The organism is Streptomyces sp. NPDC087263 (genome assembly GCF_044744645.1).
Taxonomy (GTDB): domain Bacteria; phylum Actinomycetota; class Actinomycetes; order Streptomycetales; family Streptomycetaceae; genus Streptomyces.
In genome coordinates, this window is record NZ_JBIUYT010000001.1 from 453,311 (window position 1) to 510,981 (window position 57,671).

A 57,671-nucleotide genomic window follows, 5' to 3' on the forward strand; every position below is an offset into this window, starting at 1 on the left:
CCCTGCATGATGTGCCCCCCATGGGCTGCGGCACGAATTGCCGCATGACGAAAAACCGGACCAGGACAGCGAGGAACCCTTGTTGCGTACCTACGCCGAGGCGAATGAAAAAACCTTGGCCGCGCGCAACCCCCGGCCCGTGCCGCACACATCCTCCGATGAGGTGAGGAGGTTTCGTGGGTAATTCGAAAAAGTTTCTCAGCCACCCTGCGCTTGTTTACCTTGCGTACATGAATGTTCACTCAGCGCACAGGTGATTCCCCTCGAACTCCCAGGAACCGGCAGGAGCGGGACGGCTGTCGCCGGCCGACAGGAGCCCCCGACACCCGGGTGGAACGCGATGGCCTTTCGGCCAGCTCCTTCCCCTGCCGGGACTCTCCGAGAAAGCCGTCGGCCGCTCCGGGAAGGCGCCCTCTTTCGCTTCCTACCAGCGGAGACAGGGGGTTGGGGACGAGGTGGAGGACATCCGTCAGGCCCGCTGAAATCCAGCCACCCCAGCCCGCGGTGCGGAAGGGCCGGTCGGCACCCCGCTGCCGCCGACATGACCGAGCGGTTCAGCGATCCCGTCCGGGGCAGTACCCGAGGAACCGCGCCCGCGGTGTCGTCCGTACCGGATCCGGTGGCCGTGGGTGATCGCAACACGGCCCGGGAGGCGCTGAGAGCCTCCCGGCGGCCGGCCCAACTGGCCGACTCCCGTGGGTTCCTGCGGTTGTGGGTGGCAGAGCACCACTCCATGCCGGGCCTCTCGAGCAGCAGTCCGGCGGTGATCCTGACGAAAAGACCTGACGGCCCTGCGTGGCGAGGCCTCGTGCGGGGTACCCGGGGTCGGACCAGGATCCGGCGAGATGGGGAGAGCACCGTGAGCGGTCACCGTCCGGGGAGTCACGGGGACGGCGGAGGGCGGGAGACCAAGCCCGTGCCGAGGGACATGCCCGACCAGCAGGCGGGCGCCGACGGGGACCCCTGGGAGCCGGAGGGCGACTCGACTCGGCCGGCCGAGGACGCCCGGCCCGGCCCGGAGTTCCCCGACACGGACGAAGCCGGAACGGGTCGACGCGGCTCCCCCCGCTCCGGAAGCCCCCGGCCCGAGCACCCCCTGCCCGACGAACCGTCCGGCTGACGCTCCGCGTGCCGTCCCCGCCCCGGTGGGCCAGTCTGAAAGCGGCGCCCACCGCCGACATCGGAGATTCCAGCCGCCGAGAGGACACACCATGGGTGTGCGCACATGGGTCAGCGACTGGCCCGCCTTCCGCCAGCTCACCGGATCCGACCCGCTGGGCCGCGGCCGGGCCGCCATGTCGGCACGCACCGAGCAGCTCAGGCCGCGCACGGACACCGCCGACCGGGTGGTGAGTTCCGTGTGCCCCTACTGCGCGGTGGGCTGCGGCCAGCAGGTCTACGTCAAGGACGACAAGGTCGTGCAGATCGAGGGCGACCCCGACTCGCCCATCAGCCGGGGCCGCCTGTGCCCCAAGGGCTCCGCCACGCTCCAGCTCACCACCGGCCCGGCCCGCCGCCACCAGGTGCTGTACCGGCGGCCGTACGCCACCGACTGGGAGCCACTCGACCTGGAGACCGCCATGGACATGGTGGCCGACCGGGTGATCGAGACACGGCGCCGGACCTGGGAGTGGGAGTCCGAAGGGCTGCGCACCGTCCGCACCCTCGGTATCGCCAGCCTGGGCGGCGCGACCCTCGACAACGAGGAGAACTATCTGATCAAGAAGCTGCTGACCGGCCTCGGCGTGGTCCAGGTGGAGAACCAGGCCCGGGTCTGCCACAGCTCCACGGTCGCCGGGCTCGGCACCTCCTTCGGGCGGGGCGGTGCCACCACCTTCATGCAGGACCTCCAGCACGCCGACTGCATCGTCATCCAGGGCTCCAACTTCGCCGAGGCGCACCCCGTCGGCTTCCAGTGGGTGATGGAGGCCAAGAAGCGCGGCGCCCGGATCATCCATGTCGACCCGCGTTTCACCCGCACCAGCGCCCTCGCCGACCTCCACGTCCCGATCCGGGCCGGCAGCGACATCGCGTTCCTCGGCGCGATCATCAACCACGTGCTCACGGAGGAGAAGGACTTCCGCGAGTACGTTCTCGCCTACACCAACGCCGCCACCCTGGTGAGCGAGGACTTCCGCGACACCGAGGATCTCGACGGCGTCTTCTCCGGCCTGGACGAGGACAAGCACCACTACGACCCGTCGAGCTGGCAGTACGAGGGCGTCGAGGTGCAGCAGCCCACCGGCGAGGTCGACGAACAGTACGAGGAGCGCGTCCACGGCTCCGGCGGCCCCGAGGCGCACGGCTCGGGCGGGGCGCGCACCGGACACCAGGCCCCGCAGGACGAGACGCTGCGCCATCCGCGCTGCGTCTACCAGATCCTCAAGCGCCACTACGCCCGCTACACCCCGGAGTTGGTGGAGGAGGTCTGCGGAGTGCCGCGCGAGATGTTCCTGCGGGTGTGCGAGGACCTGACCGCGAACTCGGGCCGCGAGCGGACCAGCGCGTTCGCGTACGCGGTCGGCTGGACCCAGCACTCGGTCGGCGCGCAGTACATCCGCGCCGCGAGCGTGCTGCAACTGCTGCTCGGCAACATCGGCCGCCCCGGCGGCGGTATCCAGGCCCTGCGCGGCCACGCCTCCATCCAGGGCTCCAGCGACATCCCCACCCTGTTCAACCTGCTGCCCGGCTACCTGCCCATGCCGCACGCCCACGCGCACGAGAACCTGGACGCGTTCATCGAGGCCAGCCGCACCGACAAGGGCTTCTGGGGCAACATGCGGGCCTACTTCGTGAGCCTCCTCAAGGCGTACTACGGAGACGCGGCCACCGCCGCCAACGACTTCTGCTTCGACCACCTGCCCCGTCTGACCGGCTCGCACTCGACCTACGACACGGTGCTGGCCCAGCTGGACGGCGTGTGCAAGGGCTACTTCCTGATGGGCGAGAACCCTGCGGTGGGCTCCGCCAACACGCGGCTCCAACGGCTCGGCATGGCCAACCTGGAGTGGCTGGTCGTGCGCGACTTCTCCCTCATCGAGTCGGCGACCTGGTGGCAGGACGGCCCCGAGATCGAGACCGGGGAACTGCGCACCGAGGACATCGGCACCGAGGTGTTCTTCTTCCCCGCGGCCGCCCACACCGAGAAGAACGGCTCCTTCACCAACACAAACCGCTGGCTGCAGTGGCACCACGCGGCCGTCGAGCCCGAGGGCGACGCCCGCAGCGACCTGTGGTTCATGTACCACCTGGGCCGCCGTATCAAGGAGCGGCTGGCCGCGTCGACCGACCCGATGGACCGGCCCGTACAGGATCTGACCTGGGACTACCCGGTCGACGGGCCGCTGGCCGAACCTGTCGCCGCCACCGTACTCGCCGAGATCAACGGCCACGGCCCGGACGGGGCGCCGCTCTCGGCGTACACCGAACTCAAGGACGACGGCTCGACGAGGTGCGGCTGCTGGATCTACTGCGGGGTGTTCGCGGACGGCGTCAACCAGGCGGCCCGCCGCAGGCCCGGAAGCGAACAGGACTGGGTGGCCGCCGAGTGGGCCTGGGCATGGCCCGCCAACCGCCGTGTCCTCTACAACCGGGCGTCGGCCGCCCCGGACGGCACGCCGTGGAGCGAGCGCAAGGCGTACGTCTGGTGGGACGAGGCCGAGGGGAAGTGGACGGGGTACGACGTCCCCGACTTCGTGCCCGACCGCGCCCCCGACTTCGTGCCGCCGGACGACGCCCGCGGACCGGACGCCCTGCGCGGCGACGATCCCTTCATCATGCAGGCCGACGGCAAGGGCTGGCTCTACGCGCCCGCGGGACTGGAGGACGGCCCGCTCCCCACGCACTACGAACCGCAGGACTCGCCCTTCACCAACGCTCTCCACCCCTCCACACCGCGTTCCCCCGTACGGCAGTTGCTGGCCCGGGAGGGCAACCGCTACCACCCGAGCGGCGACGACAAGGGCGCCGAGGTCTTCCCCTACGTCGTCACCACACACCGTCTCACCGAGCACTTCACGGCGGGCGGCATGAGCCGCTGGTCGCCCTACCTCTCCGAACTCCAGCCGGAGTTCTTCTGCGAGGTCTCCCCCCAACTGGCCGCCGAACGCGGTCTGGAGCACATGGGATGGGCCACCATCGTCACGGCCCGCAACGCCGTTGAGGCCCGCGTGATGGTCACCGCGCGGATCAGGCCTCTGACCGTGCGGGGCCGGACGGTCCACCAGATCGGACTGCCGTTCCACTGGGGCCCCAACGGCGTGGCCACCGGTGACGCGGCCAACGAACTCGTCGCGATCGCCCTGGACCCCAACGCCCACATCCAGGAGGACAAGGCGCTGACCGCCGACATCCGCCCGGGGCGCCGGCCACGCGGCCCCGACCTGCCGAAGCTGGTCGCCGAGTACCGCAGGCGCGCGGGCATCACCGCCAGGACGGGGACGGAGACACGGAAATGACGGACCGTCACCTGCTCAGCGGTGTGGAACCCGATCCCGCCCGCGACGCCGGGCACCCCGAACCCCCGCCCCGCGTGGGCTTCTTCACCGACACCTCCGTCTGTATCGGCTGCAAGGCCTGCGAGGTGGCGTGCAAGGAGTGGAACGCCATCCCGGAGGGCGGGCTCTCCCTCACCGGCATGAGCTACGACAACACCCAGGGACTCGGCGCCTCCACCTGGCGCCACGTCGCGTTCATCGAACAGCAGAAACCACAGGTCCCGGCACCGGAAGGGCGGACGCAACTCCCCCTGGTGGAGGCCGAGTCGGAAACTCCCGGCGGCGAGCCCGGCGAGCTGCGCTGGCTGATGTCGTCCGACGTGTGCAAGCACTGCACCCACGCCGCCTGCCTGGACGTCTGCCCGACCGGCTCGCTCTTCCGGACCGAGTTCGGCACGGTCGTCGTCCAGGAGGACATCTGCAACGGCTGCGGCTACTGCGTCCCCGCCTGCCCGTACGGTGTCATCGAGCAACGCCCCGACGACGGCAGGGCGTTCAAGTGCACGATGTGCTACGACCGGCTCGGCGCCGGACAGGAACCCGCCTGTGCCAAGGCCTGCCCGACGGAGTCCATCCAGTTCGGCCCGCTGGACGAACTGCGCGAACGAGCCGCGCTGCGCGTGGACCAGCTGCACGAGGCGGGCGTGGACGGCGCCCGGCTTTACGGCCATGAGCCCGACGACGGAGTCGGCGGCGACGGCGCGTTCTTCCTCCTCCTCGACAAACCCGAGGTCTACGGGCTGCCCCCGAACCCGGTCGTCACCACCCGCGATCTCCCCACGATGTGGAAGCACGCCGGTGCGGCGGCCCTCTCGCTGGTCGGCGGCTTCGCCCTCTCCTTCGCGCTGCCCGCCCTCCGGGGAAAGAAGGGAACACGATGACGCAGACGGGGCGAGACACGCCTCACGGTCGCCGCGGTCGCCGCGGGCGTCGAGGGGAGCAACTCATGGTCCCTCGCGCCGAGTTCGAGTCGTACTACGGCCGCCCGGTCATCAAGGCACCGTCCTGGGCCGCCCGGGACATCGCCGGCTACTTCTTCCTGGGCGGGCTCGCCGGCGCGGGCTCCGTGCTCGCCGCGGGCGCCCAGCTCACGGGACGTACGACCACCGCCACGGCGATGAAGGTGTCCTCGCTCGCCGCGGTCTCACTGTCCGCCGCCGCACTCGTGCACGACCTCGGGGTACCGAGCCGGTTCTCGAACATGCTGCGGGTGCTCAAGCCCACCTCACCCATGAGCGTGGGCTCGTGGCTGCTCGCCTGCTACGGTCCGGCAGCCGGCGCGGCAGCCGTCAGCGCCCTCACCGGGCGGCTGCCCCGGGCCGGTGCGGCGGCGACCGCGACGGCGGCGCTGCTGGGCCCGGCGGTCGCCTCGTACACGGCCGTCCTGGCAGCGGACACCGCCGTACCGGCCTGGCACGGCGCGCACCGCGAACTCCCGTACGTCTTCGCCGCGTCCGCGACGGCGGCCGCGGCCGGAATGGCCCTGGTCCTCGGTCCCGTGACCGAGTCCGCACCGGCCCGCTGCGCCGCGGTACTGGCCGCCGCGGCCGAGGCGACGGCGACCGGCGCGGCCGAGAGGCGGCTGGGAATGGTCGCCGAGACCTACCGCCAGGGCCGGGCCGGAACCCTGCTGCGCGCCGCCCGGTTGCTCACCGCGGCCGGTGCCACGGGCGGCCTGCTGCTCGGCCGCCGCAGTCGGCCGGCTGCCGTGGCGAGCGGTCTTGCCCTCCTCGCGGGCTCGGCGTGCACCCGCTTTGGCATCTTCGCGGCGGGGGTGGCCTCGGCGGAGGACCCGAAATACACCGTGGTCCCCCAACGGGCCGACGACCCGCCCGACGAGGGCTGAGGCTTCCGGACCGTAGGAACGGTTTTCTCGGCGGCCGCCAGTCCCACCGGCACTGGTGCGCCCCGGTAGCGACGACGTAGACGACATAGACGATGGACTCGACGGACAACGGCGCAGGGCCGGGATCCCGACCTCGGAGAACAGATGACTTCAGAGACGACTTCGGGAAACGACGAGCGACGCGGCGTCCCGACGGAATCCCCCGTGCCCGCGGAGGTCGTGGAGGAGATCTTCGAACTGCGGGAAGAGGTGGGCCAGTTGAAGGAGGCCGTCACCTCGCACGCCACGGTCGACCAGGCCATCGGCATGATGGTTGCCCTCGGCCGTGTCACACCGGACGAGGGGTGGGCCGTACTCCGTGAAGTATCCCAGCGCACGAACGTCAAGCTGCGCAGCATCGCGGAACTGGTTCTCGTCTGGGGGCGGACGGGAGATCTCCCGTCCGACATCCGGGCGCCCTTGGAAGAGGCCCTCGACAGGTACGGGCCCACCCAGATTCCCGGAGCTCCGCCCCAACCGTGATCCGCGGGGGTTGTTTGAAGCAGGCCCAGCCCGGTAGTCCGAAGAAGGCGGCCAACTGTCCAACCGCTCCCGGGAGGGTTCGGCAGTGAGCTCGCCACCGGCCGCCCGGGGACCAGTCCCGCAGGGCGGCCGGCCTCGCCTCCCCGGCGCGGCTAGGTCCTGTCGTCACATTCCCGTCGACGCCCGGAGGGCGGCCTCGCCGCCGAGGTTGGACACGCTATCGCTGACCCTGCCGGGCATCCTCAACGGCTGAGCCACGGTCGACGGCCCTGCCGGACCGGGCGTGCCGTCGTTCCCGGGTCTCGGCCGAGCCGTACGACTCCGCCGCTCCTCAACGGTTGAGCGCCTTGCGCAGCCTGTGCCGCGACGCCTCGGCCCACAGGGGCGGCAGTTCCCGTTCGCCCCGGTCGGCCGCGGCTTGCTCCTGTCCGTACAACAGGCCCCAGGTGAAGCTTGGTTCACCGGCCGCGTGCGCCGCCAAGGCCACCTTCCGCAGGGCCTTGCGGGCCACGACGCTGTCCTGGTGGTCGCCGAGCACCTGCTGGACGGTTTTGACGCGCTTGCCCAGCCGCTTGGCGGGCTTGCCGAGTGAGTCGCGCGCCGGCTCAGTGGCGTACCGCGTCTTCTTGGCCGCCTTGCGGGCCTCGTGGAGAGCCGTGTCGCGTTCCGTTCCCGGCGGGAGATCCAGGGCGTGGGCCATGCGGTCGGCCAGCCGACCGTATTCCTTGAGGATGGCTTTGACCATGACCTTCCCTGGCGGCCGGGCGGCCTTGCCGCGCAGCGGGGGCCGTTCCGTCAGCGTTGCCAGACGGTTCAGAAGGGCCAGGTATCGGGGTGAGTCCAGGGCGTCGAGCGTGCGCAGGCGGGCCTCGGCGGTGTGGCCGGCGTCCCACACCTGCAGGCGCGCGGAGGCGGCCCCGAAGACCAGTTCCCGAGGCAACGCCTCGATCCTCGCGCCCAGTCGCTCCCGAAGGACCTCCTGGTCGCGTTCCGCGCCCAGTTCGTTGCCCAGCCACTTGAGTTCCTCGCGGACGGCGTCGGTGGCCTCCCGGTCCAGGACCGACCGGTAGGACCGCAACACGCTGCGCAGCCGACGGCAGGTGGTGCGCATCCTGTGTACGGCGTCGGGCAGGTCACGGCGGACCGCGGGATCCAGGTCCACCAGGGCGTGGATACGTTCGTCCACAGAGCGAAGGACCTCCTCACCGGCGGATCCGGGCGCTACGGCCTCGGCACGTTCGTCCGGCCCTCGGGGCACTCCTCCTGCTGTCTCCTCCAGGGCGCGAGCCAGCTTGGAGGAGCTGTGTGCGCGGCCGATGCCGTTCTCGCCCAGTGTCTTGTCCACGGCGTCCAGCAGTACGGGGTCGGTGTCCGGTGCGAGTTCGACCTCCATCTCGGTCCACGAGGCCCGCATGCCCGTGGCGAGCAGGGACTCGGCACGGACGGAGTCGATGCTCAGCTCGGCGAGGGCCGTTCCGTCGGAGCCGACGAGCTGCCGTACGCCACGAGTGGAACGGATCCGGACCACCGGCCGCAGCTCCGCACCACGGGTACGGGAGAGGGCCAGCTCCCGCAAGGTGTCCGGGATGGTTTCGGACAGCGGGGCCCGCACCTCTTCCCGGCTGTCACCGGACAGCGGCAGCTTGAGGTGCCAGCCCTCGTCAGGCCCGCCCGTCCTTCGACGGAGGGTGGCCGACGCGCCGGCCAGCCGCAGGTCGTCGGTGTCGTAGTACACGGCGTCCACATCCTCGGTGCCCTGATCCACGACGGACGCGATCCCGCCCACCCCGGCGAGGTCGGGCAGCCATGCGGTGTCGTCGGCCGAGGGTGCTTCGTACTTCCGCTCTGTCTCTCGTTTCGACTCGGTCATGACGTGCGCGTACACATCTGAGCCCCGGGTAAACATCGGCGGTCCATTGTCACGTCACACATGACCCCCGGCGGGTGGGCCGGGCTCCGGGGGCCAAGAGGTGCTGCCCCCGGAGGGTGGACCGGGCTCCGGTGCCATGAGGTGCTGCCGCCCATGGGGTGACGGCGAACCGGCCGGGTCCGTCCCGCCTGTTTCCCCATCTCGTCACGCCTCCGGCCCGACGCGTTCGGGTACCCGACGTCCGAGCGCCTCTGCACCGTCGCTGCCACTTCGGCCCCCCGTACGCGTAGGCCGCGACTCCGGCACCCCGCCCCAGTGCACATGCGTGCACACTTCTACGGAACTCCGGGGAACCCGCTGGTAGAAGCGTGAAGCCCCAAACACGCGAAAGGGCCCCGCCCGACCGTCGCACGGGACTGGGCCGGCGAGGCCGTGGCCACCAGAACCATGACAGAGCTGGAAGAGCTGGCGGGTGACGGGTGACGGGTGAGGAGCGTCGACTTCGACCCGCCGGATGTGAGGACTTCCTGTTTTGGCTCGGCTCGGACCGCGCCATGGCCCGCAGGATCACACGCCTGATCGCCGAGATCCAGCGCACGCCCTTCACCGGCATCGGCAAGCCAGAGCCCCTGAAGGGCGGCTTGTCCGGCTACTGGTCACGCCGGATCGACGACGAGCACCGGCTCGTCTACCGGGTGGACGAGAAGGAAGTCAAGATCCTCAAAGCCCGCTATCACTACTGCGGCCACCACTCGCCGTTGCGGCACATGCCGTCACGTCATCGGCCCGACCGGTACGTGTCCAGGAGCCGCCGGCCCGCGGCCGTGAAGGGGTGCTCGGGGCCCAGGCCGCGTTCCCGTCGTGCGACGACGTCGGTCATCACCTCGATCGCCTCATCCACATGACCGAGGGCGGCCCTGGTCCGGGAGAACAATTGCCGGGCCGCGAGCACGATCGGGTACTCCGGCCCGAAGCGCCGCACATACGTTTCGGTGACCAGCCGGATCTCGCTGTCGGCTTCGTCAAACCGGCCCAGGAGGTACAACGCCCACGCGTGGTTGTGTCCGGCGCCCAGTGTCACCGTGTGTTCGGAGCCCAGGAGCCGGTCGCACTCCGAAGGTAACGAGAGCAGTGCACCGTCTTCCTCGGTGACCACCTCGGCTGCGGGCAGCATCTCCAGCAGGCTGGCACGGGCGCGCAGGGTCAGCGGGTGCGCGGGGCCCAACGCCGAGCGCCGACCGGCGACGGTGGCACTGAGCAACGCGACCGACTCTTCTCGTCTCCCGAGGTTCGCCAGCACGAGCTGAAGGCCGTAGGAAGTGTCCAGAGTGTCGGGGTCGCCGGCCCCGAACAAGCCCTCCTGAGTGGTACGGACACCGCGGAGCAACGGCTCGGCCTCCGCGAACCTGCCCAGCCGGAACAGCGCCCGCCCGGCCCTGGAACGGGCGGCCAGGACCTTACGGTCGTCCGCGCCGAGCAGTCGCTGCGCGAGGTCCGCGGCGGTTCGGGAGGTTTCCCAGGCCGAGAGGTAGTCACCGGTCCGGTGCAGAGCGACCGACAGCCGCGTCGCCACGTCCAGGGCATCGGCAGCGGCCGACGGCTCGCCGACGCGCCGCAGCAAGGCCAGCGCATGAGGTACCAGCAGGCGCAGCCGCGGCTCGTGCGGCCCGGCATCGGGTACGCCGGGTACGGCCGCGTCGAGCAGTCGGACGGCCGCCGCGTCGAGAGTGGGAATCAGTTCGGCGGGGGTCGCCGCGGAGACGCTGTCGAGCAGGACGCCATGGCTCTGCACGCAGCGCATACCGACGACGTCGACCAGCTCGGACAGCGACTGGTCGAGCAGGGCCCTCAGAGCTGTCTCCGTACGGGCCCGGGGAAGGACACTGTCGATGTCCTCGTGGTTGAGCAGGGCCAGCGGCAAGGGTTCGGCGGCGAACCGGGCCAGCAGTCGGAGCAGGGCCGGCGCTTCGGGCAGCCCCCGCGCCTCGAACGTGTCGAGGGTCAGCTGCCACGTCAGGCCGACAAGATGCCGCGGGTCCGCTTCGGACAGCGCGTCGGCTCCGCGGTCGATCAATTGAACCCGTTGGTCACCGTCGAGATGATGTCCGTAGGCATCCATCGTCCAGGGGTCGAGCACCTGGTGGGAGAGGAAGCCTCCGGCCAGGGTGAGGGCGAGCGGCAGCCGCCCGAGCCGGTCCGCGATCCGCGCCGCCTGCTCCGTCGTACCGCTGTGCGGGGCGAGGTCTCGCAGCACGAGCGCGGCGTCCTCCCGCGGCAGTACGCCGATGTGCTGGAGCTCGGCTCCCGGCCACCAGCGGGCCGCCGCTCGGCGTGTGGTCACCACGACGATGCCGCGTGGGCTGGTGCGCAGCCAGCTGCCGTCCCGCAAAATCTCCGGCTCATCGGCGTTGTCGAGGACCAGCAGCCAGGGCTCGGCGGAGCGGTCGAGGTACCGCCAGACGAGATCGGCCGCGGGTCGGAGGCCGTTGCGGGCAGCGAGCAGTTCGCCGTCGCCCGCCCCCCGGTCAGCGGCCACGGCCAGCATGCCGCCGCGCAGGCTCGCACGGTCGGCGCCGTTGACCCACAGCGCTACCCGGCCCTGTTCGCGCGCAACCTCCTGGAAGAGGGTGCACGCGACCGCCGTCTTGCCCGAGCCGCCCATGCCGTACAGCACGTAGACCTCGCCGCCGCGCCCCGCCTCGACGCTCACTCGCAGACGTTCCATCACCTCGCTGCGGTCACGCAGTACGACGGGAGGCCGCCCCACTGCCGGTCGGCGCACCGAGTCCGGGCCACTGGGCTCGGGGCCGTCACCGCCGTAGTGGTGGTGCTCGTTGATGTGCTGATCGCCGGATGTCTGGAAAACCCGTCCACGGTCCTCGGCGTGACCGTCCATCCCACCCGTCATCGCTCTGCGATGTGCTGGTCTCGTCCCGCTTGGTAGACCCGGGCCTGGCCGGAAGCGGTGGCGTGCTGGGTGACCTGTCGGGCCGCCGAGCCATCGGGGTCGAGTTCGTCCAGCAGCCGGCGCAGTTCTTCGGCGGCGGCGGGCCGGGCGACGATCAGACGCCGTACGAACCCTTGCCACTGCAGGCGCAGTTCGTCCAGAGTCTCCTGGTCGTGCGCCGCCATAGCAGCCAGCACATCCTCGCGGCCCGCCTCTAACTCAGCGGCAACGGTCTCGGCCCGTTCTGGTTGCATCCGACGCCAGAGCTGCGTGAACCCGTCACGCGTGCGGTGCCAGGCATCTGCTGCCATCAACGTGATCAAGGTGGTTCCCGCGCTCTGTGCGAGCGAGGCCACTTCCGGGTCCACAGCCACCCCTCCGTTCACCCGATTTGCCGACAGCACAGCAGAAAAAACGTGCCTTCCAAGCGTTGGCATGATTTTCTTTCCAATCAACATCATTCCACCCCGAGCAACATGAGACAAGGAGGAACCATTCCTCGCCATTACCCTCGTGGACCGGGTCTAACACATGGCCAGGCAAGCCAGTTGCACGGTACAGTGAAGCCACCCGACCGATCGAGGGGGCAACGATAATGGTCAGGCCTTGGGAAGCGGATCCGGACACGACTTTTAAACGGCGTCTGGGAAAAACACCCCAGGAACTCGGAAATACAACCGGAACTGCTGACTGCCCCGACATCTGGGAACTCACCAATGGTGACATCGCTGTCATCGGACGTGACCTCACCCAGGCACTCGCCAAGAACCTGCCCGAAGGGGTCTCGATCGGTTCGGACGAACGCCTCGTGGTCATCCCCAGGAACATGCTCATCGCGGCGAAGCCGGACATCCCCAATGTTTGACTCCTTTCCCGGCGGCGCCTCCGAACGCCTGGACCGCCCCAGGTACCACGCGGACTTGGGCCGGGTCTACAGCAGCGGGATCGGCTTCCTCAACAAGCTTGAGCGCGGCCAGCACTTCAAGGAGCGCGGCTTCCCGAGTTGGGAGGCCTTCGCCGACGGCGACTGGGAGAGGGCCCTGTCCCTGACCGAGGAGAGGCGCGAGGACTACGCCGAGGAACTCCGCCAAGCGTCACGACTGGGCGTCACGCACCGCCGCCTTCGCGTCGTGGAATTCCCGATCACACCGTATGTGCAATGGGAGTTGTTCGCCCTGCGCGTACGCGTGAACCTCGGCGATGAAATCAAGGTTGTCGACGCTCGCCGCATTTCTGACATCGAGCGGACTCACCAGGTTCCAGAAGTAGTGATTCTCGGCGATGTAGCCATGTACGAGGTCGTTTACGACGAGGACGGAAACGCGGACGGAGCAAACCGTTACACCGACCGCTCACTGATCCGGGAAACGAACGCCGGATTCGATGCGCTTTATGAGCGTGCTGAGGGATTCCACGATTTCTTCGACCGGGAGATCGTTACCCTGGCCCCGCCCCAGGTGTCTGGCGCTCAGACGGGTTTTCGCGGTTCGCGGTGATCAGCGAGGCGGGGGTGACAAGCGAGCCCTCATGCCCACAGATCACCCCCCGGCGATGACGAGAACGCCGGCCGTATCGGCTACCGCTCCGGCAGCCAAGAGTGCGCTTCAGGCGTCAAGACTGCGGATCCTGCACCGCGGGGGCGGTGGCGTCTGCGTCGCACTGTTCAGCGTATGCCGTGGTGAAAGGCCCGTCGTCTTCCACGACTTCCCCATCCACGACTTCCCCATCCACGACTCGGGGCGACGGCTTCGCCAGCTCCAAGCTGGAGAGGTGCCTCTTGAGCCTTTTGGCCATCGGAAGGTAGGTCGCAAGAGTGAGCCCGCCAGAGACAACGGCCCCCACGAGAGGGATGGCCTTCGAGACGCTCTTCGCGAAGGACTGCTTTGTCATCTGGACGCCGAGGTAGGCCGCGACCTTTTTCACTATCGGGTAGATGACACCTTTGGTGAGTGCCTTCTGGGGCAGCTTCTTGGCGACCTGCTCCGCCATCATCCCGGCGACCTTCCCCACGGCGGCGTTCGCCGACTGGGTGCCGAACATCACGCCGAAGAACAGCGTGAGCACCCCCATGGTCGCGTCATCGACGTCATCGCCGTCGTCGGAGAACAGATCGGGCCAGCTGTAGAGGTAGGCGAGTTTCTGCGCGATACGCACCATGTGGCCGAAGTACTGGGCCATGTCGGCGGGCACAGTGGCGGGAAGGGCGATGATGCCGGGTATCCCTGCAGCAGCGGAGAGAGCGCTGACCTTGGCGGTTTCGTAGCGGATGGAGTCGTTGGCCACCTTGTCGAGAACCTCGACAGTGATGCCCGCAGCAGCGGGGCTCTCCTCTATTGCCCGTCGGATGTCGTCCTCGGAGCAGTGGCGAGCCAGCGCACCTCGGAGGTACGCCTCCCTGTTGATACGCACACCCGGAAGCTTTGCTGCCGCCAGCAGCACCGCGGAGAAGCGCGACTCGGGGTTCTCGTTCACTTTGCCCGGTTTCACAGCAGGAACTTACAGTAACTCCACGCTCCCAGGGCCCTACTGTGTCAGCTCAGTTGGGGCCTCGTCGTGTGAGTGACGGTGGTGTGCCGGCTGGGTCCATCACGATGTCGATCGTCACCCGGGAAGGCGGCCGCGGTCGCGAACCGAGCGTCTCTGGGCGGGCGTTGAGCGCCGTGGCAGCCAGCGCCAGCGCGCTGCTGAAGGTGCTGCGGAGGCGGATATGCGCAGAGCTCTGGACAAACACACGTACCCGAGCTTCGCGCGGTCGGTCCATCCCCGCTCGCTCCCGGAACAGCTTCAGCTGCCGCCCGAACACCCACAGCATGCCCGTCCCGAACTCGTACTCCGGCTGCTGAACCTCGTCGTCCACGCCTCGACTCCTCCCGTACGACCATCACAGTCACCGGACGCCGTTCGCCCAACGCACGGCCCGGAAACCGGTCACGCCCGACACCACGTACAAGCGCACCGCCGACGTGTACAGCCCACACCCGTCAGCACATCACTCCTCTTCGACGCTACGCAGAGTCCGCCACCGCTGACCGCATGAAGTCAGCAACTCCCCCGAACGGGCATGTGCCACAGCGTCCCGCAGTCGAACGCGAGTTCACCATGCGCTTCACCTCGACCCCGCGCGGCGCCCGCCTCGCCCGCCGACTAGTCTCGCACCGCCTGAACGACTGGGGTCACCCCTACGCGACCCCGGCCAACGAGAGGCTCACCCTCATCACAGCGGAACTCACCGCCAACGCCATACGCCACGGTCACGTCCCCGGCCGGGAATTTCACCTCCAACTCACCCTGGCCAAGGACACCTTCCGCATCGAGGTGACCGACACCCACGCCGAGCGACAGCCTCCGTCCACTCCCCCAGCCCCCAACTCCGCATCCGAGTCCGGCCGGGGCCTGCTCCTCGCGGACGACTGGGGCGTCACGCCTCGCCCGGCTGCCCCCGGAAAAACGATGTGGGCAGAGCTTCGTGTACCGACCGGAGGCCGCCCACAAACCCACCCGGCGACCCCTCGTTCGGCAGACTCGACATCGGCGCACGGCCCGTAGGAGACGAACCGCTCCTTGGGCACGTCGAGCTTGCCGCGCGCCCGCCAGCAAGAGGGGCGGAGGGAGTCTGCCGAGGTGCACTTTGCGGCAGGGGGATCAATAAAAAGGGCCCCCTGACCAGCATATTCGCTGACGACGGGGGCCAGCAGACGAGTCTGGCTGTACGCAACGCTATGACCTGCACAAACGTGCAGGGAGGGAGTTTCCGCGGCTACCTTGATGGCTACGTAGGGAGGCGGTCCGCGCGTCGGCACCTGTAGCGACACGGCCCGTTGTCCAGCTCCGCTTCCAGGACGGCGAACCCGCCCCGGAACGGGACACCCACCAGAATCCGTACTAGAATCTGTACAGAATCTAGCCTCTATATGGGTACGATGCCAGCATGGAGATCCCTGAGGTCGTTACTGTCAGCGATGCGCGCGCGAGACTGTCGCGGATCCTGACTGACCTGTCGGAGTCCGGCGCGGATGCCGACCCGGTCCTGATCGGCGCCCACCGCAAGCCCCAGGGCGTCCTCCTGTCCGTCGAGGCCTTCGAAGCGCTGAGCGGCCGAGCGGCACGACGTGCAGCCGTCGCCTCGGCCACCGGCTCCATCGAGGCCGAGGGGCTCCAGGCCTCCACGGCCTCCGACCTCGACACCGAGGCGTACGTGAAGGGCGACCTCGACGCGGACACCCTTGTCGCCCGCGCGATCGCCCGCCACCGACAGACTTCGGAGCGGCGGGCAGGGTGAACGATCCGTACGCCATGCCCAACGGCGTGCTGCGCAACAAGCTCGGCATCACCGACCATCAACTGCTCGCGGCAGCGGAGGCGGACATCACCCGGGCGCGCCTCGTCATGCTCGCCGAACGCCCCCTACCCGGCGCGTACGGCCTCGGCCATTTCCAAGCGTTCCATGCCGCGATCTTCGGTGACATCTATCCGTGGGCAGGCGAGTTACGCACCGTGAACATCGCCAAGCGCACACCGTTCTGCCCGGCAAGAAACTTGGCGTCCTACGCCGGAGAGATCTTCGGCCGTCTCGCCTCGTCCGGTCACCTACGGGATCTCCCCCGGCGGGAATTCGTCATCCGACTTGCCGCGCTGTACGGCGACTTGAACGTCCTCCACCCGTTCCGCGAGGGCAACGGCCGCACCCAGCGGGCGTACCTGACCCAGCTCAGCACCGACGCGAGCTACGACCTGAACTGGTCGACCCTGGACCCTCAGCGCAACGAGGACGCCTCGGTAAAGAGCTTCCTCGGCGACAACAGCCTGTCAGAGCAGATGCTGGACGAACTCGTCACAACCACGGGGTGACACAGCCATCTCCCGGTCGGCAGGCGCGATGCTCGGCGCACGACAGGCTGGCATGGAGCGTTTCTGCGCCAACTTCGTCGGGTCGAGGTTCTCAGGTGGCAGAGCCGGACTGCTGAGGATGAGTGCCACCCAGTCGAGGCACGAGCCAGAAGCGGCTGCGCCACATCCTCAGGCATCGTGGCGGAACCACTCGGACGCCCCAGGGCAGAAGCCGTTTGTGCCAGGTCCGGCCGCGCCGCCGCCCGGCTCTGGCCCCAGTTTTCATGGCTACCTACGTAGCCGTGCGGTCCCGTTTGAACCGGTACGGACCGGGGTCCGACCAAACCCCTGGATCTATGAAAGAGGGCCCCTGACCAGTACTTTCCCTAGTCAGAGGTCCTTGGCGGCAGACGAGCCAGGCTGTAGGCCGGGGACAGCTGCATCATGTATGAATGCGGCCTCTGAACTGCGCAGACGTTCCGCGTGACCAGAGGCCGTGCACATCGCGCGCACCGGCATCGCTTGCTTGCTTGCTTGCCTCCAGGGTCCCCGGAGCACTCGGAGCGGGGTCAGCTGATCTTGGATAGCGTCGCGGAGCTACGCAGGGTCCAGGTGACGTCCCGAAGTGGTGTAGCGGTGCGGAGTTCATGACCCCGCGGGTCAACGCGGCTGCGTGTGATCACTGTCAAGGATCGCAGCGTCATCGCCGTCGACCAGAGCGGACAGCTGCGCGGTGGACCGCTCGGCGTCCTCCGCCAGGGTGCCGAGCGTGAATACCACAGCGCGGACCACCGCTCAGATGCCGCATCCTCTGCAGAGAGAACCGATCACCAATACCGTTGCAGCACGCCCATACGCTGCAGTTCCTGGATGTGCTCCGATGTGCGGGCAGGCACTGAACCGCCCGTGATCAACACTCCGGCCTCAATGTTCCGATCCACTCCGGACTGCGTGAAGTTGGCACTGGTGGTGAACAACGTCCGCCGGTCGGCCAGTGCCAACTTGGCATGGGTCTTGGCTCCTGGCTCGGCCCGGCTGTTCGGGGGCCAGTGCCAAACACTGAGCCCTGGCACATCGAGAAAGGCGGACGCCGGTTCCGTCCCGGAGAGCGCGCTGCCCGCGCCCTGCAATGTTTCAACGACGACGTCAATAGACACCCCTCTACCAGCTGCGGCCTCCAACGCATGCGTAAGCGGCGCGTAGCGCGTCGCCGAGTAGGTCATCAACAGCAGTTCGTGCCGGGCTGCCTCGACAAGCTGAAGCAGTACGCGGCTTGTCGTCCTGACCGGGACTCGGTGAGTTGAGGGACCACTCCAGACGAGCGAGATCTCTTGCTCTTTGGCACGCAGAGCATCTCCGGCAGCAAGGCCCCGGAGATATGCGGCCGCCTCTGATGGCGCCGCGCCATCCACTCCTATCGCCTCCAGAAGCGCCCGCGCTGCTTCTGTAAATCCGGGGAGGGCCCACGCAGAGAGGATCGCGGCCCTTGAGCGTTGTTTGCCTATTTCTTGGGCCAGAGCGCGGACGCCTTCCGCTCCCACCGTCGTCAGGGCATCGGCCGCAGCTCGCTCGAATGCCGCTCCGGTCATTTGACTCCCTGCAACAGGACAAGGTCCGGGTCGTCGATGGGCACGATGAAACGGCGATCCAGGAATCGGTTGCCGCGCTCGCACGTGGTTTCCGACACGAACAGACAGACGTGACAGGCCGCGCCGTGCAGGAAGTCCTCGTGCGGAGGGCGCGGAAGTCGCTCTGCGCAGAGCGGATCGGAGGAGCAACGCTCCGCGTCGGTCAAGGCGCGTCGCACAATGCGAGTGATCGTCTTGGGTTCAGCGAGCGAGACCAAACCGCCCAGAGTGCCTTCTGCGTCGGGTACGGCTGTGTAGATCAGGATGCCCGTACGCGGATCTTCGTCCCGGCCAGCGTAGATCCGTTCCGACAGGCTCGCCGAGGAGTATCCGCACTCCAGCGCGATGGCCCGGATCAGCAGGTGGGAGAGGGTATGCAGGGCGATGTAACGTGCTCCGGGCCAGCCGCGCAGCGGATGGTCGCCGCCTTGGACACGCCCCGAGTAGCGGTTGCGTCGGAATTCGACGTACGCGTCGCGGTGTGCCGCCAGGGCTGCGGAACCGGCTACTCGTTGTTCCCAGGCAGCCACCAACGGCTCGGGCATACGCAGGAAGATGCCTTCTCCTCGTACCTCGCTGGCTGGAACCCAGGAGGGTGTGCTGCTGCGGGACAGGGGAGCACGGGTGACCAGATCCGGGTCTTCGGGGTCGGGCGCGTCGAGCCGGGTGAAACCGACGAGGGCACGCACTTCCCGGAGTCGTTCCGCTTGGACGATGTGCGAGAACGTGCCGGCCAGGGCAGAGGGGACGGGCACATCGCGGAGGGCGAAGTCCTCGGTGTGCTCCGGGACATGAGCGCTGGTGAAGATTTCCCATTCAGGGGTGAGGAGGTCGGGATATGACGTCGGCTGTGCACTTGGTGCAGTTTCCGCAGCAGCCCGCTGCTTCTGGATGGCTTCGAAGACGTCGGCTTGGTCCCATTGGTGAAGTGGCTTGAACTGCGGGAGGCCCCAGAGCAGTTCGAGCATGGCGGGCGCGTCGACCTTCTGGAGCGTGTCCCAGAGCTGCTCGATCTTTCCCTGCAAGGCGCTGCCGCTAGTGGGCGGGACGGCCAGGACGCTCAGCGTCTGTGCGAACCACTGGTTGGACGCACCGATCACCAGCGGCTTCGGAGGCTGCTCGCAGCCACCTGGCTCAAAGGTCGCCAGATGGGGGTGGCGGCCTCGACAACTGGGCAGGCTTGATTCCCCGCGGGGGCCCATCGCGTCGCGGATGTTCCGTTCCTTGCCGCAGTTCACGCACTTGATTTTTACATTGGCGGCCTGGTTGCCTCCGTGGTCCAGCATCTGTAGCCGGGGATGGCTGACCGCCGTGCACGGGCCGCCGCGGTGTACGAAGGTCGTGTACGGGAAGTCGTCCAGGTGTCCGGACGGGCAGACGAGCACGAAGCGCGCTGCCACGGCCAGCGGACGCTTGCCCTTGCGCTTCGTCGTGCAGTTCTCGTGGAAGAAGCGGGCTTTGTCCGGCCGGCGCGGTTGGGCATTCTCGAACTTGAAGATCTTCGAGTCCAGCGCGCCCAGTTCATTGCATGCGGTACAGCGCAGCCATTGCGGGAACGGCAGAACGGGCACACCCACCTTTGCCGCGGGTCCGTTGGGGTCCGCGTCTGCTCCATCCATCCAGGGTGCCGGAAGCAGTTGGGTGACCTGGGGTCCGTACAGATCGGCGAGCAGACTGTTGACAGCCCGCAGCAGCCGCGGTTCCTTCAGATCGTCCATTTGCACGGAGTCGTACCGCCAGTCGTCGATGCCCCGCACAAGGACGGCGAAGTTCGGCAGATCGACCAACGCTCCGACACCCCCCGTGAACATCAGGTGACTGGGGCGCACGGAGCCGACGCGGCGGCGGTACTGGGCCTTGTCCGTCATGCGTGCGCCTGCTTTCCGCTCTGTCCGTTCGTCACGGCCTTGTTGTCCAGTACGGCTCCGGTCTCGTCGCCTTCGGGCGAGTCCTCGTCGCCTGGGCCGTCCTGCCCACCGCCCCCTGGATAGCTCCACGCGGGAGCTCCTCCGACCACGTCGAACAAGCCGCTGCCGGATACCAGCAGATTGATCTCGTTCTCCGTCTCACGCATCGACTGGGCAACGGTGAGTTCGTCCCAGCGCGCGCCGGTGGCCCTGTTCAGCAGCCCGGCGAGCTGCTGGCCATTCCACCTGCCCTCGTCGTAGCCCAGCCGCGCGTTGCCCTGCTTCTTCTGAGCCCAGGCGTCCTTGAGGGTGTCGATGCGCTCCGCGAGATAACCGCGGGCCCGTTCGCCGCCCACTGCCTCTGCGCGACAGAGGAAACGCTCGGTGATCTGCTGAACCGGCGGACCGTCAAGATCGACGTCGAACGCGTCCGCATTGCGGGAGTTGAGATCGGTCGCGTTACGCACCGCGGCGATCCATGCGGCTGCCGTCGTACGGTCCAGAGACCGGCGTGCGAAGGGCGTGACAGACAGGGCTTCGACCTCGCGGTAGAAGGTGGCGTGGTAGTGGCCGAAGTTCTCGAAGTGCGCCAGGTCACGGGGCCGTGTCCAGTTGTAGAGCGTGACGACCAGACCCGGGCGCTTCGCGTCGCGGCCGACGCGGGACGACGCCTGAATGTACTCGGCGGTGTTCTTCGGTTGTCCGACCACGATCATCAGGCCGAACCGGGAGACGTCCACACCGACTTGGAGCATGGAGGTCGCGATGACCGTATCGACCGCGCCCACCCCTTCGTTGCGAAGGTTCAGTTTCGCCGGGTCAAGCCGCTGTTTGTGCTGCGCTGCGGTCTTCCGCTCATCGTTCACGGCGATCTTGCGGACCGTCGTGTCCATCTCCTCGTCGAAGCCGATCTCCAGGCGCGCGAGCACCTCAGTGATGTCTCCGGAGGAGATGCGCGAGGTCAACTCCTGCACGGACAGCATTTCCGTCCTGCGGAGCAGCCGGTTGGAAAGGCCCTTGCGGTTGCCGTGAACACGGACGCGAGTGGCGATGTCGTCGTCCAGGAAGCGGCGCATCCCCGCTAGCTCACGGGTGGCGTTGAAGTAGCCCACCAGCGTCATGTACGGGTCGGCGGGCTTGCCGTGCTTGTCGAAGAGCGTCTGGCCGGCAAGCAGCAGGATCTCGGCCACGCGGATCTCCGCCTGCTTCATCCGCACGCCGTGCGCGCAGATTCCCAGATAGCGTCGGCCGGGCGCCTGCTGCGAAAGTGCGACCTGCTGGGAGAAGAAGGTGTCTTCGACGTCGATCACCTGGGGCGGGAAGATCGCCGCCTTCCTGGCGAAGACTCCGAGGATCTGGTCGGCCGCTCTCTTCGTCGTGGCCGTGGATGCCACGATCTTGGGCCCGACGAGTTTCGTGCTGCCCGTGCCGTCGGGCGCTGGCCAGCTGCACAACTCATCGACGGCCGCTTCGAAGAGCCCAACGGTTGTCCCCAATGCGCCCGAAATCAGGTGGAGTTCGTCCTGAATGATCAGATCCGGTGGGCGCAGGCGCGTCACTTCCTGGGTCTTGACCGCTTCGTACTTTCCCTTGGCGTTGTGCTTTTCTCCGCACTTGGTCCGCGCGTCCAGGTCAGCGTGCCGGTAGCCGTGGCGCGGGCAGAGCTGAGAGACCCGCCCGAAGAGCATCCCCGCGTAGCCGCGCCACGGGAGCTGGGCAAGCTTGTCGACCGTGGCGATCAGCAGGCTGGGGGCAAGGCGGTAGATCTCCTCGTCCACCGTGAGGATGGGCAGCCCTTCACGAGGGGAGCGCCGCTGCGAGAACGGGCAGGCGTTCTTGCCCTCAGCGTTGGCGCAGTAGAGGAGGACCCGGCGCAGATCATCGTCGGGGTGGAGATCGCGCTGAGCGCTGAGCGCCGTACCGCACCAGGGGCAGGCAAGAGTCTGCAGCACCTTGGCACCACGGCTGTCCCCGGCCTCCTTCGCCTCGGCGATCTGCTGTGCCGCTTCTTCATAGCGGTTCGGGGAAACGGCCCCGCCCACCCATAGTCCGATCCGGAAGGGGGTCGCACCCCAGCGGGTGTCCCCGCCCTCGAACGCATCTCGGCGCAGCACCTCCGCGGCGCAGACGAGGGCGGCCGCGCGCTGGAACTGCTGCGCGGTCAGCAGCCGCAAGGTGTAACGCATCAACACGGCGACTCCCGCGTCACCGCTACGGGCGTCCGCTCCGTCACCGATAGTTCCTTGAAGACGGCGGATGGCGAAGGCGAAGGCAGCAAGCCCGAGATAGGCCTCGGTCTTTCCACCACCGGTCGGGAAGAACAGCAGGTCAACGATGGCGTCGGCGTCCGCTCCCCGTTCTGGAAGCGTCGGAATGGCCAGGGCGCGCAGATTCAGCAGAACAAAGGCGAGCTGGAACGGACGCCAGGACGCGGCAGCGGGCCCTTGATCGGCGATCCGTTGCTGGGCCTCGGCGAAACTGAGGCCCTCCCTCTCACGCAGCCCCGCGATGGCGGTGTGCCGACGCTGGAGCGCCATCGCCCGGTTGGCGAATCGGAATGCCTCCAGAGCCTCGGGCCGGTCCGGGTCTCTCAGGAGGTCCACTCCGAGGGTGATCCGGACAGATACCTTACGGGCCTGTTCAACCGCTGCGAGCGCACTGTCCCGGAGCGCAGGGGGCAGTTGCTCGGCCTGCGCCCCGCGTTCGTCGAGCCATGCGCTGTATCCGTCCGCCAACGGGGCGAGCGCCGCCATGAGTTCAGCGGGTGTCAGCTCGGCGAGCGCGTCCATGGAGAGTTCGAGACCTGCGAGATGCTCGGCATCGTCGCCGGACGGCGCGATGGTGGCGGGCACATCGTGGACGGGAAGCCAGGTGGTGGTGAGTGCACGGGCTCGCCGCTCACCTTCGTCAATCGTCACCTCGACGGCAACGTTGCGGCCTGCCGCGTGCTTCAGTTGATTGCGGTAGAGCAGCGTCAGGTGCTGCTCCTCCGGATCGGTCACGCCGAACGCGTCCTGACCCTCCGCCGCTTCGACTAGCGGATCGGAGATGGGCAGGAAGACCGATGCTGCGCCGTCCAGTGCGGTGACCCGCAACTCCGTCTGGAACAGCCAGGCAGTGTCCTTCGACTGCTGGGGCTCCTCCTGGGCGTTCACCAGGGAGAGTTCGACCACTCGGGTGGGCCCGCCGGCCCCCGGCCTGTTCCGTACTTCGGCGATCAGGCGCGCCCCGGGGGCTTCCGGGTCATCGGCGGTGAGCGGGAGGATCTGCCGGGGTTTTCCGTCGAGCCGGACCTCGGGGGCTTTCTCTACTTGCTCACGGCTCCAGGTCGTACGGGTGACTCCGTCGTCGCTGAGAACCTGGGACTTGTGGTACCGCCCCCACCGCACCCGTACGGAGACCGCGTCCACACCATCGTCCGCGGCGACGGCGAACATCATGCCCATGGACGAGGCCCACATACGGCCGGCGTTCTGTGTGGTCAGCTTCTCGGGCAGGCTCTGGTCGCTGCTGTCGCCTTCGCCGTCGGAGTCGTCGTTCAACTGCTCGCCGGTGGCTGCCAAGGAGGTCGTGAGGGTGCGCTTGGGGCCGATCAAACCGACCAGATAGCGATCGCGAGGACCAGCCGCCCGGTGGTCGAACTCCTCGCTCGGGCCATCCCAGGGACCGAGTAGATCGCGACTGATGAGCTTGCCCAGATCGTCCCGGACTTCATACGAGCTGGCCGGCACGAAGGTCTGCGGCACTTCGCGGACCCGCTGGAGAAGGTCTTCTTCCAACGAGCCCGGCGGCACCGCAGCGGACTGACTGGGCATCGGGGCGTCTCTCTTTCGTACGTCATACGCGGCCCACGAGGGCCCTGTCAGCTCCGCGGCAACCATCACCACGACCGTGACGACCTGCCATCACCTGGATGCTAATGGTCACCTCTGACATTCATAACGGGGTGGTCGGTGCGGTCATGGCTTGTTCCGGAAACTCGACGCGGTCTTGGTCACCGCACTCCTCGGACCTCTCCAGCGGGGCAGCCGGTTCCCACGATCGATGACGCGATCCATCCGTTGACCAGAGGTCGCTCAACTCCATTCGAGCGGCGAGCACTTGTGGGATGGACCTCGGCACCCGTGATCCTGCCAGTCTCCACCAGCCCAGCGGGAGATCACATGCCGCAGGCGCCCTACCCGGTTTGCAATCGTCCGGCTACCGTCAGTTCTGAGGCGTGACCACGCACCTACTCGAATCGACGTGCGCAATCGTTGTCTCGCAGCGGGGGTGCCTTATGGCCACTGGTACGACGTCCGCACGACGCGGCTCTTGGAGGCGCGGCCTGACCGCCGACAACCGGCCACCCGCGGCGGAAGGCCGTAGCCAGCACGAGGAATGGCTGGGTCTGGTCACGATGGACGGCCCGTTCCTGGGAGTCCCCGCGCTGACCCGCGTATGGCCGCAACTCGATTCCCTGGACGGATCGTCGAGGCGCTCCTTACGGCTAGCGCACCGCGAGTGGCAGTCGAAGCCGAGCGTCTACCACGACGCGTGGATCGGCTACCTCCTGCGTGACCTGCTGGGCTGGGGGGACGCACTGTCTGAGGACCCTGCACTCCTGGGCAACCTTGCCCTGTCCGTTCCGGAGCACCAGGAGGCGGTCACTCCGTCGTTCGCCCTGATCCACCCGGACGCCTCCGATGCGTCCAGCCCCGCATCGGACGCGATTCCACTGCTGGGCCTCGCCTGCGCACCGAACGTGCTGCCGACGGGTCGACAGTCCGGCAGCACGTGGTCCGCCTCCCCGGCGGACCGGCTGGCTCGCCTTTGTCGCCACCACGACATCGGGCTCGGGCTGGTCGCGGCGGGCCGCTGGTGGACTCTCGTCTGGGCTCCCCGTGAGGCGGCAGCCACTTACGTCACTTTCGATACCGCGGACTGGGGATCGGCAGCCGACCGGACGACGGTACGGGCGTTCATCTCGCTACTCAACCGGCGTCGGTTCTTCTCCGTGCCGGACGACGAGACGCTGACGTTCCTCCTCAGCAATGCGGAGGATCGTGCGGAAGACCTCACCGAGTCCTTGGGCCAGCAGGTGAAGGAGGCCGTCGAGCTCTTGGTGGCCGCCATCGGCCGCGGGGACAGGGAGGCTCGCGAGGTCGGCCGTCCGGGGCTGGAGAAACAGTCCGCAGCCGAGGTCTACAAGGCCGCCCTCGCGACCCAGATGCGGATCCTCTTCGCGTGCTTCGCCGAGGAGAAGGGGCTGTTGCCCGCCGACAATCCCCTTTACGCGCGCTCTTATTCGGCGGGTGGGCTGTGCGCCGAGCTGGAAGCACAGGCCCGAGACACGAGTGAAGAGGACCTGGAGCAGAGCACGGCCTCATGGCACCGGCTTGTGGCGCTCTTCCACGCCATCTACCAGGGTGTAGATCACCCCGGCATGCGCATTTGTGGATACGACGGTTCCCTTTTCGACCCTGGCCGACATCCCTGGCTTGAACCAGGCGGCGGAGAGTCTCCATGGCCTGTGGACGACCGGACCGTGCTGCACATGCTTCGTTCCGTCCAGTACATCACCACCGGTCAAGGGCCATCCCAGGAGCGACGCAAGACTGCCTTCAGCCATCTGTCGCTCGGTGAAATCGGCCAGGTCTACGAGGGACTCCTTGAGTACGAGGGACAGCGCGCCGCCACCCCGGTCATCGGCCTAACGGGCAAGCCCGGCCAAGAGATTCAAGTAGAGCTCGCCGAAGTGGAGAGCCTTGCTGCTGAGACCGCTTGGGCAAGCGCCCCGCTCAGCGCGCTTGCCGCGTCGCTCTCCAGCGCGTACAAGAACTCCGGCATTGGCATGCCCAAGGCAGTAGAGCGTTCACTGCGTCCACTTGACGGGCATGAACGTCTCTTGGCTGAACGGAAGTTACTAGCTGCGACGGGTGGCGACGCCGCTCTCGCCGAGCGGCTCCGGCCCTTCTACGGCATCATCCGCAGCGATCTGCGTGGGCTCCCCGTCGTCATCCTTCCGGGCGGCCTATACGTCGGCAGGTCGTCGAAACGTAAGGCGACAGGCGCGCACTACACTCCCGAGTGGTTGGCTGCGGATGTCGTACGCAGCACGTTGGAGCCATTGGTCTATTTCCCCGGACCGCTGGAGACGGCCGACAGCCGGGCCTGGAAGCTCAAGTCCAGCGGCGACATTCTGAAGCTCAAGGTCGCTGACATCGCCTGTGGTTCAGGGGCGTTCCTCGTCGCGGCGTGTCGGTATCTGGCGGAGCGCCTGGTCGAAGCTCGGGCGATCGAGCAGCAGACGGAGGCAGCAGCGCGCATCCAGGAACAGTTCGACGCTGATGTCATTCGTCGGCACGAACCCTTTCGGGAACCGGAGGATAACGGGTTCGACCTGGTGATGATCCGGGCGCGCCGAGAAGTTGCAGAGCATTGTTTGTACGGCGTCGACATCAATCCGCTCGCCGTCGAGCTCGCCAAGTTTTCCCTGTGGTTGGACACGGTCGAGCCTGGGATGCCGTTCACGTTTCTGGATGACCGGCTGATCGACGGAGACGCGCTCGTAGGGATCTCATCCGCCGAACAGGTGGAGTACATGCACTTGCTGCCGGCGGCAGAGAATACGGTTCACCGCCGCTCCCCGGTCGATTACACGTCGACCATTTCGCAGCAGACTGGGATGGGTGCCTATATCCAGCATGCGACGGAGTTACGAAAAAGCATCATCGACATTCCCGGAACTTCACTCACAGCCCTCGAAAGCAAAAGGAGGGTACTGGAAGAAGCTGAACATTCCGTCGAACTCTTAGAGCTGTTCGGGGAGCTCATCGTAACCGCCTCCTTGGCAGAAGCCCAGCGTGGTGCTCCAGGCCTGGACACGGCCGCCATTGCGGCGGCTACTCGTCCGCACCAGTTGGGCAAGGTCCATGCAGAGGCTCAGGCGATCATCAAGAGCCGAGCAAGAGAAGACATAGCGCGGTGGCGCCGCGACGCAGGAATCGGTGACTCCGACGAATGGAAGCCTCTAAATTGGCCACACCGGTTCCCGGAAGTTTTCCATGGCGGCGGATTCGACGCGATAGTGGGGAATCCCCCGTACCTGGGCGGCAAGAAGCTTACCGGAATACTGGGGAGGGGGTATCGCGAGTATCTAGTTCATGTCCTGGGGCGTGGGGTTCGCGGGAATGCGGACCTAGCAGCGTACTTCCTTCTACGCATGCATGACCTACTGAACGACCGCGGGCAGACGGGGTTAATCGCCACGAACACTCTGGCGCAGGGGGACACACGGGAGGTTGGACTGGATCAACTCGTGGCAGACGGATTCGAAATCCGCCAGTCTGTGCAGAGCGCTCCCTGGCCATCTCGCAGCGCCGTACTGGAGTACTGCGCTGTATGGACAAGCCGGAGCAATGTAGCCGCAGGTGGGCTGCGACTCTCGGATGGAATACCGGTTAAGGGGATCACTTCATCACTGGACCCGGTTTCACGCGTCACCGGAACAGCGCATCGACTGAAAGAGAACAGAGGAATCGTGTTCCAGGGGACGTTGGTCCTCGGCACGGGATTCACCATGCAGCCAGAGGCAGCTCAAGCCTTGATCGCGAAAGACAAACGGTATCGAGAAGTGCTCTTCCCTTATCTTAACGGGCAGGATCTCAACTCGCGCCCCGACGGCTCGGCAAGCCGATGGATCATCAACTTCCACGACTGGAGCGAGCAGCAGGCCAAGCAATACCCCGAGGCATACGAACAGGTGCGTCGGCTGGTGAAGCCCGAGAGGGCTGCGAAGGACCCCCGCACGTACGCAGGCCTAATGGATCGATGGTGGCTCTACTGGCGGACTCGAGGGGATCTGCATCGAGCCATAACAGGCTTGGAACAGGTGCTCGTGATCACTCGCGTCAGTAAGGTCGTAATGCCCATGCTGGTACCAACTGGCCAAGTCATGAGCGAAGCAACAGTTGTTATCGCGACAGATGACACCGGGATGCTGGCGTTACTCAGCAGCGCGCCGCACTATTGGTGGGCAATCCGTCACTCCTCAACCATGAGGGGGGATCTCCGCTACACGCCTTCCTACGTGTTCGAGACCTTCCTACGGCCGAAGCTCACTCCAGAACTCCGACGCTTAGGCGACCAGCTGAACACCCGCCGTGGCCAGATCATGCTTGTACGAAGCGGACTCACTGCCACGTACAACCTCGTCCACGATAAGAGGTGCACGGACACGGACGTTACGGAACTGCGGGCCATCCACCGCGCCATCGACGAGGAAGTAGCCCGCGCCTACGGCTGGCACGATCTCCTCGACCAACTCGGCGGCCTCAACCACGGCTTCCACGACACCCGCCAAGGCCCCCGCTACACCGTCGGCTCCGTCGTTCGCCAGGAAATCCTCGACCGCCTCCTCGAAGAGAACCAGCGCCGCTACCAAGCCGAGGCCAACGCAGGCCTCCACCCCAGGCAAGAGTCTCTCCCCTTCGACGAGTCACCCCTCACGCATACGACGCCAACAACGCATCCAGCGTCCACACAGTCGCCGCAACCCCGGACGTCCGGGCAAGGTACCGGTCCCGCTCGATGAGGATGTTCAGGTCGCCGCAGCCGAGCTGATTGCAAGCGTGCTCGACCAGGCTGCTGCCCGTGCTGCCGCCCTCGATCAGTGCGCTGAGGTGGGCCGCGTCCCATTCCACCTCATTGAGGGCCCAGGGCGCGTTGCCCTCCACCACCGTGCGCAGGACGCCGGCGAACCGCTCCGCACACGTACGCCTCATCCGCCCGTCGGGCAACTGCGCGATGTGGTTTCCCGTCTCGATGACTGCGGTCACGGGGAGCAGCAGGTCGCAGTCTCGTGCCTCCCTCTTGCGACGCAGCTCTTCGATCACCTTCTCGCGGTCCTGGCACTTGCCTGGGACCTCAAGGAGATTGCAGAGAATCGACGTGTCGACGAATTCAACCCTGCGAGCCACGCCTCACCCGATCCCCAGAAGACGGTCGAACTCCGTGTAGTCGCGGTCCTGTTGCCCGCGGGCTTCCAGCCGTCCCTGCGTGATCACATCTCCCAGCCGTCCGGCCGCCATGGCCGCCGGATACCCATCAAGCTCGGTGAGCTTGGTGAGCCGGCTCGTGCCAGACTCCCTGTCCCGCCAGCACACCACGACCCCATCATGATCCGCGCTGTCGAGCGCCGACAGCAGGGCGGGGCTGTGGGTGGTGATGAGCACCTGCGTGTCGTTCTCCGCGCTCGCCTGCCGGACGAGTTGCAGCACTTCAGACGCCTGTGAGGGGTGCAGCCCGTTCTCCAGCTCCTCGACGACGAGCATGAGTGCACGTTCCGCACCGTCCCTGGCGCTCCCCGCACTCGACGAACCGAGGTCGAGCCCCCGCCCCCCGGTGAGGAGCGAGGTGGTGATGGCGAGGAAACGCAGCATCCCGTCGCTCATCTCCCGGGCTGGGGTCAGCCCCAACTCCCCCTCGTCCAGCGCCAGCATCACATCGCCCAGTTCGGACTTGGTGACCGCCAGCGTCTCGATGTCATGGTCGGCCAGACCGCGCAGCAACTGCACGAGCCGATCGAAGAGTTCAGGGCTTGTCCTCTGTACGTTGCCGATCGCGGCGGACAGGTTCTCGGCGGTACGGCGCAGGTGAACGTCCCGGGATGGGACGTACTGGCGCATGAGATGCGGCACGGGATCGAGGTGGAAGGCGCCGACCAGAGCCGACAGCACCGACTGAGCGATCCAGATGCAGTCGTGTTCGCCCTCCGTGTCACCCGCCAGGCGAAGCGGCAGTTGTGACGTGAGGAGGCGTGAGTTACGGAAGGGGCCGCTCGGGTTCCGGCCCGGCCTGCCGTTGTGCCAGGACGCCTGGATGTCACCGAGGTGCGGGCTCGGCGCACCGCTCACGAGTACGTCCTTGTGCCCGCTGACGGTGGGCCCGGACAGGCGCTCTTCGACGATCTGTACCTCCGGCTCCACCTGGATCGTCACATCCAGGTGGATCGGCCCGTACTCGGTACTCACGGTGCACCCGAGCGAGAACCTGTCCGATCCGTGCGGTACGCATCCGGCCAGCCCGCCGCGCACCGGTCCTGCGGGGCCGCGCCGGCTTTCCAGCGCCTCGGCGATGTCCTCGCCGCGCGCCAGGCGGGAGAGCACTTCGAGTCCGTCGAGCGCGTTCGACTTGCCGCTGCTGTTGCGTCCGATCAGCACGGTCAGCGGAGCGAGCCGGAAGGCCTCACCGCGGAAACTCTTGAACGCGGTCAGGCGAACCTCTTCGATGCCCTGGGCAGTCACACCGGCCAAGTTACCGCAGGCCATGCGCTGCGGCCTGGTCTGCACCGGGCCGGGCATCGGTCAGTTCCGCCCATACGGTCTTGGTGAGCTGGTCGTCCGCCCGCGTGCCCCAGTGGGTGGCCAGCGTGTCGACGATGAGCAGGCCTCGGCCGGTGGGTGCGTCGGGGGTGGTGGGCGTGAGGTCCTGCGGGGGCGGTGGGCGGCGGTCCGGGCGGGTGTCGGTGACTTCGATGCGGAGTTTGCACGGGTACGGGGTGCTGTCGAGCGCGCGGGCCAAGGCCAGGGTCAGGCGGAAGTCGCGGCCTGGGGTACGTCCGTGCGTGGTGGCGTTCGCGGCGAGCTCCGCGACTACGAGGGCGGCGCGGTCGGAGAGGTCGGTGCCGTGCGGGATGCCCCACTCGTCGAGCTGGTGGGTCGTGAGGCGGCGGGCGAGGCGAGCGCCTCTGTGGGTGGAGCTGAGCTGGATGGTGAAGTGGTGGACTGGTGGGACGAGTTGGGTGGTGAGGAAGGGGGTGGAGATCTGCTGATTCATGTCACTCAGCGTGGTCGGGTGCGCCTACCTTGAACAGTAATGATGCCGATACGGAGCGTAACTGTCGGGCTGTCCTGGCAGGTTGTCCGGGTTGTCGGGCGTGATTGCGCGCGGCGTGGAGTGGTGTCAGTTGTGTGCTCGGTGGTGACGGTACGGCCGGAGGTGGCTGGCATGGCGGGTACAGAGTCAGAGGAGACGAGCGACGGCACGGGAGGTTTGGAGGAGGAGCAGGACTGGGATGCGGGGATGTCCGAGGCCCTGGAGATGGTGGGGCGGCATGTACGGCGATGGCGGGAGCGGGCGGGGCTGACGCAGGCCGAGTTGGGGAGCGCGATCGGGTACACCGAGCATCAGGTGTCCGCCGTTGAGAGGGGGCGGCGAATTCCTAAGCCGGTGTTCCTCGACAAGGCGGATGAAGTACTGGGTGCGGAGGGCATGCTGGCGGAGTTCAAGGAGGACGTGGAGAAGGTTCGGTATCCGAAGAAAGTGCGGGACCTGGCTCGACTGGAGGACGATGCCATCGAGTTGGGTGCGTACGCCGCTCATCAGATCCACGGCCTACTCCAGACCAAGAGCTACGCCGAGGCGCTCTACGGGATGCACCGGCCGATGCTGGACGAGGACACCATCGAGCGGAACGTGGCCGCCCGCATGGCGCGGCAGGAGATCTTCAAACGGCGGCCCGCGCCCTTCCTGAGCTTCGTCCAGGACGAGGTAACACTGCGCCGCCCAGTCGGTGGCAGGATGGTGATGCGGGAGCAACTCGAACGACTGTTGGAGGTCGGGCAGTTGCGGAACGTGGAGATCCAGGTGATGCCAACGGACCGCGAAGACCATGCGGGGCTGAGCGGCGGCTCCTTCCGGCTGTTGGACCCCAAGAACGGCCACAAGGTGGCGCACGCAGAGGGAGCGCTGTTCAGCCGCGTGACTGCGGAACGAAGGGACGTCCATATCCTTGAGGCGCGCTACGGGATCATCCGGGCACAGGCTCTCTCGCCACGGGAGTCACTGGCGTTCATCGAGAAAATGCTGGGAGAGACATGACAACCAAACCCTCTGCCGACAGTGTCGCCGGACTGAAGTGGTTCAAGAGCAGCTACAGCAGCACCGACGGCCCCGACTGCATCGAGGTTGCGCCTACCGTCGGCACGATCCACGTACGCGACTCGAAGAACAAGCAGGGTGCGCATTTGGGCTTCGCCCCGCAGGGGTGGGTTGCATTCGTCGCGTATGTCCGTGAGGCGGGCTGAGCGGTACGGCACGTGACTGTGGCCCCGGTGGACAACTCGCCGGGGTCACAGTCTTGTTGAGGTGAGCTCAGAAGAGGCTCGGGGGCTCTTCGCCGGGAGGCTTGGGATGAGCGGCCTTCCTGGCCATGGCCGCAGTGGCCTTCTTGTCGTGCAGGCCCGCGTCGACCTCGACCTGGTAGCGACGCTGGTTCTCTTCGAGGAGGCGGTCGAGGATCTCCTGGCGGACGACCGGGCCGACGGTGTAACGAAGGCCTTGACGGGTGTCGTGGAAGCCGTGGTCCAGACCGCCGGGCTGGTCAAGGAGGTCGTGCCAGTCGTAAGCGCGGGCCACTTCCTCATCAATAGCACGGTGGATAGCGCGGAGTTCGGTGATGTCCGAGTCCGTGCAAGTCTCGTCGTGGACGCCGTTATAGGTGGCGGTGAGCCCGCCTCGGGCAAGGACAACCACTCGGCGCTCAGCGTCCAGCCGTGCGCCCAAAGTGCGGAGTATCTCGGTTCGCTCGGGCCGCGGAAAAGGAACAAAAGCATCCGAGGGGGTGAATCGAATGTCGCCCTTCAGGGACGCACACCATTGCACTGTCCACAGGTACTGCATCACGCTCGAATGCAATGCGAGATCAGCCGTGTCATCGGTAGCGAAGACAACCAACGATTGCGTGAGCACTTGTCCCGTCCGCACGAATACGGGAATCTGCGTGGAACTGCTCAGTGTGATCGCGAGCACGCGATCCAGGCCCTCGATTGCCTTCAGCATTGCCGGACGCTTCTCCGCGTACTGCCACCAATTGTCACGGTAGACCTTGCGGTTGTTCGCGGCCCTCTCTGACTTCACGAGTCGGCGTACCTGTTCGTAAGCAACTGGATACTGCTTGGCCTGCTCCTCATTCCAGTCATGGAAGTCAATCACCCAGCGGCTGGCCGAGCCGTCAGGCCGGGTATTCAGATCCTGTCCGTTGAGATACGGGAAGAGCACTTCTCTGTATCGCTCATCTTGCTTGATCAGGGCTTGGGCATCCTCCGACGCCATATTGAAACCCAATCCCAGGATGTACGAACCAATGAATGCGATTCCATGGTTCTCCGCCAACGGGTGCGCTGGCCCTGAAACACGCGACGCCGCGTCAAGGGAAGATGTGATCCCTCTCACCGGCACCCCATCCGCCAGCCGCAGGCCGCCTTCCGCGACGGCGGCCCGACTGGTCCACACCGCGCAGTATTCAAGCACCGCACTCCGCGAGGGCCACGGCGCACTCTTGACGGACTGTCGGACCGTCACCCCTTCTGCTACTAGCTGATCGAGCCCCACTTCCCTCGTATTCGCCTGGGCCAACGTATTCGTTGCGATCAGTCCCGTCTGCCCCTGCTCGTTCAGCAATTGATGCGCGCGCAACAGGAAGTACGCCACCAGATCCGCGCTCCCCCGTGCCCCACGCCCCAACTCCCCCACTAGATGTTCTCGATATACCTCTCCCAAGGCACCTGTGAGCTTCTGCCCACCCAGGAAAGGCGGATTCCCCACCACCGCATCGAACCCATCCCGCTCATCCCAAACCTCCGGGAAAACCAACGGCAAATGCACCGGCTCCCGATCAAACGCCCCCTCAGGCTGCCCCGTAGTCAGCCACCCCCGCGCCAACCTCTGCGCCCGCCGCAACTCCCCCGCAGCCAATTGCTCGTCATCCCCCGCATCAACCACCGCATGAGCCGCCGTAACCGCCTCAAACGCCATCCGATCCCGTTCCCTATCCCCCCGCCCAGCCCCCGCAAGAGCCGCCCCCACCACCAAATCCGCAAACACTCCTGCCTGCCGAGTCTTCTCCCGCACAGACGCCAGAATCGCCCGCTTCTCTCCCAGCCCCTCCAGCCCGACCCCCGGAATCCCCGCCAACTTCCTCCGCTCATCAGCGACTTCACGCACCAGCCGCCGAACACCCCCCGTAAAGTCAATCCCATCCCCATGAATCCGACGTCCCCGCGCCGGATCCAAATGCATAGCCTCCAGCTGCTCCACAGACGTGATCCCCAGCAGCGAGTCCCCTGCCACCAACCGGTCGTCCAAGAACGTAAAGGGCCGCTCCGGGTCCATCGACACCAGCCACAGCGACAGCTTCGCCATCTCCACAGCCATGGGGTTGATGTCGACCCCGTACAAACAATGCTCAATAACCTGCCGCCGTGCCTCGACCATCACCGGATCGGCCTCCGCGTCCACCGCAGAGGAAGAAAGCGACCCCGACGCCTCCAGATACGCAATAGCCCGCGCATCCTTCTCCCGAGCCCACGCCTCGACCAACGCATGAGCGAGGTACCGGCAAGCAGCCACCAGGAACGCCGCCGAGCCCATCGCGATGTCAGCGACCTTCAGCTTCAGCAGCTCGGTCGACGTCTTCGGCCGCCACAGCGAGCGGTCAGAGGTCGTCAGCGGCCCGTACTCAGCCTCGTACACCAGCGGCTCCAGCGCCCCGTCCGCCACCTTCTGCGCAAGAGACTTGGGCGTGTAGTGCGTGCCGGTGTTCTTCCGAAGTGCGGACTCCGTGACGTACAGCGCACCCGGCCTGATGACCACTGGCAGGTCACGCAGATCGCGCCGAAGGATCCCGTAGAACGGGAGCAGCCGCTCCGTCAACTCCGCGTCGCCACCCGTCGCGGCGAGCAGCTTCCTCCGCGCGGCCTCGCGTTCCGAATCACCCAGCGGAGCAAGCGACTTGGCGACCTTGGTCGCACTCCCGATCCCCGTCGTCTTGTTGTACTCCTCCGCCAGAAGCGCCCCCAGGTCCGCCGGCTCCCGGACACCGGCCGCCTTCGCCTCAAGCCAGGACAGCAGCACCTCCGCCTCAAGCCCCGGCTTGCCGACCAGCCCGACGACCGTGTCCTCGGCCCGCCGCCCCTGATAGGAGAGCAGGCCTTCATACACGTAACCGATCTGCTCGACGTCCAGCGTCCGGAACGTCAGCCGCCGTCGCTCCCGCTTCTTGCCTGTGCCGATCGAGACGTGCTGCACCGACTGGAGCATGTGAAGGACGGTCCGGTCGTCGATCGGCAGGGGATCGCTCGGGGCATCCTCGCCCGTTCCTCGCCCCTCCAGCCAGGAGTAGGCGTTGGGGTCGAAGATCGAGCCGTCGTACGCGTGCATGGTGAGCTTGGGATGCTCCACTCCCCCGTACACCGCGTTGAAGAGGGCGATGAGCCGGTGCCAGCCGGCCCTCGTCTGTTCTAGGTCCTCCTCGGTGGTCTCCCTGGCGCGCTGTTCCAGTTCCTCGGCGAGGCGGCTGGCCGAATACGCCTGCGTGTACAGCGCGTTGTCGCTCGGAAGCAGGCCGCGCTCCTCGGCGAACAGCAGGAACACCACCCGCATCATGATGGCGACCGCGCCCCGGTAGACCTCCTGCGCGGGGACGTCCGCGAGACCCCGGCCGCCCTTGGCGCGCTCGCTGATGTCGGCCCGGCCGACGGCTTCCACCAGGAGTTCGACGGCTTGACGGACCTGGACGCCGAGGGCGTCCGTCACGTCTTCCTGGCTGTCCAGCGACTCCCGCAGCAGCGGGAGCAGCATCTCGTCGTCACCGACGGAGAAGAAGCGGCGCCTGTTCAGGAGCGACACGAAGGCTCGTACGACCACGCGCTCGGCCTGCTCGGTCCAAGCCACCGTGTCGAAGACGGCCGACGTCGTGACACCACCGCGCGGCGCCCACACCAACGCCCACCAGCGACCGTCGGTGACCAGGCCCAGTTCGATGCCGTGGTGACGGCACAGATGCGCCATGCGGTCGATCGGGGTGGCCGACCAGGGTGAGTCCGGGATGCGGCGGGCCGGGTGCTGGCCAGCCGGAACCGTCAGGCCGAGCATCGAAACGTCGGCCACCAGCGAGACCGTGTCGTCTCCATCGCTCTCCGGGTCGAGCAGCGCGAAGGTCGGGGCGACCCTCTCGTCGTGCTCCGGGACGTCTACAGCGAGGGCGTCGGTCAGTGCCGCGCCCTCCCTCAACACGTCGCCCCAGCCCAGGAGTTCGCTCAGGAGGAAGTGAATCCACGCCTCCTGCCCCACCTCCTGATCGGACAGCCAGACACCATGCTCGTACCGCAGCTGCGTACGCATAGGCTTGTCGATCGAGTCGAGTTGCGGCCAGATCTTCAGCAGCACGGGCAGCGTCAGAAACGGTCCCGATACGTCGACCAGGCTCAGCCAGTCCAGATGCTGCTGCTTGCCGTCGGGCAGCGGCGCCCCGCTGCGGGCGCGTCCGCGGCCGTGGATCGTACGGACGGTGGTGCTCACTTCACGGCCTCCCGGCGGGGAACGACAAAGACGACGGCGACGGGGAACAGCAGCGGTTTGGGCTGGGCGTAGCGCGCGGCGATGGAGGCGAACTCGCGTTCTTTCTCGGTCTCCAGGGCATCGAGCCGCTTCGCCCAGTTCTCGCGGTCGCGGCGCTGCTGGTCGGCCTCGTCGAAGGCGAGCTCCAACTGGCCTTCCTCTTCGGTCGGTTTACCGATGGCGGCGCGCAGCGAGGCGCGGAAGGCGTCGATGTTGGCGGCGATGCGCTCCGTCTCCTCACGGCGACGGTTTTCGAGACGGCCCTCCAGCGCGGTCTGGCGGTTGCGAGCGCGCCATTCCAGGGAGGAGACCACACCCTCGCTCACCTGGGGCCAGGCGTCGGCCATACGGCGCTCAAGGAGTGTGGACGCCTTGGTGGCGTTGGCGAGTGCGTTGTCGAGGATCTCGCGCAACGTGGTGATCTTTTCAAGGCGGTTGAAGCGGAGCGGGCCGCCTGACGTCTCGTCGTCGCGGAGCCAGCCGCCTGCCTGGAGGACCTCTTCGTGGAGGCGTACACCGTCCGCGCCGACCAGAACGAAGCGGGCGAAGGCTCCTACGAGGGTGGTCTCCAGCTCCGGGTGGTCGCTGACGACGGCGGCCACGCGGGCAAGGCCTGTCTGGTCCTTGTTCCATACGGCCGCTCGAAGCAGGCGCGTGGACATGGTGACCAGAGGGTGACCGAGGTGAGCGAGGACCACGTCGTCGCGGCCTTTGGCGCCTTGTGCGTCGAACGTGATGGGGCGCTGGATCTCCGGACGCAGCTTGTCCGCGAGTCCCTGACTGGCGCGCTCCCAGGAGCCGGTGAGCGTGGGGACTTCGTAGAAGCCGGGAGTGAATTCCCGTTCGTCGATGGTCGGGGTGATGTTCTGCTGGCGGGCGAGCGGAAGAGCTGTGGAAACCACGCGGGCGACCCTCGCCGGCGTGATGCCGAGCGTGCTCACGGTGGCGTCGACCTGGTCCTTCAGCCGCTGCGCCTGTGCCTGGACATCGCGCTCGGCGGTCACATTGCCGCCGCGCTTGGCCTTGCGGCCCGCGTACGCCTCAGCCCGCTCGACATCGAAGTCGGCGCGGAGGTCGCCGGTCATCCTGCGCTGTACGGCATCGGCGAGGACCGCGTTGACCTTGCCGAGGTCCTCTTCCATGCGTGCGACCTTGTTGGCGACGCGGGCGAGGAATTCGAGGTCGGCCTCGTAGTTGTCAGCTGCCTTCTCGTAGCCGCTGCCGATGAAGTGGACGATCTCAGGGGCGGTGAGCTGGCCGTAGCGGTCGATGCGGCCGATGCGTTGTTCCAGCTTGTTGGGGTTGAACGGGATGTCGTAGTTGACCAGGCGGTGGCAGTACCGCTGGAGGTCGATGCCTTCGCTGGCGGCGTCGGTGGCGAGGAGGATGCGTACCTCGTTCTCGGCGGGCTCGGCCTGGAAGGCGAGGCGCAGCTGCTCGCGGTCGTCGGTGTTCATGCCACCGTGCAGGAGGGATACTCGGTCGCCGCCGAGTCCGTGGTCACGCAGCAGGTTCTGGAGCCAGATCTGGGTGTCTCGGTATTCCGTGAAGACCACTACGCGTTCGTTGAGCCAGTGCTTGCCGTCCGCTGTCAGGCAGTTGGCCTTGAGATAGGTGATGAGTTCCTGGGCCTTGGAGTCGGCCTGGGCCTGGTGGCGCTGTGCCCAGTCCTGCATCTCCTCAAGGAGGCCGGCCTCGTCACTGTCGGTGCTCGGCTGAAGCGTGGTGGCACGGGAGATGGCGTCATCCTCGGCTTCGGCGAGCGGCTCGTCGTCGTAGTCCGCGTAGTCGTCGAAGAAGGTCTCCTGCCAGTCCTCGATCTCCTCGGCTGCCTGCTGCTTCTTCGTGCGGAGCGTGTGGAGGTATACGGCGATGGTGCGGGCGAAGGCGTCCGGGGATGAGAACAGTCGCTTCTTCAGGAGCAGGGTGACCAGGTCGGCCGCCTTGCGGCCGCCCTTGTAGCGGGTGCCGAGCTTGGCGCGGCGCAGCTGGGCGTACTGCTTCAGGAGGCCGTGGATGCGGCGTTCGTCGTCGGTGTACTCGACGGGCAGGGCGACCGTCGTGCGCTCCAGGAAGCGGCGGGTGCCGTCCGGCTCGCGGATGTCGGTTTTGAGGCGACGTACGACTGTGTCCTTGACCGCTGCCGGGTCGGGCTCGACGCCACGGGCGAAACGCTGACTGTCGACGATCTCCAGTAGGGCGGTGTACGACTCCTGGTAGCCGTTGTGCGGGGTGGCCGACAGGAACAGCCGGTGCTCGAAGTGCGGCGCGAGGCGGCGGATCAGCTTGGTCTGCTGGGAGTCGACGGGGTAGAGCTGCTTGGGTGCGGAGGGCGCGACGTGGTGCGCTTCGTCGAGGATGAGCAGGTCGAAGATGCGCTTCGTGGGGGTCGCCGCGTCGGTGTTCTCGGCCGGGAGTATTTCGGCGAGCAGGCGCTGCGCCTTGGGGCCGCGCAGCCAAGGCAGGCTGACGATGCACTGCGGGAAGATGTTGAAGGGGTTAGCCGCGCTGCCGTGACTGCGGCGTACTTCGGCGCTGCGCTCGGAGTCGATGATCGTGAAGTCCAGGCCGAACTTCTCGGCCATCTCATCCCGCCACTTCACGGTCAGGCCGGCCGGGCAGACAATCATGATCTTGTGGGCACGATTGCGCAGGATCAGCTCCAGGGCGACGAGGCCCGCCTCGATGGTCTTGCCGAGGCCGACGTCGTCGGCGAGGAGCAGGTTCACGCGCGGTGCGGCGACAGCGCGTGATACAGGTTCCAGCTGGTACGGCTCTACGGCGACACCGGAGCGGAACGGCGCCTGGAGCGTGCGTACGTCCGCGGAGGTCACGGCCGACCAGCGGACCGCGTCGAGGAAGGCGGCGAGGCGTTCGGGCGGGTCGAAGCTGCCTGCGGTCACATCAGGGAGGGAGCCGGCGGGCAGCCTGCGCCGCCCCGGCTCGACCTCCCAGATGACCGAGAGGGTGTCGTTGTAGCGCCCGTCCTCGACGCTGTTGAGGGTGACCAGCGTGGTGCCCCTGCTGGCGCCGTCGTCCAACTTCTCCAACTCACCGAGGTCCACGTCGGCCACCACCCAGCGCTGGCCCCGTACCTCGACGAGGTCGCTGATCTCGGGGACTGCCGTCGGGTCCTGGGCGTCACCACGGCGGCGGACCGCTCGCTGCGCCACTCCCGCCAGGTCGGTGGTCGAGGAAGTCGTCATCGGCTCTCCGCGCTCCTTACGCCGCTCTGGCCTGGTTTTGCGTCGGCCTGGGCGAATCCCGTCAAAGACAGCAATTCAAACACGCACTCGGTCAGGGCCCCGGCGCTCCCTGCCCGGCGCCGAATCACTGCGCCTACTGTGGCACCGCCTCATACAGGCGGTACAGGTTTCGTCACAGCACGTCGAAGCCGGACAAGTTGATCAGCTCGTGGAAGTTTCCGCGCCGGGTGAGATCGCCCTCGATCTTCAGGTCGCGCCGGGTGCGATGGGCGTCAGTCGCCCGGTCGTAGTCCTCTTCCGTGAGGTGCAGGTGGATTTGGCGCTGCTGGCCGACGAGATCTCCGTTCTCCTGCATCAGCCGTCCCTCTACCGTGACCTCACCTGGCCCGAAGTTGGCGACACGCTTGAGCTTGGTCGGACGACCCACGATGGTCACGCCTCGGTCCGGTTCCAGACGCCGCAGGTCCTGGGCACCTTCCCGCAACACGGGCACGAGGCGTTGAGGGAATTCCGCGACTGAGCTCTCGTACGGCACCGGCCATCGTGGCGACCAGGCGAAGTCGAGCGAGAACCCGTGGCCGGTCTGGCGATTGCCGTTCCCTGCCTGAGGATTACGGCTGTCCTGCCCGCCGATTCCGGCCAGAGCCTCACACAGGTCGGCGGAAATTCCTTGCTCCACGCCGTCAGAGAAGGGGGAGGAGTCATCTGCCACCGCCGCTTGCTCGGCCGCCGTACGTGCCGCTGTCACCGCCTCGTACATCCGGCGTGACACCTGGCGGGCGAACGGCTCCGGTGCCACGTCCAGTTCGGGGACATCCTCGAAGAGCGACCCCTCCGATGTGGCTTCGGGCAGGGGTACTTGGACCGTGAAGATGTAGCTTCCTGGAGCGGTGGGGCCGAACCGTGCGCTCTCCACGAACTCCTTCGCTCTCTGCGGCTTGCGTCGCGGCTGCACAAGGCGGTGTTCCTCCGCGACGGTGTCGCAGGCCGCGGCCATCAGCAGATCCCGAGCGCTGGTCACCGCCAGCACACCGTCCTGTACGGGGATCGTGCCCGACGGTGTGCGTGGCATGGTCCTGATGTACTGCACGTCGAGGCTGGTCAGCGTCAGGTCCTGATGAACGACAGACGGCGGCCGCCCCTCCGTGGCGGACAGCGCACCGATCAGATCCGCCATCCGGTCTGCGTAGTCGGCGAGTTCACTGTCCAGAGGGAGGAGCACACGGTGATGCTGCCCTCCTCGTTCCAGCTCCCAGCGGCGGCTGTAGCGGATCCTGCTGCCCGGTTTCCATCCCCTGCTGCGTAGGTAGTGCGCCACATCCCTCGGGCGCAGGCGCTCCAACTCGTGCTCGGGCACTCCGACTGCTGTCATGGCAGGGGCACCTCCTCGCACGCACGGTCGAAGAAATCGCGCAAAGCGTCGACTGTGAGCAGATTGTCGCGCGGCACAGTGACAGTGAGGGTCTTCTGCCCCTGCTGGACCGGCATGGAATGGTGCTCCAAGGACAACCAGTACGCCGAGTGGTGCAGGATCAGGGCTCGTTCATCAGTGCGGATGTACTCGTGTGGATTAGCAGGGACCACCACCATCACCAGGTAGCACGGAACCTGTCTACGACCCCGCAGCCTCTTGAACTGTTCGATCGGGAGGGGGATCTTGAAGCCCGAGTCGGTGGAAGTGAACTCACCGACTCGACGGGACTTCACCTGGAGGGCGATTTGGACATCCAGTTCCGGCATCTCGTGGTCCCGGCCGAGGATGAGGTCCTTGCCGATGTCCGGGTAGGGAACGGCTACTTGGAAGCCGGCCGCGGCGGCTATGGCCGCCACGAACGTCTCCCCGTACCAGCCCTGGTGGTTGTTGAGCTCCATGCGCCCCCGCGCTCCGGTCGCAGGCCACCCGTCACGCGCCTACGCCCGGAGTGACACATCGTTCACTGTCCGCGCAGGTTACTCGAGCAACGATCTTCCAGAAAGGCCGAGTTCCGGCCAGCCCCCGAGGTGTCAAACCGTGGCGGATCCGTCATCGTCCGGCATCGGCCGTCGAGCCTCCGCCAAGGCCACTGTGTGGACGAACCATTCCAGGACGGCGCAGATCTCGTCGCTGCGGGCGGCGAAGACCTCCACTGGGAAGGAGGGACGCAGGTCCAGCTTTGCCTCAGCGAGATCGATCCCGTCGATCTTGTTCAACCTGGCCATCAACTCACGCCGCAGAGGCTCGTCGTCGAAGGGTGGGCGCCGCTTAAGGTGCTCAAAGACAGTCTCGACCGTGCCCGTGACCGGATAGATCGCCAGCGGCCACAGCTTCCGCGATTCCAGCGCGTTGCCGACATCGAGAGTCGGGAAGCAACTTGTCTCGCTTGCCTTGCCGTAGGCGCGATAGCCTCCCTGCTGCTCCCAGAACCGCAGCGCGTCTCCTACCCCTTTGACAGTCTCCGGCGTCTGGTTGTCACGCAGTTGGGCTTCGAAACGAGCAGCGGCTGCCTGCTGTTCCTCGTCCAGATCGTGAGTCGGCAAGATGTCGCCAGCGACCTCCTTGCCGAGAAGAGTGGCCAGGTCCGCGCTGGTCAGCCGATGAGACCGACGAGCGCGACGCGAATCGTCGAAAGGAACGCCTTCGGCTTCCAGGAGAGTCTGCGGGTCCACTGACTGGTCACCTGCGGCCCAGTGAAAGCCCTCCGAGACACGGCCATCGGCTGTCAGGACTCGGTGAACACCATGCAATCCCGGCTTGGACGCCAAGTGACTTCCCACTGCTACGGCATGGGTACCGATCAGCGCGGCGACGTCCCCGTATGTCGTCCACGTCCCCGCAGGCATGGCCAGGAGCGCGGCCCTCAGCTCCTTCCAGCCGACCCACTCGTCGTCGGCATGGACCATGCCCTCGATGGGTCCGGGCCACAACTGCACTGCTCGTGCGGCTAGTTCATCAGCGCGGGCGAGGATTTCCGTCCTGCCCCACCGCTCCTGCGCGGCGATTCCCTGGTTCATACGCAGGGCGCTGGAGTCGAGGATCTCCTGCTTGCGCCGGAAGGGGTGGTTCGAGAGCCGTGCATTGTCCGCGGAGAGCGTGAGGTTGCCCAGCGTGTGAACGAGCAGCGCATGCAGTTCATCGGAGCTCTGACCGTCCTCGGCTTCCTCGGCGAGCAGTTCGAACCATTGCTGAGCGGGGCTCTGCGGCAGCACGTGCTCCACCGTGAGTTTCGCCTTGACGTAGTCGACAGGCTCGCTCGAACGGTAGCTCTCCTCCAGTCTGCGGAGCACCTGGGACCGCTGGTTGCTCCGGCCGAACTTGTAGAACGGCCGGGTGCGAATCGCCTCACGCACAGCCTCGTCTCCTGGCCAGGCCCGCGCCCCCGTCTTGTTCCTCGACAGGAACCGACGGACGGCTTCCGCCGGGGAGCCGTCCTTGCCCAACTCTTTCTCCAGCTCTCTGGGCAGCTCCATGAAGACTCGGTTGCTGCCGGTCGTAGAGAGCCCGGCGAACAGGCGTCGCACCATGTAACTTTCGGCGTACGCCAACGCCAGTGCCGCCTCGTGCGCTGTGGCTTGACCAGCGTCGACCAGGTCAAGCAGATGCAGGGCGAGGGGATAGTGAGTCTGACCGCCCCACCGTGTGAGTCTGTCCAGTACTTCGCGCAGTTCCAGGTCGCCTTCAAGGTCGGGCTCCAGAATCCGCTTCAGTCGTCCGGCCCGCTGGGCAAGCGTGTCGATCTCTACTTGTAGCGCTGTCTCATTGCCACTCAACGGCTCCAGACGCTTCTTCTGGTCACGGTAGACCTCGCTCTGCTTGGCCCGGCTGTTACCGCCCACCACCAGGTCGAGCCAGACCAGTAGTTCGAGATTCTCCGGGCCGAGTTGCTCCTGCATGGGCAGCCAAAGGTTGCGGTACACCGACTCGCCGCGACTCGGCAGACACATGAAGAGGTAGTTGCGCAGCAGGTCGCTCTGGCTCAGGCCCACGCCTGTGTTGTTGATCGACTCGAAAATCCGGTAGACGTTGTCGCCCTCGGCCGCGGTGATCTCGACGATGGACAGCAGGCCGCTCAGCACTGTCTCCACAGCGTCTGTCCATGCCTCACCACCGCTCTCCTCACCTGCGGCGAGCGCCCCAAGGAAGAATCGGTACGCGCCGCCGACATTTCCCGGTCCGCCGGCTTTCGGCGAGGATTCCACACAGGCGGTGAAGGCATCCCGATCGGCCTGCGTCGGAAGCAGGCGGTAGTGATCGTCCCCATCCCGGTAGCTGTTGACCAACAGGAGGTCGTGGATCCGGGCGGCCTTCTTGTCCGCACCCCGGGCCCGATGGCCGTCCCTCAAGGCCGTGAAGGCGAGCATCAGCGTGGTGAGCCGCTGCTGACCGTCGACAACGAGCCAGCGCTGCATGCCACCCGCGGTGATCCTTCCGGGCGCCAGCACCACAGAGCCCAAGAAGTGAGCGGTAGGCGGCCTTCCCTCCAACTGGTCCTCAACCAGCTCCAGTACGTCGTCCCACAGTTGTTGCAGCTCGTCCCGCTGCCAGCTGTAGGTGCGCTGGTAGAGCGGAACCTGGAACTGCTTCTCGCCCTGAACGAGCTTGCTGAACGTGGTCTCTTGAGCATGCACGCGCTTGTTCTCCCCCCGAGTGTTCCGGACCAGGTGGCCATTCTTCCCCATCCGGGTACGGTGATCAGGAGAACTGACGGACCGCAGAGCGGGGGCGCTGATGGCGACGCTGGGAATCCACAAGGACTTCCTGATGGAGTTCGCCAAGTTGGAAAAACCAGTCCAAAGGCGCGTCCGTGAAGTGTTCGATAAATTCCAGGAGCACCGGCACGCCGGTCTGCATCTCGAAAAACTGGAGAAGGCACGCGACCCTCGCATCCGGACCATCCGGATCAACCAGTTCATGCGTGGTGTCGTCCTCGCCCCCGAGTCCGGCGACAGCTTCCTGCTGCTCAAAGTGATGCCGCACGACGACGCCATTGCCTGGGCGGTCAAACACCGCGCCACCATCAATTCAGCCACTCAGGGCATCGAGCTTCGTAACGACGTCGCCCTGGAGCGGGCGACCGCCGGCGTACGGAGTCTCGCCTCGACCGACACCCAGCGGCTCTTCGGACACGTCAGCGACAAGGAGTTGACCCGCCTGGGGGTCGACGTCGACCTCCTGCCTCTCTTAAGGCATCTGGGCACGGAGGCACATCTGGAAGCGCTGCGGAAGGTCCTGCCCGAGCAGCAGTACGACGTTCTGGCCGGTCTCGCCGCCGGTATGGAGCCGGAAGACGTATGGCGAGAAGTGGTCCAGGTACAGCTGGAGCACGCTGGGCCCAGCGTCTCCCAACAGATCAGTGTCGTCGCGGGTAAGGACGAGTCGAGCGCGCCGAAGATTCACGACGAATTGTCTGTCGCGATGGCCCGTTCGCAAGGACGAATCGCTCTCGTCTCCGGACCCACCGAGTTGATGGAGATTCTGGCCAAGCCCTTCGACGCATGGCGGGTGTTCCTCCACCCGAGCCAGCGACGTGTGGCCTACCGGTCCTCGTACAACGGACCCGCACGCGTCACAGGCGGTCCCGGGACGGGAAAGACAGTGGTCGCCCTTCACCGCGCGCTGCACCTGGCACGACAGTTACCGAGTGACGCCACGGACGAGTCGATCCTGCTGACCACCTACACGCGGGATCTCGCCGCAGACCTCCGCCACAGCCTTGAACTACTGATCCCCGATGCTCAATTGCGCGCCAGGATCCGCGTCGTCAACGTAGACGCGCTGGCCAACGAAATCGTGCGAGCGGCTCGCAAAGCCCCACTGAAGATCGTCACAGGTCAACGAGACGTCACAGCACGCTGGGCACGCATTGCCCGTCGCCTCGGCATCGACTTCACCGATGCGTTCCTCGACCAGGAGTGGCGGCACGTCGTGCTCGCGCAGAACCTGCGATCGCCCGAGGCGTATCTCAAAGCCTCCCGTAGCGGACGCGGTGCCGCACTAGGGCCTCTGAAACGTGCACAGGTGTGGCGAGCGATCGAAGCCTTCACCACTGAGTTGCGCCAGGCCGACGAGTGGACCTTCCTCCAGGTGTGCGCGGAAGCTGCTCGTCTCCTCGACGAGCAGGGAGAACCGCGTCGCTACCGGCATGTGGTGATCGATGAAGCGCAGGACCTTCACCCGTCGCAGTGGCGGCTGCTGCGAGCTCTGGTCCCATCAGGGCCGGACGATCTGTTCATCGCGGGCGACGCCTACCAGCGGATCTACGGAAACAAGGTGTCACTCCGAAGCCTTGGAATCTCAGTGACCGGACGCTCGGCTCGTCTACGCATCAACTACCGCACCACCCAAGAAATCCTGGCCTGGTCCACTGCCCTCCTCATAGGAGAGCGCGTCGACGATATGGACGGCGGAGACGAGGCCCTCATCGGATATAGATCCACACTCCACGGCGCAACGCCACAGACCAGCGGCGCTGACAGCAAACCCGAGGAGATCGCAGGCCTGGTGGCCCAGATCGATGATTGGGTCAAAGCTGGCGTGGCACCGGACGAAGTAGGAGTCGCCGTACGCTTCATCCAGCTAGGCAAGGACATCGCGCAAGCTCTGCGGCAAGCGGGGGTACCGGCCACTGTTCTCGGCACGTCATCAACGACAAGTGACGGGATCCGCATCGGAACGATGCACCGCATGAAGGGCCTGGAGTTCCGGTGCATGGCTGTCGCCGGGGTCAGTGACGGCGTCGTCCCCATGCGCAACGCGGTCACAGCGGAAGAGATCGATGCTCAGCAGTACCAAGAAGACATGCTGAGTGAGTTGAGCCTGCTGTTCGTCGCTTGTACCCGGGCACGTGAGGCGCTGCGTGTTTCGTGGCACGGTGAACGTAGCCCATTCCTGCCAGCAGCTGGTGCCAGGTGACCGCCCATCCTGTCAGGCAAAGCGCCTCAAAACAGAGGGCGTGAGCATGGTGCGCGATGGATCGTAAGGATTGTTCTCTCATCTGCGGTCCTCCAGGAGAAGGCCGAGGTGAAGTCTTCATGCAAGCCAATGCCCAAGGCCTGCATAGTGGGGGCGTGGTAAAGGGCCCCAACCAGGCCATACGGCCGGGTCAGAGCCCTGATGACAGACGAGTCGGGCTATACGCCGGGTTCTGTCGCCCGGCTGCCTCGCGGCGGCCGGGGAGACGGCCATCCATCTAGGGCCGGCGTTGCCGCCGGCCTCGTGCGGTCTACCCGCGGACTCGGGCGGGCAGCCCTCGAACGTCCGCGCAGAGCCGCACTTCTTTCGAAGCGGCGGCTCCTTTTGACCTTGCTCCGGGTGGGGTTTACCTAGCCGCCTGAGTCGCCTCAGGCGCTGGTGGTCTCTTACACCACCGTTTCACCCTTACCGGGGACCGAAGTCCCAGGCGGTCTGTTTTCTGTGGCACTGTCCCGCGGGTCACCCCGGGTGGCCGTTAGCCATCACCCTGCCCTGTGGAGCCCGGACGTTCCTCGGGGAGATCCACAAGAACCTCCACGCGGCCGTCCGCCCGGCTCGTCTGCCGTGTCGACCATGGTACCGGGCGGGTGACCCCATTCGATCCGGAAGCCGGTCCGGAAGCCGCCGCGGCCAGGAAGGAACCCGCCAGGATCAGGGCGAAGGACACCGCGACCGTCGCGGTCAGGGACTCGTCCAGGAAGGTCACGCCCGCCGCCACCGCCACCGCCGGGTTGACGTACGTGAAGACCATCGCCCGGGTCGCGCCCGCCTCGCGGATCAGTTCGAGGAAGACGACGAAGGCGAGGGCCGTGCAGATGACTCCCAGGCCCGCGAGGGAGGCCAACACGGACGCCGAGGGGGCCTCGGACGGCCAGGTCAGCGCCGCCGCGGGGGCGTACACCAGGGCCGCGAGCAGCAGGCACGGGGCTATCAGCTGGAGCGTCGGGACCGGCTCCAGGTAGTGCGCGACGATCAGGGGCGCCGTGGCGTAGCCGAGGACCGTGATCAGCATCTCCGCGAGGGAGCGGGCGTCGCCGCCGGTGAGGTGCGGGACGGTCAGGACCGCGACGCCGGCCAGGCCCAGGCCGAGGCCGGTGATCCGCCGGGTGCCGAGCCGTTCCGTGTCACCGAAGAAGCGGGCGAGGACGACGCCGATGATCGGTACGCCCGCGATCAGCAGGCCCGCCGTGGAGCTGGACAGGTGGCGCTCCGCGTCCGTCAGGGTCCACCACGGGCCGATGATCTCGATGACGGCGAAGGCCAGCATCGGGCGCCAGTGCGTCCGTACGACGCGGACCAGGCCCCCTTGCCGTATGGCGAAGGGCAGCAGGAGCGCGGCACCTAGCGCGCAGCGCGTGAAGACGACCATCGACGGGGACACCCCGTCCACCGCCACTTTGATCATCAGGTAGGGGATGCCCCAGAGGACTCCCATCAGGGAGAAGAGAAGCCAGCCGCGTGCAGTCATGGGAGCAGTCTCGGCGGGGGCAACGGGCCTGTCTTGAACACTGTTGCGCGAGCGGTCGTGAAGCTAAGCCACCGGGATCACACTCGTGCGGTACGCCGCCGGAGTCACCCCCAGCACCCGCCGGAACCAGCGCGTCAGATGTGCCTGGTCCGCGAAGCCCACCAAGCCGGCCACCTCGGCGGGGCGCCGCCCGGCCTCGAGCAGCCCGCGGGCCCTTTCCACCCGGTGCTGGGCGAGCCAGGCGTACGGCGGCATCCCCATCGTCGTACGGAAGGCGCGCAGGAGTTGGTAGCGGGAGAGGCCGAGGTCTGCGGCGAGGTCTGCGAGTGAAGGCGGGCTCTGCAGTTCGTCGGCGAGGCGGTCGCGTACGGCGTGGGCGATGTGGCCCGCTCCCGGGATCTCGTCGCACACCGGGCGGGCGGTGGAGTGGCGGCGGGCGAGGGCCGTGAGCAGCCATGGGATGCGGGACTCGGCCTCCAACGGGTCGGGGCAGAGGCTGAGTTCGGTGTGTGCGAGGCGCAGGGCCGCGGCCAGTTCGGGGTCGTCGAGGAGCGGTTCACGGAAGTGCGGGAGGGTGAGGGTGCCCTCGGCGAGGAGGGAGGCGTCCGGGTACATCGCGCGGTACGCGTAGCCCTCGCAGGCCGCGGGCCCACCGGTGTGCGCCTCACCGGGGGCGAGGACGACGATCGAGCCCGGTCCGGTACGGATCCGGCCGCCGCGGTAGTCGATGAGCTCGGCGCCGTCGACGCAGACCCCGATGGTGAACTCGGCGTGGGCGTGCGGGGCGTACCGGTGCCGGTCAAAGCGGGCGGTCAGCAGATCGAGTGGGCGCCCGTCCCGCCCGAGAGTCGCCCTGGTCCAGAGCGCCTGCTCACTTCCGCTCACCTCGTATCGCTCCCCAGCATCGAGTCACCCCCAGACGTTGAACACCCGAGCGCCCCGCTTCCATGCCGCGCGCGGGTTACGAGCTCAGAGCGTCGCTTGACCCTGCCGCAACGTCAACGTTTCTACTGGGGCCATGCGGATCGGAGAACTCGCCACGGCTGTCGGTGTCACGACGCGGACCGTGCGGCACTATCACCATCTTGGGCTGCTGCCCGAGCCCGAGCGGCGGCCGAACGGGTACCGCGAATACGGGCTGCGGCATGCCGTCGTCCTCGCCCGGATCCGGCGGCTGACCGAGCTGGGGCTCGGGCTCGCCGAGGTGCGGGACGTGCTCGCGGACGACGCGGGGCGCGAGCTCGCCGAGGTGCTCGCGGAGCTGGACGAGGATCTGGCGTGGCAGGAGGAGGCGATCCGGGAGCGACGGGAGCGACTGCGTGCGCTGATGCGTCAGGGGGTGCCCGCCGAAGGGCCCGTCTCGCCCGAACTGGCCGCACTGTTCAGCGAGATGGTCCACAGCGCCGAGTCCGCCATGGCCGCGAAGGACCGCGAGATGCTGGCGCTCATCGAGATGACGGCGCCCCCGGAGGAACGGGAACGGCTTCTGGCGGTGCTGCGCGACGCGTTCGACGCACCGGGCGCGGCGGAGCGGGCGCACCAGGCCTACGCCCTGCTCGACGAGATCGCGGACGCTGATCCAGGCGACCCGCGCGTGGACAAGGCCGCCCGGGCCCTTGCCGACTGTCTGCCCGAGGCACTTCTGCCCGGGGGCACGGTGGACGACGACAACAGCTTCCTGCGCGCCTTCTTCGACGACTTCCCGCCGGCCCAGGCGGAGGCGATCCGCCGCACGATGCGGATGGTCGTGGAGCGACAGCAAAAGCAAAAGCGACAGCAAGAGCGACAGCAACAGCAAAGGGGTGCGCCGTGAGGACCACGTACGGACTGCTACGACTGCTGCGGCGGCTCCTCGCGCACGAGTTGCGGCTGCTCGCCGGCCTCGGGCGGTGGGTGGCCCGGCGGCCGCCCCACGGGGTGGGTGAGGGGCGCGGGTTCGGGTATGCGCGCGGGCAGGCCGCGATGATGTTCGGGCTTGCGTTCGTGTGCGTCGTGGAGACCGTCGGCATGTCCGTGCTGCTGCGTGACTGGCCCCGCGTGGAGCGGGTCGTCCTCGTCCTCGACGTCTACACGGTGGTCTTTCTGATCGGCCTGTATGCGGCCTGCGTGAGCCGGCCCCACGTGCTGGACTCCGGCGCCCTGCGGGTGCGCAACGGCGCCCATGTCGACCTGCGGATACCGCTGGAGGACATCACCTCCGTGCGCCGCGAGGTGCGCTTCACCCACGAGCGGGAGGACGGCGAACTGAACCTCCCGGTGGGCGCGCAGACCGAGGTGACCCTCGAACTCGCCATCCCGGTAAGGCACTTCACCTTCCTGGGCCGGGAACAGGCCGTACATCTCGTACGTCTCCACGCGGACGACCCCGACGAACTGGTCCGGCGCCTCACGCAGGCGCGAACCGTACCTTCGCCGCTCCCGGGTCGGCCTGTGTGAGCCGCACCCGCAGCCGTTCCCCCAGGGGCAGCGGCGCGGGGCCGCCGACGAGGCGGGCGAACACCGCGGGCGACTCCAACTGCACGGTCCCGACAGTGGGTTCACGCTCCTGTACGTCCACCACGCAGCCCTCGAACACCTCGCCGATCCGGTCCTTGAGCAGCGCGGCCTCGACGATGTCGACGCACTCGCGCTCGACGGTGCCCTGGCGCCGGGTGCCGTCGGCCATCTCCTTGGGAAGTTCGCCGAGGGCGGCCAACACCCAGTCGGGGGGCGGTTGTTCGGCGACGGCCGCGAGGCAGATCTCGGAGGCGTAGCGGTCGGCGAGGCGGCGTAGCGGGGCCGTGCAGTGGGCGTAGGGCGCGGCGACGGCGGCGTGCGAGGTGACCTCCGGGAGGGCGCCGTCGCGGAAGACCGTGTAACCCGCGCCGCGCAGCAGCGTCGTGCACTCCTGGAGGAAGGCGGCGTGGTGCGGCCGGTGCGGGTCGAGGGAGCGGATGAGTTGCGCGTACGAGACGTGGTGCGGCCAGTCGATGTGCAGGGCCCTGGCGGTACGGCGAAGCCGGCCGACCGCGCCGTCGGGTGCGGCGGGGAGGGTGCGCAGGACGCCGGTGCCGTGGGCGAGCATGAGATCGGCCGCCGCCATCCCGGTGAGCAGGGAGATCTGCGCGTTCCAGCCGTCGGCGGGGAGCGGTGCACGGTAGGCGAGTTCGTACGTCCCGTCCTTCTCGACGATCTCCTGCTCGGGCACGTTGAGCGAGATGCCGCCGCGCTCCACCTCAAGGCCCTCGCGCAGCAGCCCGATGTCCTTCAGCAGGGCGAGCGGCTCCTCGGCCGTCCCGTCGTCGATCTGCCTCTGCACGCCCGCGTAGTCGAGTTTGGCGCGGCTGCGTACGAGGGCACGGCGTACGTCGGCCGTCTCGGTGCGGCCGTCCGCGTCGAGGTCGAGGGTCCACAGCACGGCCGGGCAGGTCTGGTCCGGGAGCAGGCTGGCGGCGCCCTCGGACAGCTCGGCCGGGTGGAGCGGGACCTTCTCGTCCGGGAAGTACAGGGTGGTCACGCGGCGGTGGGACTCGGCGTCCAGGGCGCCGCCGGGTGCGACGAACGCGGCGACGTCGGCGATGGCGTATCGGACGCGAAAGCCGCCCGGGCGGCGTGACAGGTGCATCGCCTGGTCGAGGTCCCTGGACGTCGGCGGGTCGATGGTGAAGAGCGGGATGTCCGTCGCGTCGTGGGCGGGGAGGCGAGGTGCCCGCGCGGCTTCTTCGAGCGCGTCGGGCGAGAAGCCCTCGGGCACGTCGAGCTCGGTACGCAGTGCGCGCAGGGCGGCCCGCAAGGGGGCCTCGGCTGTACCGGTGACACGGATGCGTCGGCGAGGCATGGGTCGAGCGTAGGCCGCGCCGCATCGGGCGGCACTCCGGCTGCTGTCAGGTACCCCTTAGGCTTGCCCGGGGCCGGATCCACCGTAGGGAGATACCACCGTGCTCGTGCTGTTGCCGCCCTCCGAAGGCAAGGCGTCCTCCGGGCGGGGAACCGCGCTGAAACTGGAGTCGCTGTCGCTTCCGGGGCTCACCGAGGCGCGCCAGGCGGTTCTCGACGAGCTGGTCGAGCTGTGCCTCGGCGACGAGGAGAAGGCCCGCGAGGTGCTCGGGCTGAGCGAGGGCCTGCGCGGCGAGGTCGCCAAGAACACGGAGCTGCGGACGGCGGGCGCGCGTCCGGCCGGGGAGATCTACACGGGGGTCCTGTACGACGCCCTGGACCTGGCCTCGCTCGACCCGGCGGCCAAGCGCCGCGCGGGCCGTTCGCTCCTCGTCCTCTCGGGTCTGTGGGGCGCGGTCCGGGTCACCGACCGGATCCCCTCGTACCGCTGCTCCATGGGTGTGAAGCTGCCCGCGCTGGGAGCGCTGGGCGCGTACTGGCGTACGCCGATGGCCGCCTCGCTCCCCGAGGCGGCCGGCGACGGGCTCGTCCTCGATCTGCGGTCCTCCGCGTACGCGGCCGCCTGGAGGCCGAAGGGCGAGGTCGCGGCTCGGACGGCCACCGTACGGGTGCTGCACTCGCAGCTCGTGAACGGCGTCGAGAAGCGGTCCGTCGTCAGCCACTTCAACAAGGCGACCAAGGGAAAGATCGTGCGCAGCCTGCTCATGGCGGGCGCGGCTCCCAAGGGTCCGGCGGAGCTGGTGGAGGCGTTGCGGGATCTCGGGTACGCGGTGGAGGTCGAGGCGCCAGGCAGGGCGGGCAGGCCGTGGGCGCTGGACGTGGTGGTGACGGAGGTCCACTGAGTCTCCGCAGCTACGTCAGCTACATCAGCTACATCAGCTACATCATATTGCAGCATGTGCAATGACCTTTGCGCATGCTGCGCACCGCGGGCAGGATGAGCGGCATGACTTCGCCGCTGCCCTCATCTCCGCATGCCTCCGTGCTGGACCTCGCGCCGGTCGTCCCCGTCGTCGTGCTCAAGGACGCCGCCGATGCCGTGCCGCTCGCGCGGGCGCTGGTCGCGGGCGGGCTGCCGGTGATCGAGGTGACGCTGCGGACACCGGCGGCGCTCGACGCGATCCGGGCGGTGGCGGCAGAGGTGCCGGACGCGGTGGTGGGGGCGGGGACCGTGCTCTCACCGGCCCAGGTGGCTCAGTCCGTGGACGCCGGGGCGCGCTTTCTCGTCAGCCCCGGCTGGACGGACGTACTGCTCGCCGCCATGGAGGGGTCCGGGGTGCCGTTCCTGCCGGGGGTGTCCACGACGTCGGAGGTCGTGGCGCTGCTGGAGCGGGGGGTGCGTGACATGAAGTTCTTCCCGGCACAGGCGGCGGGCGGTACGGCGTATCTCAGGTCGCTGGCGGGGCCACTGCCGCAGGCTCGGTTCTGCCCTACGGGCGGTATAGGCCTCGCCTCCGCACCGGAATACCTTGCCCTGCCCAACGTCGGCTGTGTGGGCGGGAGTTGGATGCTCCCCGAGGACGCGGTGGCGGCACGGGACTGGGGGCGGATCGAGTCCCTGGCGCGGGAAGCGGCGGCTCTGCGAGCTTGACGACAGCTCCTCTCAGCGGAGGTGGGAGGTGTCGTCGAAGACGCGCAGGTCAGCGGAGGTGGGAGGTGTCGTTGAAGACGCGCAGGCTCGCGTTGCCGTCCGCGTAGTACGCCACCGCGGAGAGGGAGGCCGCGGACAGCTCCATCCGGAACAGGGACTCCGACGGGGCGCCGATCGCGAGGCGTACGAGGGTTTTGATGGGGGTGACGTGGGTGACGAGCAGGACGGTGCGGCCCGCGTACGCGGCGATGAGCTTGTCGCGGGTGAGGGCGATTCGGCGGGCGGTGGCCTCGAAGCTCTCGCCACCGCCGGTGGGTTCGACGTCCGGCGATGCGAGCCAGGCGTTGAGGTCGTCGGGGTAGCGCTCCCGTACCTCGCCGAACGTCAGACCCTCCCACGCGCCGAAGTCCGTCTCGCGCAGGCCTTCCTCGATGACCACGTCGAGCCCGAGGCGGGCGGCTACGGCCGCGGCGGTCTCGCGGGTGCGGGTGAGGGGGGACGCCACGATCGCCTGGATCGTGCCGCGTGCGGCGAGCGCCGTTGCGGCTCGCTCGGCCTGGTCCCGGCCGACTTCGGACAGGGCCGGGTCCGTGCCGCCGCTGCCGGAGAAGCGTTTCTGGGGGGTGAGGGGGGTCTCGCCGTGGCGAAGGAGTACGAAGGTGGCGGGGGCGCCGAGGTCCGGGGGTGCGCCCCAGCCGACGGGCGGGGTCCCGGTGGCCAGGTTTCGAGCTGCCCGTACGTCGGATTCGGCCTTCGCGGATTCGGCGCCGGAAGTCTTCGGAGTGCGGGCCGTCGGGGGCTGGTCGCGCGGTTCCCCGCGCCCCTGACGGGGCGCTCCCGAACCCGGCGCAGCAGAGGGCGCCGTCCCTCCCCGCGTCGCTGCGATCGCCGCTCGCGCCTTCGCCGCGCCCGCAGCCGCGTCCCCCGGCGGGCCCGACGGCTCAGGCGCAGCCGACCTCGCGGCCCTCGCGTCCAGCTCCGCCGTCGACATCGACGGCGACCACCGCTCGCCCCGCTTCCCCGCGTCCATCGCCTCGTTGGCGAGCCGGTCGGCGTGCTTGTTCTGCTCGCGCGGGATCCACTCGTACGTGACTTGGGACGGCGGGAGGATCCGGGCCGCCTCCGCCGCGAGGGGCTTCATGTCGGGGTGTTTGATCTTCCAGCGGCCCGACATCTGCTCGACGACGAGCTTGGAGTCCATGCGGACCCGGACCGAGGCGGTGGGGTCAAGTTCGCGGGCCGCCTTCAGACCGGCGATCAACCCCCGGTACTCCGCAACGTTGTTGGTGGCCACGCCGATGTACTCGGCGGCCTCCGCGAGCGTTTCTCCGGTGGTCGCGTCGATGACCACGGAGCCGTAGCCCGCGGGTCCCGGGTTGCCCCGGGACCCGCCGTCGGCCTCGACGATGAACTCCCGCACCGCACAAGCTCCTTACTGGCCTACTGGTGCCCCAGGCCTACAGGCCGGACTCGGACGTGCGGATCAGGATGCGACGGCAGTTCTCGCAGCGGAGCACGGTGTCCGGGGAGGCCGCCTTCACTTCGTTGACCTCGGTGATGTTGAGCTCCAGGCGGCAGCCCTCGCAGCGGCGCTGGTAGAGCCGGGCCGCACCGACGCCGCCCTGCTGCTGGCGCAGCTTGTCGTAGAGCTTGAGGAGGTCGGCGGGGACGACGCCTGCGATGACCTCGCGCTCCTTGGTCGCCGTGGCCGCCTCGCTGTCGAGCGACTCGAAGGAGGCGTCCCGGCGCGCGGTCGCGTCGTCGATCTTCGACTGGACGGAGGAGACCCGCTCGGTCAGCTCGGCGGACCGCTCCTGCGCGGACTCGCGGCGCTCCATGATCTCCAGGACGACGTCTTCCAGGTCGCCCTGCCGCTTGGCGAGGGAGATGATCTCGCGCTGGAGGTTCTCCAGGTCCTTGGGCGAGGACACGGCACCGGAGTCGAGGCGCTGCTGGTCGCGGACGGCGCGCTGGCGCACCTGGTCGACGTCCTGCTCCGCCTTGGTCTGCTCGCGGGCGCAGTCGCTGTCCTCGGTCTGCGCGGCGACGAGCAGGTCGCGCAACTGGATGAGGTCCTTGTTCAGCGACTCGATCTCGGCGTGCTCGGGCAGCGACCTGCGCTTGTGTGCCAGCTGCTGAAGGCGGGCGTCGAGGGACTGGACGTCGAGGAGTCGGATCTGGTCGGCGGGCGCGGCGTTCAGTTGGGGGCTCCTGATGTGTCGGTAGTCGAGGCCGCGTGGGCGGTCCAGGGGTCGGTGACCGTCTTGGAGACGTGGACCCGAAGTCCCCATCCCTTCCGGTCGGAGATCTCGTCGAGCTGGGCGGCGGCCAGCTCGCACCAGGGCCACTCGGTGGCCCAGTGCGCCGCGTCGAGCAGCGCGAGAGGACTGTGGGCGCGGGCCTCGCTCACCGGGTGGTGGCGCAGGTCCGCGGTGAGGAAGGCGTCCACGCCGGCGGCGCGTACGTCGGCGAAGAGGCTGTCGCCGGAGCCGCCGCTGACCGCGACGGTACGCACCAGCGCCTCGGGGTCGCCCGCGACGCGGATGCCCTGCGCGGTGGCGGGCAGCCGCTCGGCGGCGCGCGCGGCGAACTCGCGGACGGTCACCGGGTGGTCCAGCTCACAGACGCGGCCGAGGCCCCGCCGGCCGTCCGGGTCGGTCGGGTCCGGCACGAGGGGGCGTACGACGCGGAGGTCGAGCGCGCCCGCGAGGGCGTCCGAGACTCCCGGATCGGCGCGGTCGGCGTTCGTGTGGGCGACGTGCAGCGCGATGTCGTTCTTGATGAGGGTGTGCACGACGCGGCCCTTGAAGGTGTCGGCCGCGACCGTCGTCGTACCGCGAAGGTAGAGCGGGTGGTGGGTGACCAGCAGGCCGGCACCCAGCTTCAGGGCCTCTTCGACGACGTCCTGGACGGGGTCGACGGCGAACAGGACGCGCGTGACCTCCTGGTCGGGATCGCCGCAGACCGTACCGACCGCGTCCCATCCCTCGGCCCGCTCCGGAGGCCAGAGGGCGTCGAGCGCGGCGATGACTTCAGACAGACGGGGCACGAAGAAAGGCTACCTGGCTCAGGCCGGTCCCCCACCGGCCGTGGGCCACTCCGCCGGGACCCCCACGACGGACGCGTCGCGGTCACCCCGCTCCCGCCGCCCGCCGCCGGTCCCGTTCAGCACATCCGCCCCCGTTTCCTCAGGCGAATCTCGACATAGCCACCCTTATGTGTGAAGCGACCGCCCGCCGGTCCCACGCCCGTGCGTACGAAAACTAGCTTCGTGGCCGGAGGTGACCGAACGATGACGGCCTGTGCCACCGAACCCGGGAACGAGGCGGCTGAGAACGAGCGGGCCGCCCGCCCTGCCTGCGTGATCACCGCGGACGGAACGTACGCGGCACGCCTCGCCCTCGACGGCGAGTCCTGGTATCCGGAGCGCTGGACTCTGGACGGCCCCGAGCCGTACGCCGTACCCCTACCGTCCCATCAGCCGGAGGAGCCCGGCACCGAGGTGCTGCCGCTGACCGACGGACGGGTGCTGATCCACCGCGAGACGGACCGGCGGCACGCGTTCTCGCTGCTCTACCCGACCGGGCCCGGCACCGGTGAGCTGCCGCTCGGCGCGGTGGAGTGTCCGGACGAGGGGACCCTGCTGCGGCTGCTGCCGCCCGCGCCGGACGGCGGTCACGCGTACGCCCTCGCCGTGGGGCGGGGGTCCACGGCGGTGTGGCAGGTGGCGGGCGGCGCCTTCGGGCCCGAGCATCTGGCCGAGGTGCCGGGCCGCTGCTCGGGCGGGGTGTGGCTGGACACCACGGGACGCCTGCTGGCCCTGGACCGCTTGCAGGACGGCCACACCAAGACGGTCGTCGTGGACCTGGAGCGCGGCGGCGAGGTGTCCCCGCTGCTCCAGATCGCCGAGAACAGCAACGACCGGCTGCTCCTCGCGGACCCCGACAGCGGACTCATCCTGATCCGTTCCGACGCGCCGGGCTGCGACCGCCTCGGCTGGGGCGTCCTCGGCAGCACCCTCCCGATCCGCTTCCCGGAGAGCCTCCACCTGGCCGACTGCGCGGTGACCCCGTTCGCGATCCAGCCCGGCCAGGTGCTGATGCCGGAGAACTGCGCGGTCGCCCTGCGCATCGACGGCCCGACCGGCACCTGGGTGGG

Annotated in this window: 41 protein-coding genes, 1 other RNA gene and 4 pseudogenes (2 of these 46 running past the window's edge); 20 read left to right on the forward strand and 26 right to left on the reverse strand. The window is 67.7% G+C overall.

Translation table 11 applies throughout. The annotated features are described in order from the left end of the window. Positions 1–8, reverse strand: the 5' end (the start) of a protein-coding gene (locus ACIPC1_RS02035) for a hypothetical protein (protein ID WP_402512466.1). The gene continues 2,008 nt to the left of window position 1, outside the view; the window shows 8 of its 2,016 coding nt (coding positions 1–8); the start codon lies at positions 6–8; its stop codon lies beyond the left edge, outside the window. Positions 9–859: 851 nt separating this feature from the next. Here ACIPC1_RS02035 and ACIPC1_RS02040 point away from each other — a divergent pair. From ACIPC1_RS02040 to ACIPC1_RS02060, 5 genes are all read left to right on the forward strand, one after another. Continuing rightward, positions 860–1,120, forward strand: coding sequence for a hypothetical protein (locus ACIPC1_RS02040; protein ID WP_402512468.1), 261 nt, complete (start codon positions 860–862; stop codon positions 1,118–1,120). 91 nt (positions 1,121–1,211) lie between these two features. After that, positions 1,212–4,457, forward strand: coding sequence for a formate dehydrogenase (fdh, locus tag ACIPC1_RS02045; RefSeq protein WP_402512470.1), 3,246 nt, complete (start codon positions 1,212–1,214; stop codon positions 4,455–4,457). After that, the gene (locus ACIPC1_RS02050) at positions 4,454–5,377 is read left to right on the forward strand and encodes a 4Fe-4S dicluster domain-containing protein (RefSeq protein ID WP_402512472.1); all 924 of its coding nucleotides are present in this window, start codon (positions 4,454–4,456) and stop codon (positions 5,375–5,377) included. Before fdh ends, ACIPC1_RS02050 begins: the two co-directional genes overlap by 4 nt. Positions 5,378–5,442: 65 nt before the next feature. Continuing rightward, the gene (nrfD, locus tag ACIPC1_RS02055; RefSeq protein ID WP_402512474.1) at positions 5,443–6,342 is read left to right on the forward strand and encodes an NrfD/PsrC family molybdoenzyme membrane anchor subunit; all 900 of its coding nucleotides are present in this window, start codon (positions 5,443–5,445) and stop codon (positions 6,340–6,342) included. A 144-nt stretch (positions 6,343–6,486) separates the two neighbouring features. Continuing rightward, complete coding sequence (locus ACIPC1_RS02060; protein ID WP_402512475.1) at positions 6,487–6,864, forward strand: ANTAR domain-containing protein; 378 nt, start codon at positions 6,487–6,489, stop codon at positions 6,862–6,864. A gap of 331 nt (positions 6,865–7,195) precedes the next feature. On the opposite strand, the gene ACIPC1_RS02065 is transcribed toward ACIPC1_RS02060, so the two are convergent. Then, a complete protein-coding gene (locus tag ACIPC1_RS02065) occupies positions 7,196–8,734 on the reverse strand; it encodes a CHAD domain-containing protein (RefSeq protein ID WP_402512477.1) in 1,539 nt (512 codons plus the stop codon). Positions 8,735–9,220: 486 nt separating this feature from the next. On the opposite strand from ACIPC1_RS02065, the pseudogene ACIPC1_RS02070 reads away from it, so the two are divergent. Next, positions 9,221–9,474: pseudogene (locus ACIPC1_RS02070) on the forward strand (Txe/YoeB family addiction module toxin); the annotation flags it as partial. Positions 9,475–9,512: 38 nt separating this feature from the next. Here ACIPC1_RS02070 and ACIPC1_RS02075 read toward each other — a convergent pair. Then, positions 9,513–11,642, reverse strand: coding sequence for a tetratricopeptide repeat protein (locus ACIPC1_RS02075; RefSeq protein ID WP_402512479.1), 2,130 nt, complete (start codon positions 11,640–11,642; stop codon positions 9,513–9,515). After that, positions 11,639–12,049 carry a hypothetical protein gene (locus tag ACIPC1_RS02080; protein ID WP_402513362.1) on the reverse strand — a complete coding sequence of 137 codons (411 nt, stop codon included), beginning with the start codon at positions 12,047–12,049 and terminating at the stop codon, positions 11,639–11,641. Before ACIPC1_RS02080 ends, ACIPC1_RS02075 begins: the two co-directional genes overlap by 4 nt. Positions 12,050–12,276: 227 nt before the next feature. On the opposite strand from ACIPC1_RS02080, the gene ACIPC1_RS02085 reads away from it, so the two are divergent. Next, positions 12,277–12,546: a hypothetical protein gene (locus ACIPC1_RS02085; protein WP_402512481.1), complete on the forward strand. Its 270-nt coding sequence runs from the start codon at positions 12,277–12,279 to the stop codon at positions 12,544–12,546. Further along, on the forward strand, positions 12,539–13,177 hold the full coding sequence (locus ACIPC1_RS02090; RefSeq protein ID WP_402512482.1) for a DUF6879 family protein: 639 nt from the start codon (positions 12,539–12,541) through the stop codon (positions 13,175–13,177). The genes ACIPC1_RS02085 and ACIPC1_RS02090 overlap by 8 nt, the downstream gene beginning before the upstream one ends. 115 nt (positions 13,178–13,292) lie before the next feature. Here ACIPC1_RS02090 and ACIPC1_RS02095 read toward each other — a convergent pair whose 3' ends face one another. Together ACIPC1_RS02095 and ACIPC1_RS02100 are read right to left on the reverse strand one after the other, a co-directional pair. Beyond that, the gene (locus tag ACIPC1_RS02095; protein WP_402512484.1) at positions 13,293–14,168 is read right to left on the reverse strand and encodes a hypothetical protein; all 876 of its coding nucleotides are present in this window, start codon (positions 14,166–14,168) and stop codon (positions 13,293–13,295) included. 259 nt (positions 14,169–14,427) lie between these two features. Beyond that, positions 14,428–14,538, reverse strand: a pseudogene (locus ACIPC1_RS02100) (transcriptional regulator); the annotation flags it as partial. 176 nt (positions 14,539–14,714) lie between these two features. Here ACIPC1_RS02100 and ACIPC1_RS02105 point away from each other — a divergent pair. Then, positions 14,715–15,227: an ATP-binding protein gene (locus ACIPC1_RS02105; protein WP_402512486.1), complete on the forward strand. Its 513-nt coding sequence runs from the start codon at positions 14,715–14,717 to the stop codon at positions 15,225–15,227. Positions 15,228–15,235: 8 nt separating this feature from the next. On the opposite strand, the pseudogene ACIPC1_RS02110 reads toward ACIPC1_RS02105, so the two are convergent. Continuing rightward, positions 15,236–15,493 (reverse strand): annotated as a pseudogene (locus ACIPC1_RS02110) (hypothetical protein); the annotation flags it as partial. A gap of 116 nt (positions 15,494–15,609) precedes the next feature. On the opposite strand from ACIPC1_RS02110, the gene ACIPC1_RS02115 reads away from it, so the two are divergent. Further along, the gene (locus tag ACIPC1_RS02115) at positions 15,610–15,960 is read left to right on the forward strand and encodes a type II toxin-antitoxin system Phd/YefM family antitoxin (protein WP_402512487.1); all 351 of its coding nucleotides are present in this window, start codon (positions 15,610–15,612) and stop codon (positions 15,958–15,960) included. Then, positions 15,957–16,529: a Fic/DOC family protein gene (locus ACIPC1_RS02120; protein WP_402512489.1), complete on the forward strand. Its 573-nt coding sequence runs from the start codon at positions 15,957–15,959 to the stop codon at positions 16,527–16,529. Before ACIPC1_RS02115 ends, ACIPC1_RS02120 begins: the two co-directional genes overlap by 4 nt. Before the next feature lie 639 nt (positions 16,530–17,168). On the opposite strand, the gene ACIPC1_RS02125 is transcribed toward ACIPC1_RS02120, so the two are convergent. Genes ACIPC1_RS02125 through drmA form a run of 4 tightly spaced genes read right to left on the reverse strand, consistent with a single transcriptional unit; the run spans position 17,169 to position 23,858 of the window. Beyond that, positions 17,169–17,300 (reverse strand): hypothetical protein, encoded by a 132-nt coding sequence (locus tag ACIPC1_RS02125; protein WP_402512491.1) that lies wholly within the window; start codon positions 17,298–17,300, stop codon positions 17,169–17,171. A gap of 35 nt (positions 17,301–17,335) precedes the next feature. Continuing rightward, on the reverse strand, positions 17,336–18,097 hold the full coding sequence (gene drmC / locus ACIPC1_RS02130) for a DISARM system phospholipase D-like protein DrmC (RefSeq protein WP_402512492.1): 762 nt from the start codon (positions 18,095–18,097) through the stop codon (positions 17,336–17,338). After that, positions 18,094–20,004, reverse strand: coding sequence for a DrmB family protein (gene drmB / locus ACIPC1_RS02135; protein ID WP_402512494.1), 1,911 nt, complete (start codon positions 20,002–20,004; stop codon positions 18,094–18,096). The genes drmC and drmB overlap by 4 nt, the downstream gene beginning before the upstream one ends. Further along, entirely contained in the window at positions 20,001–23,858 is a 3,858-nt protein-coding gene (drmA, locus tag ACIPC1_RS02140; RefSeq protein ID WP_402512496.1) for a DISARM system helicase DrmA, read from the reverse strand. The genes drmB and drmA overlap by 4 nt, the downstream gene beginning before the upstream one ends. A 584-nt stretch (positions 23,859–24,442) precedes the next feature. Between drmA and ACIPC1_RS02145 the strand changes: the two genes are divergently transcribed. Then, the gene (locus ACIPC1_RS02145; protein WP_402512498.1) at positions 24,443–28,618 is read left to right on the forward strand and encodes an Eco57I restriction-modification methylase domain-containing protein; all 4,176 of its coding nucleotides are present in this window, start codon (positions 24,443–24,445) and stop codon (positions 28,616–28,618) included. On the opposite strand, the gene ACIPC1_RS02150 is transcribed toward ACIPC1_RS02145, so the two are convergent. Genes ACIPC1_RS02150 through ACIPC1_RS02160 form a run of 3 tightly spaced genes read right to left on the reverse strand, consistent with a single transcriptional unit; the run spans position 28,530 to position 30,861 of the window. Further along, on the reverse strand, positions 28,530–29,003 hold the full coding sequence (locus ACIPC1_RS02150; RefSeq protein ID WP_402512500.1) for a hypothetical protein: 474 nt from the start codon (positions 29,001–29,003) through the stop codon (positions 28,530–28,532). The genes ACIPC1_RS02145 and ACIPC1_RS02150 overlap by 89 nt on opposite strands. Positions 29,004–29,006: 3 nt before the next feature. After that, complete coding sequence (locus ACIPC1_RS02155; RefSeq protein ID WP_402512502.1) at positions 29,007–30,329, reverse strand: AAA family ATPase; 1,323 nt, start codon at positions 30,327–30,329, stop codon at positions 29,007–29,009. Positions 30,330–30,339: 10 nt separating this feature from the next. Beyond that, positions 30,340–30,861 (reverse strand): ATP-binding protein, encoded by a 522-nt coding sequence (locus ACIPC1_RS02160; protein ID WP_402512504.1) that lies wholly within the window; start codon positions 30,859–30,861, stop codon positions 30,340–30,342. 171 nt (positions 30,862–31,032) lie between these two features. Here ACIPC1_RS02160 and ACIPC1_RS02165 point away from each other — a divergent pair, with 171 nt between their 5' ends. Together ACIPC1_RS02165 and ACIPC1_RS02170 are read left to right on the forward strand one after the other, a co-directional pair. Then, the gene (locus ACIPC1_RS02165) at positions 31,033–31,905 is read left to right on the forward strand and encodes a helix-turn-helix domain-containing protein (protein ID WP_402512505.1); all 873 of its coding nucleotides are present in this window, start codon (positions 31,033–31,035) and stop codon (positions 31,903–31,905) included. Then, the gene (locus ACIPC1_RS02170; RefSeq protein ID WP_402512507.1) at positions 31,902–32,111 is read left to right on the forward strand and encodes a DUF397 domain-containing protein; all 210 of its coding nucleotides are present in this window, start codon (positions 31,902–31,904) and stop codon (positions 32,109–32,111) included. Before ACIPC1_RS02165 ends, ACIPC1_RS02170 begins: the two co-directional genes overlap by 4 nt. Positions 32,112–32,178: 67 nt before the next feature. Here ACIPC1_RS02170 and ACIPC1_RS02175 read toward each other — a convergent pair whose 3' ends face one another. The 5 genes from ACIPC1_RS02175 to ACIPC1_RS02195 all read right to left on the reverse strand — a co-directional run bounded on the left by ACIPC1_RS02175 (position 32,179) and on the right by ACIPC1_RS02195 (position 44,234). Next, positions 32,179–36,384, reverse strand: coding sequence for an Eco57I restriction-modification methylase domain-containing protein (locus tag ACIPC1_RS02175; protein WP_402512509.1), 4,206 nt, complete (start codon positions 36,382–36,384; stop codon positions 32,179–32,181). Beyond that, entirely contained in the window at positions 36,381–39,629 is a 3,249-nt protein-coding gene (gene drmD, locus ACIPC1_RS02180) for a DISARM system SNF2-like helicase DrmD (RefSeq protein WP_402512511.1), read from the reverse strand. Before drmD ends, ACIPC1_RS02175 begins: the two co-directional genes overlap by 4 nt. Before the next feature lie 172 nt (positions 39,630–39,801). Further along, positions 39,802–41,001: a hypothetical protein gene (locus ACIPC1_RS02185; RefSeq protein ID WP_402512513.1), complete on the reverse strand. Its 1,200-nt coding sequence runs from the start codon at positions 40,999–41,001 to the stop codon at positions 39,802–39,804. Beyond that, a complete protein-coding gene (locus ACIPC1_RS02190) occupies positions 40,998–41,501 on the reverse strand; it encodes a DUF4365 domain-containing protein (protein ID WP_402512514.1) in 504 nt (167 codons plus the stop codon). The genes ACIPC1_RS02185 and ACIPC1_RS02190 overlap by 4 nt, the downstream gene beginning before the upstream one ends. A gap of 132 nt (positions 41,502–41,633) precedes the next feature. Further along, positions 41,634–44,234, reverse strand: coding sequence for a DUF262 domain-containing protein (locus ACIPC1_RS02195; RefSeq protein WP_402512516.1), 2,601 nt, complete (start codon positions 44,232–44,234; stop codon positions 41,634–41,636). Positions 44,235–44,334: 100 nt separating this feature from the next. Here ACIPC1_RS02195 and ACIPC1_RS02200 point away from each other — a divergent pair, with 100 nt between their 5' ends. Further along, on the forward strand, positions 44,335–46,518 hold the full coding sequence (locus ACIPC1_RS02200) for a UvrD-helicase domain-containing protein (protein ID WP_402512518.1): 2,184 nt from the start codon (positions 44,335–44,337) through the stop codon (positions 46,516–46,518). Positions 46,519–46,723: 205 nt separating this feature from the next. On the opposite strand, the gene rnpB is transcribed toward ACIPC1_RS02200, so the two are convergent. The 3 genes and pseudogenes from rnpB to ACIPC1_RS02215 form a co-directional block, all read right to left on the reverse strand. Beyond that, positions 46,724–47,136, reverse strand: an RNA gene (rnpB, locus tag ACIPC1_RS02205) — RNase P RNA component class A. A gap of 130 nt (positions 47,137–47,266) precedes the next feature. After that, positions 47,267–48,046: pseudogene (locus ACIPC1_RS02210) on the reverse strand (DMT family transporter); the annotation flags it as partial. Between the two features lie 63 nt (positions 48,047–48,109). Continuing rightward, positions 48,110–48,931 carry an AraC family ligand binding domain-containing protein gene (locus ACIPC1_RS02215; protein ID WP_402512520.1) on the reverse strand — a complete coding sequence of 274 codons (822 nt, stop codon included), beginning with the start codon at positions 48,929–48,931 and terminating at the stop codon, positions 48,110–48,112. 133 nt (positions 48,932–49,064) lie between these two features. Between ACIPC1_RS02215 and ACIPC1_RS02220 the strand changes: the two genes are divergently transcribed. After that, positions 49,065–49,859, forward strand: coding sequence for a MerR family transcriptional regulator (locus ACIPC1_RS02220; RefSeq protein ID WP_402512522.1), 795 nt, complete (start codon positions 49,065–49,067; stop codon positions 49,857–49,859). Further along, the gene (locus ACIPC1_RS02225; RefSeq protein ID WP_402512524.1) at positions 49,856–50,482 is read left to right on the forward strand and encodes a hypothetical protein; all 627 of its coding nucleotides are present in this window, start codon (positions 49,856–49,858) and stop codon (positions 50,480–50,482) included. Before ACIPC1_RS02220 ends, ACIPC1_RS02225 begins: the two co-directional genes overlap by 4 nt. Here the strand turns inward: ACIPC1_RS02225 and ACIPC1_RS02230 are convergent. Then, positions 50,433–51,863 carry an RNB domain-containing ribonuclease gene (locus ACIPC1_RS02230; RefSeq protein ID WP_402512526.1) on the reverse strand — a complete coding sequence of 477 codons (1,431 nt, stop codon included), beginning with the start codon at positions 51,861–51,863 and terminating at the stop codon, positions 50,433–50,435. The two genes, ACIPC1_RS02225 and ACIPC1_RS02230, sit on opposite strands and share 50 nt — an antisense overlap. 100 nt (positions 51,864–51,963) lie before the next feature. Between ACIPC1_RS02230 and yaaA the strand changes: the two genes are divergently transcribed. Beyond that, positions 51,964–52,764, forward strand: a complete 801-nt coding sequence (gene yaaA / locus ACIPC1_RS02235) for a peroxide stress protein YaaA (RefSeq protein ID WP_402512528.1) — start codon at positions 51,964–51,966, stop codon at positions 52,762–52,764. Positions 52,765–52,868: 104 nt separating this feature from the next. Beyond that, positions 52,869–53,513, forward strand: a complete 645-nt coding sequence (gene eda, locus ACIPC1_RS02240) for a bifunctional 4-hydroxy-2-oxoglutarate aldolase/2-dehydro-3-deoxy-phosphogluconate aldolase (RefSeq protein ID WP_402513363.1) — start codon at positions 52,869–52,871, stop codon at positions 53,511–53,513. A 49-nt stretch (positions 53,514–53,562) separates the two neighbouring features. Here the strand turns inward: eda and ACIPC1_RS02245 are convergent, their stop codons facing one another. The 3 genes from ACIPC1_RS02245 to ACIPC1_RS02255 are packed head-to-tail and all read right to left on the reverse strand — an operon-like array spanning position 53,563 to position 56,562. Beyond that, positions 53,563–54,933: a bifunctional RNase H/acid phosphatase gene (locus ACIPC1_RS02245; RefSeq protein ID WP_402512530.1), complete on the reverse strand. Its 1,371-nt coding sequence runs from the start codon at positions 54,931–54,933 to the stop codon at positions 53,563–53,565. A gap of 37 nt (positions 54,934–54,970) precedes the next feature. Beyond that, on the reverse strand, positions 54,971–55,714 hold the full coding sequence (locus tag ACIPC1_RS02250) for a zinc ribbon domain-containing protein (RefSeq protein ID WP_384384234.1): 744 nt from the start codon (positions 55,712–55,714) through the stop codon (positions 54,971–54,973). Then, a complete protein-coding gene (locus ACIPC1_RS02255; protein ID WP_402512532.1) occupies positions 55,711–56,562 on the reverse strand; it encodes a Nif3-like dinuclear metal center hexameric protein in 852 nt (283 codons plus the stop codon). The genes ACIPC1_RS02250 and ACIPC1_RS02255 overlap by 4 nt, the downstream gene beginning before the upstream one ends. A gap of 243 nt (positions 56,563–56,805) precedes the next feature. Here ACIPC1_RS02255 and ACIPC1_RS02260 point away from each other — a divergent pair, with 243 nt between their 5' ends. After that, positions 56,806–57,671 carry the 5' portion of a hypothetical protein gene (locus tag ACIPC1_RS02260; protein WP_402512534.1) on the forward strand. Its footprint extends 424 nt past the window's final position, so the window shows 866 of its 1,290 coding nt (coding positions 1–866); its start codon is at positions 56,806–56,808; its stop codon lies off the right edge, out of view.

Bases quoted from the DNA above. Each gene is read 5' to 3' on its own strand.
- fdh (WP_402512470.1), top strand. From the start codon at position 1,212: ATGGGTGTGCGCACATGGGTCAGCGACTGGCCCGCCTTCCGCCAGCTC.
- ACIPC1_RS02050 (WP_402512472.1), top strand. From the start codon at position 4,454: ATGACGGACCGTCACCTGCTCAGCGGTGTGGAACCCGATCCCGCCCGC.
- nrfD (WP_402512474.1), top strand. From the start codon at position 5,443: ATGGTCCCTCGCGCCGAGTTCGAGTCGTACTACGGCCGCCCGGTCATC.
- ACIPC1_RS02060 (WP_402512475.1), top strand. From the start codon at position 6,487: ATGACTTCAGAGACGACTTCGGGAAACGACGAGCGACGCGGCGTCCCG.
- ACIPC1_RS02065 (WP_402512477.1), bottom strand. From the start codon at position 8,734: ATGACCGAGTCGAAACGAGAGACAGAGCGGAAGTACGAAGCACCCTCG.
- ACIPC1_RS02075 (WP_402512479.1), bottom strand. From the start codon at position 11,642: ATGACGGGTGGGATGGACGGTCACGCCGAGGACCGTGGACGGGTTTTC.
- ACIPC1_RS02085 (WP_402512481.1), top strand. From the start codon at position 12,277: ATGGTCAGGCCTTGGGAAGCGGATCCGGACACGACTTTTAAACGGCGT.
- ACIPC1_RS02090 (WP_402512482.1), top strand. From the start codon at position 12,539: ATGTTTGACTCCTTTCCCGGCGGCGCCTCCGAACGCCTGGACCGCCCC.
- ACIPC1_RS02105 (WP_402512486.1), top strand. From the start codon at position 14,715: ATGAAGTCAGCAACTCCCCCGAACGGGCATGTGCCACAGCGTCCCGCA.
- ACIPC1_RS02115 (WP_402512487.1), top strand. From the start codon at position 15,610: ATGGAGATCCCTGAGGTCGTTACTGTCAGCGATGCGCGCGCGAGACTG.
- drmC (WP_402512492.1), bottom strand. From the start codon at position 18,097: ATGACCGGAGCGGCATTCGAGCGAGCTGCGGCCGATGCCCTGACGACG.
- drmB (WP_402512494.1), bottom strand. From the start codon at position 20,004: ATGACGGACAAGGCCCAGTACCGCCGCCGCGTCGGCTCCGTGCGCCCC.
- drmA (WP_402512496.1), bottom strand. From the start codon at position 23,858: ATGCCCAGTCAGTCCGCTGCGGTGCCGCCGGGCTCGTTGGAAGAAGAC.
- ACIPC1_RS02145 (WP_402512498.1), top strand. From the start codon at position 24,443: ATGGACGGCCCGTTCCTGGGAGTCCCCGCGCTGACCCGCGTATGGCCG.
- ACIPC1_RS02160 (WP_402512504.1), bottom strand. From the start codon at position 30,861: ATGAATCAGCAGATCTCCACCCCCTTCCTCACCACCCAACTCGTCCCA.
- ACIPC1_RS02165 (WP_402512505.1), top strand. From the start codon at position 31,033: ATGGCGGGTACAGAGTCAGAGGAGACGAGCGACGGCACGGGAGGTTTG.
- ACIPC1_RS02170 (WP_402512507.1), top strand. From the start codon at position 31,902: ATGACAACCAAACCCTCTGCCGACAGTGTCGCCGGACTGAAGTGGTTC.
- drmD (WP_402512511.1), bottom strand. From the start codon at position 39,629: ATGACGACTTCCTCGACCACCGACCTGGCGGGAGTGGCGCAGCGAGCG.
- ACIPC1_RS02185 (WP_402512513.1), bottom strand. From the start codon at position 41,001: ATGACAGCAGTCGGAGTGCCCGAGCACGAGTTGGAGCGCCTGCGCCCG.
- ACIPC1_RS02190 (WP_402512514.1), bottom strand. From the start codon at position 41,501: ATGGAGCTCAACAACCACCAGGGCTGGTACGGGGAGACGTTCGTGGCG.
- ACIPC1_RS02200 (WP_402512518.1), top strand. From the start codon at position 44,335: ATGGCGACGCTGGGAATCCACAAGGACTTCCTGATGGAGTTCGCCAAG.
- ACIPC1_RS02220 (WP_402512522.1), top strand. From the start codon at position 49,065: ATGCGGATCGGAGAACTCGCCACGGCTGTCGGTGTCACGACGCGGACC.
- ACIPC1_RS02230 (WP_402512526.1), bottom strand. From the start codon at position 51,863: ATGCCTCGCCGACGCATCCGTGTCACCGGTACAGCCGAGGCCCCCTTG.
- eda (WP_402513363.1), top strand. From the start codon at position 52,869: ATGACTTCGCCGCTGCCCTCATCTCCGCATGCCTCCGTGCTGGACCTC.